General features: G+C 73.2%; 56 protein-coding genes (2 of these 56 cut by a window edge). 34 read left to right on the forward strand and 22 right to left on the reverse strand.

Translation table 11 applies throughout. From position 1 onward, the window contains the following. On the forward strand, nt 1-885 hold the 3' portion of the coding sequence (dnaE, locus tag HCK04_RS01545; RefSeq protein WP_142645045.1) for a DNA polymerase III subunit alpha. Its footprint begins 2,637 nt before the window's first position; 885 of the gene's 3,522 nt are visible here — the last part of the coding sequence; its start codon lies off the left edge, out of view; its stop codon occupies nt 883-885. 31 nt (nt 886-916) lie between these two features. On the opposite strand, the gene HCK04_RS01550 is transcribed toward dnaE, so the two are convergent. Beyond that, entirely contained in the window at nt 917-1,690 is a 774-nt protein-coding gene (locus tag HCK04_RS01550; RefSeq protein WP_142645046.1) for an MBL fold metallo-hydrolase, read from the reverse strand. Then, complete coding sequence (locus HCK04_RS01555) at nt 1,687-2,685, reverse strand: cyclic nucleotide-binding domain-containing protein (protein ID WP_142645047.1); 999 nt, start codon at nt 2,683-2,685, stop codon at nt 1,687-1,689. The genes HCK04_RS01550 and HCK04_RS01555 overlap by 4 nt, the downstream gene beginning before the upstream one ends. A 131-nt stretch (nt 2,686-2,816) precedes the next feature. Here HCK04_RS01555 and HCK04_RS01560 point away from each other — a divergent pair, with 131 nt between their 5' ends. From HCK04_RS01560 to HCK04_RS01585, 6 genes are read left to right on the forward strand one after another with little or no spacing between them, the layout of a single operon-like run. Further along, the gene (locus HCK04_RS01560) at nt 2,817-4,118 is read left to right on the forward strand and encodes an adenylate/guanylate cyclase domain-containing protein (protein ID WP_205829674.1); all 1,302 of its coding nucleotides are present in this window, start codon (nt 2,817-2,819) and stop codon (nt 4,116-4,118) included. A 1-nt stretch (nt 4,119) separates the two neighbouring features. Beyond that, nucleotides 4,120-4,839 carry an ABC transporter ATP-binding protein gene (locus HCK04_RS01565; RefSeq protein ID WP_142645048.1) on the forward strand — a complete coding sequence of 240 codons (720 nt, stop codon included), beginning with the start codon at nt 4,120-4,122 and terminating at the stop codon, nt 4,837-4,839. After that, a complete protein-coding gene (locus HCK04_RS44030) occupies nt 4,836-7,235 on the forward strand; it encodes an ABC transporter permease (RefSeq protein WP_142645049.1) in 2,400 nt (799 codons plus the stop codon). The genes HCK04_RS01565 and HCK04_RS44030 overlap by 4 nt, the downstream gene beginning before the upstream one ends. Before the next feature lie 6 nt (nt 7,236-7,241). After that, a complete protein-coding gene (locus HCK04_RS01575; protein ID WP_142645050.1) occupies nt 7,242-9,659 on the forward strand; it encodes an FtsX-like permease family protein in 2,418 nt (805 codons plus the stop codon). Between the two features lie 3 nt (nt 9,660-9,662). Beyond that, nucleotides 9,663-11,561 (forward strand): histidine kinase, encoded by a 1,899-nt coding sequence (locus HCK04_RS01580; RefSeq protein WP_142645051.1) that lies wholly within the window; start codon nt 9,663-9,665, stop codon nt 11,559-11,561. After that, the gene (locus HCK04_RS01585; RefSeq protein WP_142645052.1) at nt 11,551-12,996 is read left to right on the forward strand and encodes an NAD(P)/FAD-dependent oxidoreductase; all 1,446 of its coding nucleotides are present in this window, start codon (nt 11,551-11,553) and stop codon (nt 12,994-12,996) included. The genes HCK04_RS01580 and HCK04_RS01585 overlap by 11 nt, the downstream gene beginning before the upstream one ends. Here the strand turns inward: HCK04_RS01585 and HCK04_RS01590 are convergent. From HCK04_RS01590 to murA, 5 genes are read right to left on the reverse strand one after another with little or no spacing between them, the layout of a single operon-like run. Continuing rightward, complete coding sequence (locus tag HCK04_RS01590) at nt 12,962-13,321, reverse strand: response regulator transcription factor (RefSeq protein ID WP_205829675.1); 360 nt, start codon at nt 13,319-13,321, stop codon at nt 12,962-12,964. The two genes, HCK04_RS01585 and HCK04_RS01590, sit on opposite strands and share 35 nt — an antisense overlap. Before the next feature lie 53 nt (nt 13,322-13,374). Further along, nucleotides 13,375-14,055, reverse strand: coding sequence for a response regulator transcription factor (locus HCK04_RS01595; RefSeq protein WP_142645053.1), 681 nt, complete (start codon nt 14,053-14,055; stop codon nt 13,375-13,377). Beyond that, complete coding sequence (locus HCK04_RS01600; protein ID WP_142645054.1) at nt 14,030-14,707, reverse strand: response regulator transcription factor; 678 nt, start codon at nt 14,705-14,707, stop codon at nt 14,030-14,032. The genes HCK04_RS01595 and HCK04_RS01600 overlap by 26 nt, the downstream gene beginning before the upstream one ends. Before the next feature lie 5 nt (nt 14,708-14,712). Continuing rightward, entirely contained in the window at nt 14,713-18,138 is a 3,426-nt protein-coding gene (locus HCK04_RS41870) for a transglycosylase domain-containing protein (RefSeq protein WP_260617019.1), read from the reverse strand. A 52-nt stretch (nt 18,139-18,190) separates the two neighbouring features. Then, nucleotides 18,191-19,495 (reverse strand): UDP-N-acetylglucosamine 1-carboxyvinyltransferase, encoded by a 1,305-nt coding sequence (murA, locus tag HCK04_RS01610; protein WP_142556869.1) that lies wholly within the window; start codon nt 19,493-19,495, stop codon nt 18,191-18,193. A 101-nt stretch (nt 19,496-19,596) separates the two neighbouring features. Here murA and HCK04_RS01615 point away from each other — a divergent pair, with 101 nt between their 5' ends. After that, on the forward strand, nt 19,597-20,115 hold the full coding sequence (locus HCK04_RS01615; RefSeq protein WP_142645055.1) for a hypothetical protein: 519 nt from the start codon (nt 19,597-19,599) through the stop codon (nt 20,113-20,115). On the opposite strand, the gene HCK04_RS01620 is transcribed toward HCK04_RS01615, so the two are convergent. The 3 genes from HCK04_RS01620 to HCK04_RS01630 all read right to left on the reverse strand — a co-directional run bounded on the left by HCK04_RS01620 (nt 20,105) and on the right by HCK04_RS01630 (nt 22,565). After that, nucleotides 20,105-21,505 (reverse strand): amidase, encoded by a 1,401-nt coding sequence (locus HCK04_RS01620; protein ID WP_142645056.1) that lies wholly within the window; start codon nt 21,503-21,505, stop codon nt 20,105-20,107. The two genes, HCK04_RS01615 and HCK04_RS01620, sit on opposite strands and share 11 nt — an antisense overlap. 78 nt (nt 21,506-21,583) lie before the next feature. Then, the gene (gene ybaK / locus HCK04_RS01625; protein ID WP_142645057.1) at nt 21,584-22,081 is read right to left on the reverse strand and encodes a Cys-tRNA(Pro) deacylase; all 498 of its coding nucleotides are present in this window, start codon (nt 22,079-22,081) and stop codon (nt 21,584-21,586) included. A 127-nt stretch (nt 22,082-22,208) separates the two neighbouring features. Further along, nucleotides 22,209-22,565: an arsenate reductase family protein gene (locus HCK04_RS01630; protein ID WP_142645058.1), complete on the reverse strand. Its 357-nt coding sequence runs from the start codon at nt 22,563-22,565 to the stop codon at nt 22,209-22,211. Nucleotides 22,566-22,698: 133 nt separating this feature from the next. Between HCK04_RS01630 and HCK04_RS40880 the strand changes: the two genes are divergently transcribed. Then, a complete protein-coding gene (locus HCK04_RS40880) occupies nt 22,699-23,352 on the forward strand; it encodes a hypothetical protein (protein WP_185948900.1) in 654 nt (217 codons plus the stop codon). Here HCK04_RS40880 and HCK04_RS01640 read toward each other — a convergent pair. The 4 genes from HCK04_RS01640 to HCK04_RS01655 are packed head-to-tail and all read right to left on the reverse strand — an operon-like array spanning nt 23,341 to nt 28,272. Further along, nucleotides 23,341-24,576, reverse strand: a complete 1,236-nt coding sequence (locus HCK04_RS01640) for an FAD-dependent oxidoreductase (protein WP_142645225.1) — start codon at nt 24,574-24,576, stop codon at nt 23,341-23,343. The two genes, HCK04_RS40880 and HCK04_RS01640, sit on opposite strands and share 12 nt — an antisense overlap. Next, nucleotides 24,576-26,018, reverse strand: a complete 1,443-nt coding sequence (locus tag HCK04_RS01645; RefSeq protein ID WP_221889845.1) for an NAD(P)/FAD-dependent oxidoreductase — start codon at nt 26,016-26,018, stop codon at nt 24,576-24,578. The genes HCK04_RS01640 and HCK04_RS01645 overlap by 1 nt, the downstream gene beginning before the upstream one ends. Further along, a complete protein-coding gene (locus HCK04_RS01650) occupies nt 26,015-27,457 on the reverse strand; it encodes an FGGY family carbohydrate kinase (protein WP_142645059.1) in 1,443 nt (480 codons plus the stop codon). Before HCK04_RS01650 ends, HCK04_RS01645 begins: the two co-directional genes overlap by 4 nt. Nucleotides 27,458-27,498: 41 nt before the next feature. Next, a complete protein-coding gene (locus HCK04_RS01655) occupies nt 27,499-28,272 on the reverse strand; it encodes a DeoR/GlpR family DNA-binding transcription regulator (protein ID WP_260617020.1) in 774 nt (257 codons plus the stop codon). Between the two features lie 189 nt (nt 28,273-28,461). Here HCK04_RS01655 and hisD point away from each other — a divergent pair, with 189 nt between their 5' ends. The 9 genes from hisD (at nt 28,462) to hisF (ending at nt 34,687) form a co-directional block, all read left to right on the forward strand. Next, nucleotides 28,462-29,769, forward strand: coding sequence for a histidinol dehydrogenase (gene hisD / locus HCK04_RS01660; RefSeq protein WP_142645060.1), 1,308 nt, complete (start codon nt 28,462-28,464; stop codon nt 29,767-29,769). Next, the gene (locus tag HCK04_RS01665; RefSeq protein ID WP_142645061.1) at nt 29,766-30,842 is read left to right on the forward strand and encodes a histidinol-phosphate transaminase; all 1,077 of its coding nucleotides are present in this window, start codon (nt 29,766-29,768) and stop codon (nt 30,840-30,842) included. Before hisD ends, HCK04_RS01665 begins: the two co-directional genes overlap by 4 nt. Beyond that, nucleotides 30,839-31,444 carry an imidazoleglycerol-phosphate dehydratase HisB gene (gene hisB / locus HCK04_RS01670; protein ID WP_030509942.1) on the forward strand — a complete coding sequence of 202 codons (606 nt, stop codon included), beginning with the start codon at nt 30,839-30,841 and terminating at the stop codon, nt 31,442-31,444. The genes HCK04_RS01665 and hisB overlap by 4 nt, the downstream gene beginning before the upstream one ends. Then, nucleotides 31,444-31,596: a hypothetical protein gene (locus HCK04_RS01675; protein ID WP_167530285.1), complete on the forward strand. Its 153-nt coding sequence runs from the start codon at nt 31,444-31,446 to the stop codon at nt 31,594-31,596. The genes hisB and HCK04_RS01675 overlap by 1 nt, the downstream gene beginning before the upstream one ends. Beyond that, nucleotides 31,593-32,225 carry an imidazole glycerol phosphate synthase subunit HisH gene (gene hisH / locus HCK04_RS01680; RefSeq protein WP_168065573.1) on the forward strand — a complete coding sequence of 211 codons (633 nt, stop codon included), beginning with the start codon at nt 31,593-31,595 and terminating at the stop codon, nt 32,223-32,225. Before HCK04_RS01675 ends, hisH begins: the two co-directional genes overlap by 4 nt. A 114-nt stretch (nt 32,226-32,339) precedes the next feature. Continuing rightward, nucleotides 32,340-32,711: a hypothetical protein gene (locus HCK04_RS01685; protein WP_142645063.1), complete on the forward strand. Its 372-nt coding sequence runs from the start codon at nt 32,340-32,342 to the stop codon at nt 32,709-32,711. A gap of 4 nt (nt 32,712-32,715) precedes the next feature. After that, nucleotides 32,716-33,441, forward strand: coding sequence for a bifunctional 1-(5-phosphoribosyl)-5-((5-phosphoribosylamino)methylideneamino)imidazole-4-carboxamide isomerase/phosphoribosylanthranilate isomerase PriA (gene priA / locus HCK04_RS01690; protein WP_142645064.1), 726 nt, complete (start codon nt 32,716-32,718; stop codon nt 33,439-33,441). 52 nt (nt 33,442-33,493) lie between these two features. Continuing rightward, nucleotides 33,494-33,913: a RidA family protein gene (locus tag HCK04_RS01695; protein ID WP_205829677.1), complete on the forward strand. Its 420-nt coding sequence runs from the start codon at nt 33,494-33,496 to the stop codon at nt 33,911-33,913. A gap of 3 nt (nt 33,914-33,916) precedes the next feature. Next, complete coding sequence (gene hisF / locus HCK04_RS01700) at nt 33,917-34,687, forward strand: imidazole glycerol phosphate synthase subunit HisF (protein WP_142617152.1); 771 nt, start codon at nt 33,917-33,919, stop codon at nt 34,685-34,687. 43 nt (nt 34,688-34,730) lie between these two features. On the opposite strand, the gene HCK04_RS01705 is transcribed toward hisF, so the two are convergent. From HCK04_RS01705 to HCK04_RS01720, 4 genes are all read right to left on the reverse strand, one after another. After that, nucleotides 34,731-34,970, reverse strand: coding sequence for a hypothetical protein (locus tag HCK04_RS01705; protein ID WP_142617153.1), 240 nt, complete (start codon nt 34,968-34,970; stop codon nt 34,731-34,733). Nucleotides 34,971-35,491: 521 nt separating this feature from the next. After that, a complete protein-coding gene (locus HCK04_RS01710; RefSeq protein ID WP_167530286.1) occupies nt 35,492-35,653 on the reverse strand; it encodes a hypothetical protein in 162 nt (53 codons plus the stop codon). 556 nt (nt 35,654-36,209) lie between these two features. Further along, nucleotides 36,210-36,374: a hypothetical protein gene (locus tag HCK04_RS01715; RefSeq protein ID WP_168065545.1), complete on the reverse strand. Its 165-nt coding sequence runs from the start codon at nt 36,372-36,374 to the stop codon at nt 36,210-36,212. A 103-nt stretch (nt 36,375-36,477) separates the two neighbouring features. Next, nucleotides 36,478-37,113, reverse strand: a complete 636-nt coding sequence (locus tag HCK04_RS01720; protein WP_142645065.1) for a TIGR03085 family metal-binding protein — start codon at nt 37,111-37,113, stop codon at nt 36,478-36,480. 264 nt (nt 37,114-37,377) lie between these two features. Between HCK04_RS01720 and HCK04_RS01725 the strand changes: the two genes are divergently transcribed. From HCK04_RS01725 to HCK04_RS01740, 4 genes are all read left to right on the forward strand, one after another. Next, on the forward strand, nt 37,378-39,159 hold the full coding sequence (locus HCK04_RS01725) for an ABC transporter ATP-binding protein (protein ID WP_142645229.1): 1,782 nt from the start codon (nt 37,378-37,380) through the stop codon (nt 39,157-39,159). Then, entirely contained in the window at nt 39,140-41,014 is a 1,875-nt protein-coding gene (locus tag HCK04_RS01730; protein ID WP_142645066.1) for an ABC transporter ATP-binding protein, read from the forward strand. Before HCK04_RS01725 ends, HCK04_RS01730 begins: the two co-directional genes overlap by 20 nt. Before the next feature lie 102 nt (nt 41,015-41,116). Next, nucleotides 41,117-41,563, forward strand: coding sequence for a DUF234 domain-containing protein (locus HCK04_RS01735; protein WP_260617041.1), 447 nt, complete (start codon nt 41,117-41,119; stop codon nt 41,561-41,563). A 132-nt stretch (nt 41,564-41,695) separates the two neighbouring features. Further along, a complete protein-coding gene (locus HCK04_RS01740; protein ID WP_142645068.1) occupies nt 41,696-42,130 on the forward strand; it encodes a Rid family hydrolase in 435 nt (144 codons plus the stop codon). A 28-nt stretch (nt 42,131-42,158) separates the two neighbouring features. On the opposite strand, the gene HCK04_RS01745 is transcribed toward HCK04_RS01740, so the two are convergent. From HCK04_RS01745 to HCK04_RS01760, 4 genes are all read right to left on the reverse strand, one after another. After that, entirely contained in the window at nt 42,159-42,959 is an 801-nt protein-coding gene (locus tag HCK04_RS01745; RefSeq protein ID WP_142645069.1) for an ABC transporter permease, read from the reverse strand. A 55-nt stretch (nt 42,960-43,014) separates the two neighbouring features. Then, on the reverse strand, nt 43,015-43,884 hold the full coding sequence (locus tag HCK04_RS01750; RefSeq protein WP_142645070.1) for an ABC transporter permease: 870 nt from the start codon (nt 43,882-43,884) through the stop codon (nt 43,015-43,017). Nucleotides 43,885-43,955: 71 nt separating this feature from the next. Further along, nucleotides 43,956-45,185, reverse strand: a complete 1,230-nt coding sequence (locus HCK04_RS01755; RefSeq protein WP_142645071.1) for an ABC transporter substrate-binding protein — start codon at nt 45,183-45,185, stop codon at nt 43,956-43,958. A 149-nt stretch (nt 45,186-45,334) separates the two neighbouring features. Beyond that, complete coding sequence (locus HCK04_RS01760) at nt 45,335-46,387, reverse strand: ABC transporter ATP-binding protein (protein ID WP_142645072.1); 1,053 nt, start codon at nt 46,385-46,387, stop codon at nt 45,335-45,337. A gap of 122 nt (nt 46,388-46,509) precedes the next feature. On the opposite strand from HCK04_RS01760, the gene HCK04_RS01765 reads away from it, so the two are divergent. From HCK04_RS01765 to HCK04_RS01820, 12 genes are all read left to right on the forward strand, one after another. After that, nucleotides 46,510-47,253: an FCD domain-containing protein gene (locus tag HCK04_RS01765; RefSeq protein WP_142645230.1), complete on the forward strand. Its 744-nt coding sequence runs from the start codon at nt 46,510-46,512 to the stop codon at nt 47,251-47,253. 5 nt (nt 47,254-47,258) lie between these two features. Further along, nucleotides 47,259-48,026: a hypothetical protein gene (locus tag HCK04_RS01770; protein WP_142645073.1), complete on the forward strand. Its 768-nt coding sequence runs from the start codon at nt 47,259-47,261 to the stop codon at nt 48,024-48,026. 41 nt (nt 48,027-48,067) lie between these two features. Beyond that, nucleotides 48,068-48,418: a phosphoribosyl-AMP cyclohydrolase gene (gene hisI / locus HCK04_RS01775; protein WP_030509961.1), complete on the forward strand. Its 351-nt coding sequence runs from the start codon at nt 48,068-48,070 to the stop codon at nt 48,416-48,418. Continuing rightward, entirely contained in the window at nt 48,415-49,056 is a 642-nt protein-coding gene (locus tag HCK04_RS01780; RefSeq protein ID WP_168065547.1) for a Trp biosynthesis-associated membrane protein, read from the forward strand. The genes hisI and HCK04_RS01780 overlap by 4 nt, the downstream gene beginning before the upstream one ends. Nucleotides 49,057-49,494: 438 nt before the next feature. Further along, nucleotides 49,495-50,184 (forward strand): RDD family protein, encoded by a 690-nt coding sequence (locus HCK04_RS01785; RefSeq protein ID WP_142645075.1) that lies wholly within the window; start codon nt 49,495-49,497, stop codon nt 50,182-50,184. A gap of 10 nt (nt 50,185-50,194) precedes the next feature. Continuing rightward, nucleotides 50,195-50,620 carry a DUF2752 domain-containing protein gene (locus HCK04_RS01790; RefSeq protein WP_142645076.1) on the forward strand — a complete coding sequence of 142 codons (426 nt, stop codon included), beginning with the start codon at nt 50,195-50,197 and terminating at the stop codon, nt 50,618-50,620. A gap of 144 nt (nt 50,621-50,764) precedes the next feature. Next, entirely contained in the window at nt 50,765-51,589 is an 825-nt protein-coding gene (gene trpC / locus HCK04_RS01795; protein ID WP_142645077.1) for an indole-3-glycerol phosphate synthase TrpC, read from the forward strand. Between the two features lie 44 nt (nt 51,590-51,633). Further along, the gene (gene trpB / locus HCK04_RS01800) at nt 51,634-52,860 is read left to right on the forward strand and encodes a tryptophan synthase subunit beta (protein ID WP_142645231.1); all 1,227 of its coding nucleotides are present in this window, start codon (nt 51,634-51,636) and stop codon (nt 52,858-52,860) included. A 22-nt stretch (nt 52,861-52,882) separates the two neighbouring features. Then, a complete protein-coding gene (gene trpA, locus HCK04_RS01805; protein ID WP_142645078.1) occupies nt 52,883-53,677 on the forward strand; it encodes a tryptophan synthase subunit alpha in 795 nt (264 codons plus the stop codon). Between the two features lie 137 nt (nt 53,678-53,814). Then, nucleotides 53,815-54,381: a DoxX family protein gene (locus HCK04_RS01810; RefSeq protein WP_142645079.1), complete on the forward strand. Its 567-nt coding sequence runs from the start codon at nt 53,815-53,817 to the stop codon at nt 54,379-54,381. Nucleotides 54,382-54,432: 51 nt separating this feature from the next. Continuing rightward, nucleotides 54,433-55,179 carry a thioredoxin domain-containing protein gene (locus HCK04_RS01815; protein WP_142645080.1) on the forward strand — a complete coding sequence of 249 codons (747 nt, stop codon included), beginning with the start codon at nt 54,433-54,435 and terminating at the stop codon, nt 55,177-55,179. A gap of 391 nt (nt 55,180-55,570) precedes the next feature. Then, nucleotides 55,571-56,167, forward strand: the 5' portion of a protein-coding gene (locus HCK04_RS01820) for a GPR1/FUN34/YaaH family transporter (protein WP_142645081.1). Its footprint extends 156 nt past the window's final position; the window shows 597 of its 753 coding nt (coding positions 1-597); the start codon lies at nt 55,571-55,573; its stop codon lies beyond the right edge, outside the window.

The following is a 56,167-nucleotide window of genomic DNA, read 5'->3' on the forward strand; positions in this document are numbered from 1 at the left end:
GACTTCAAGGACTTCCTGCGCAAGGTCCCCGCGATCGTCTGCAACAAGCGCGTCATCGAGTCGCTGATCAAGTCGGGCGCGTTCGACTCGTTCGGGCACGTGCGCAAGGGCCTGCTGATGGTGCACGAACAGGCCGTCGACGCGATCATCGACATCAAGAAGAACGAGGCGATCGGCCAGGACTCGCTGTTCGGCGCGATCGACGGCGCCGAAGACCAGACCTTCGACGTGCAGATCCCGCCGGGGGAGTGGGACAAGACGACGCTGCTGCAGTTCGAGCGCGAGATGCTCGGCCTGTACGTCTCCGACCACCCGCTGTTCGGCGTCGAGCACATCCTGTCGGCGGGCGCCGACTGCTCGATCGCGGCCCTCCAGGACGACAGCCGTCCCGACGGGCAGGTCGTCACGGTCGGCGGCATCCTGTCGGGCCTGCAGCGCAAGGTGACCAAGAAGGGCGACACCTGGGTCCTCACCATGCTGGAGGACCTGGAGGGCTCGATCGAGGTCATGATCTTCCCGTCGGCCTACCAGCTCTGCGCGACCGTGCTCGCCGAGGACGCGATCGTCTTCGTCAAGGGCAGGATCGACAAGCGGGAGGACGTCGCGAAGATCATCGCGATGGAGGTGACCGCGCCGGACCTCAGTGCCGAGAACGGCGGGCCACTGGTGGTCAGCATGCCGATCAACCGCTGCACGCCGCCCGTCGTCGGCCGGCTCAAGGAGGTGCTGACCACCCACCCCGGCACCACGGAGGTCCACCTCCAGGTGCACAACGGGCCGCGCACGACGGTCATGCGGCTGGACGACCGGCTCCGGGTGACCCCCTCGCCCGCCCTGATGGGCGACCTCAAGCAGCTGCTCGGCCCGGCCTGCCTGGCCGGTTGACCGGGCGCCCGGCCGGGGCCGGGAACGAGTCTCAGGGGGTGAGCACGTCCCCCTGGCGGGCCACCTCCACCTCCTTGGCCAGCACGTCCAGCGCGTCGTCCGTACGGGCCGGGGCGTGGTGGGTGAGCACGAGGCGGCGGGCGCCGCAGCGGGCGGCGAAGGCGACGGCGTCGGCGACCGTGGAGTGGCCGTAGGCGTCGGCCGTCGCCTGCTCCCCGGGCAGGAACTGGCCGTCGTGCAGCAGCAGGTCGACGTCCGCCGCCAGCTCGGCGGCGGCCGCGTATCCCGCCTGCGGCGCGTGGTCGGGCAGGTACGCGATGGCGACTCCGTCGCCCTCCACCCGGATGCCGTGGGTGATACCGCCCTTGTGGGTGATCTCGGCCACGGTGACGGCGTACCCCGCGATCACGCCGCAGGCGGAGGGGAGGAACCGCCAGGCGCCCGCGAGGCCGCCCGGAGTGATGGGGAAGTGCGGCGGGGACATGACCCGGGTCAGCGTCTCGAGCGGCCGCGGCGAGGGCAGGTAGAGGTCGACCCGCGCGCCGGGGTGGTCGAGCGGCGGGCAGAACGGCAGCCCCTGCACGTGGTCCCAGTGAAGGTGGGTGACCAGGACGGAGCCGCGGAACGGCGCCCCGTCCAGCAGGGCCCCCAGCCCGCGCAGGCCGGTTCCCGCGTCCAGCACCAGGGCCGGGACGGCGGAGTCGTCGGGCAGCACGGCCACGCAGCTCGTGTGACCGCCATACCGCACGAACTCGGGGCCCGGCGCCGGGGTCGAGCCGCGGACGCCGAGCATCGCGAGCCTCACGTGAGCTGTTCCTCTCGCCGGTGCCCCTCGGCCAGCGCGGCCAGTGCCTTCCTGTCCACCGCGTCCGCGGCCGCCTCGGCCACCCTGACCGGGGTCAGCGCCGTCAGCGTCGCCGTGCGCAGGCCGCCTTCGAGCACCGCGCGCTCACCGAGGATCGCGCCGGGGCCGAGCTCGGGCAGCGGCGTGCCGTCCACGTCCACTCCGAGCACGCCGTCGAGAAGCAGGAACAGGGAGGAACCCGGCTCGCCCTGCCGCACGAGCCGCGCGCCGGCGGGCAGCGAGCGGATGACCGGCTTGCGGGCGCCCCGCATGATCAGCAGGGAAAGCCGGCGCTCCAGCGCCGTCTCGGCCGCGGTGACCAGCACGGGGGAGTCCTCGTCGCCCCACGGCGTGCGGTCCGGCCCCGCCTGGGCCGCCCACGCCGTGATGTCGGTGAGACCGGCCTTGAGCGTCAGCCGGTCGTCGGGCCCGTAGACCCAGTGGCGGGGGAACGGGCTGGCGCCCTCCAGCGTCCCCTCGGTCCGTCCGTCGGCGTGCAGGGTCACCGCGAGCGTGGTCCACACGAGCGGCGACTGCATCCGCAGGTACGGCGGTCGCGAGACGCGCCGGGGGAACGGCAGCGCGGTGCGTCCGCCCGCGGTCTGCCTGAAGGTGATCCACCCGTCGCCGGTCCGCGGCTCGGGCCGCAGGTCGGGCAGGCCGTACGCGGCGAACCGCACGCCCAGCGGGCCCAGGCGGACGGTCGTGGCGCCCATGACGAGGCCGCCGTCCGCGCCGTGCGCGACCACCCGGTCGCCGTCGAACTCGGCCCAGACGCGCAGCCGGTTGGCGAACCGGAACGCGTCGCGGTCACGCAGGCCGGCGACGTCGGTGATCACGTCGGGCGGTGGATCGTCGTAATGTGTGAACCCCATCGTGAACGCGGGCTTGGTGTAGCCCTTGACCGCCTCGGACGGGATCCAGGAGATAGAAGTGATCTTCGATTCGACTCGCATGCTCCGACCGTAGGAACCATGCGGGCCGGCTTCGAGGGCGTCAGCCTGCGAACGCGTGGGGGTGCCAGCACCCCCGGACTCTCGTCCTGGCACCCTTCCCGCCCGGCCCCGCCGGATATGTAATTTCGCTCGTGGAACGCATCACCGTGGTGCTCGCGGACGACAACCTGATCGTCCGCGAGGGTGTGCGCGCGCTGCTGGGCCGCGACGCCGCACTGGAGATCGTGGGGCTGGCCGCCGACTACGCCGAAGTCGTGGCCGCCGCGGTCCGGCTGCGCCCGCAGGTCGTCGTCACCGACATCCGGATGCCGCCGACCTACCAGGACGAGGGGATCGAGGCGGCGCGCGAGGTGCGCAAGCTCTTACCCGGCACCGGCGTCGTCGTGCTGAGCCAGTACGACGACCCGGACTACGCGATCCGGCTGCTCGACGAGGGCGCGGCCGGGTACGCCTACCTTCTCAAGGACCGGGTCGCCGACGCCGGCCTGCTCGGCAGGGCCATCCGGGAGGTCGCCGCCGGCGGCTCGCTCATCGACCCGGCGATCGTGCGCGAGCTGGTGACGCCTGCCCACGACGATGGACGGCTCTCGCCCGCGGAGGAGGACCTGCTCCACCAGGTCGCCCAGGGCCGTACGGTGAAGGCGATCGCCGCGTCGCGGGGCGAGCCGCCCGAGGTGGTCAACGCCGAGATCGAGCGTCTCTTCCTCGTCCTCGCCAGGGGCGCGAGCGCGGGACTGCAGGGGGCGCTGCGCCGGCTGCGGATGCTGCACACCGCGATCCTGCGCCGAGACGAGCAGGGCGAGACGCTGTCGCGGCTGCTCCCCGGCGGCCTCGCCGACAAGCTGCTGCGCGACCGCGACGCCGCAGGCCGCACGGAACGGCTCGTCGTGACCGTGCTCATGTCAGACGTGCGCGGCTATTCGGCCATCGCGGAGGCCACCGACCCCGCGGTGCTCGCGAGCCAGCTCAACGCCCACCGGCGGGCCATGAACGCGGCGATCCTCAGCGCGGGCGGCACGGTCATGCAGTATGTGGGCGACGCCGTGATGGCCGTCTTCGGCGCCCCCGACCCCACGCCCGACCACGCCGCGAGAGCCGTACACGCGGCCTGTGAGATGCACGTCCGGCAGCGCGGGCTCGACGCCGAGTGGGCCGGGCAGGGGCTCGTCCCCTTCGGACTCGGCATCGGCATTTCCACGGGGGAGGTAGCGGCGGCCCTCCTCGGAAGCGATGAACGGGTCGAGTACACCCTCGTGGGAGACACGGTGAACCTCGCCCAGCGCATGCAGGACCTGGCCCGCCCCGCCGGCACGGTCGCGGCGGAGACGACCGTGCGCGCGGCCGGCGAGCACTGGCCCTGGAAACCCCTCGGCCCCCGGCTCGTCAAGGGCCGCTCCACCCCCGTCAACGCCTATCACCTAGAGGTGAACTGATATGTCCGCCCCCCAGCCCGCCGCCGCGATCGACGGCGTCACCACGGAACCCGCGGCGGTGCGGGTCCGCGGCGCCCGGCGCACGTTCACCGCCGACCTCGCCCCGGTGCGCGCGCTGCGCGGGGTCGACCTCGACGTACGCCAGGGAGAGTTCGTCGCGGTCACCGGCCCCTCCGGCTGCGGCAAGTCGACACTGCTCAACGTCATCGCGGGCCTCGACGCGGTCGACGAGGGGACGATCGAGGTCGCGGGCGAGCGGGTGGACGGCAGGGACGAGGACTGGCTGGCCCGCTTCCGGCGCGGCCACATCGGATTCGTGTTCCAGTTCTTCAACCTGCTCGACGGCGTGTCCGCGCTGGACAACCTGATCATGCCGGGCGTCCTCGCCGGCATGAAGCGGCGGGCCGCCGAGTCGCGGGCCCGCGACGTGCTCGACCTGCTCGGGCTGAGCGACCGCGCGGAGCAGGTGCCCGCGGTGCTGTCCGGCGGACAGCGCCAGCGCCTGGCGATCGCCCGCGCGCTCGTGAACGAGCCGACGCTGCTGCTCGCCGACGAGCCGACCGGCGCGCTCGACAGCGAGGGCGGGCTGGAGATCCTCGAACTGTTCCGCAGGCTCCACGGCACCGGCCAGACGATCATCATGGTGACGCACTCGCCGGAAGTGGCCGCGGGTGCGGGCCGCACCGTGCGGATGCGCGACGGCCGGGTGGAGACGCCGTGAGCCTTGTCAGCGTCTGGCTCCGGCTGGAGGCGCGCCGGCGGGCGCGGTCGCTGGCCGTGCTCGCGCTGCTCGTGGCGGTGGCGACCACCACGGTGCTGGCGGCCCTCGCCGGCGCGCGGCGCGGAGACAGCGCGATGGCCCGACTGAACGCCGTCACCCTGCCGGCCGACGCCGTCGTCCTGCCCAACCAGCCGGGATTCGACTGGGACGCGGTGCGCGCACTGCCCGGCGTGGCGGCGGTGTCGGGCTTCGCCGTGGCGCCCTTCTTCGTCGAGGAGCTGCCCGGCTACTTCGGCTACCTGCCCCCGGTGGACCGTGAGGCGTTCCGGACCGTCGAGCGGCCCGTGGTGCTGGAGGGACGGCTCGCCGACCCCGCCCGCCCGGACGAGGTCATGGTCACCGGCTACTTCCCCGGCGCGTACGGACTGGGCGTCGGCGACACCCTCACCCTGCGCCTGCTGTCCGAGCGGCAGGCCGGCGACTTCATTTTCAGCGGCGAGCCGGGCGGTCCCCGCGTGCGGGCGCGCATCGTCGGCGTCATCCGCTCCCCGTGGTATTCCGACAAGCTCGCCGACAAGGGCGCCTGGTTCTCCGTCTTCCCCTCGCCCGCCCTCTTCGCCGCGCATCCGAAGAACTTCCTCGGCCCCTCCTCGTCGGGATTCGTCAACGCCCTGGTCCGGCTCGACCAAGGGGAGCGCGGGCTGCCCGCCTTCCGCGCCGGGCTGGCGAAGATCACCGGGCGTACGGACATCGAGATCTGGAACGCCGCCGACGTCGCCCGGCACCGTCAGCAGGTCAACGCCTACGAGAGCCTGTGTCTCGTCTTCTTCGCCCTGGCGGCCCTGGCCGCAGCGATCGTCCTCGTCGGCCAGTCCGTGGCCCGCTACGTCGCGGCCGGCGTCGGAGAGCTGCAGGTCCTGCGGGCGTCGGGGCTGACGACACGGCAGTGCCTGGCCGCCGTCTGCGCCGGGCCGTTCCTCGCCTCGGTCGCCGGCTCGACGCTGGGGACCGCGGGCGCGGCGGCGGCCTCCATGTGGACGCCGATCGGCGCGGCCTCCCTGGTCGAGCCCGCCCCCGGTTTCAGCGCCGACCCGCTCGTGCTCGGCTGCGGCTGGGCCGCCGCCCCGCTGCTGGTCCTGGCCGGGGCGCTCGCCGCGGCCTGGCTCGCCGTCGTGTCGGCCCGGTCCGAGGCGGCACCGGTCCGCTCCGTGGTGGCGCGGGCGGCGGACCGCCTCGGGCTGCCCGTGCCCCTGGTGGCCGGCGCCCGGTTCGCCCTGGAACGCGGTCAGGGCGCCAGTTCGGTTCCGGTGCGTCCCGCGCTGGTGGCGGCGGTCGCGGGTGTGCTCGGCGTGCTCGCCTCCTTCACGTTCGCCGCGGGGGTCGCCGACGCGGCGGGCAATCCCACCAGGTTCGGGCAGACCTTCCAGCTCACCGCCTACCTCGGCGAGAGCGGGGAGGACTGGGCCGCGGCGGAGCAGGTCATGACGGCCGCCGCCCGGGACCCCGACGTCGCGGGGGTGAACGACGCCCGGGTGGCGGTCGCGGAGGCGGGCGGCGTGTCCGTCACGGTCTACCGGCACCAGTCGTTCGCCGGATCCGCGGACGTCGTGCTCCTGTCGGGGCGGATGCCCGAAGGCCCCGGCGAGGTCGTCCTGGCCCCCACGACCGCGCGGTCCCTGCGCGCCGAGGTCGGCTCGTCCGTACGGCTCGCGGGCACGACCGGGCCGCGGGAGATGACGGTGCGGGGGATCGGCTTCGTCCCGCAGGGGTCGCACAACGACTACGACGCGGGCGCGTGGGCCACCGCGGACGGATTCGAGGCGATGTTCGGCGCGGCCTTCAAGTATCACCTGGCGCTCGTCGCCCTGCGCCCGGGCGCGGATCCGCAGGCCGTCCTCGACCGGCTCACGAAGGGCATGGCCGGGATCGGGGGCGGCGACCGGATCTCGGTCGAGGCGATGCAACCGCCCGAGCAGCTCGCCGAGGTGCAGGACGTGCAGATCCTTCCGCTTTTCCTCGGCGGCTTCCTGGCGCTGCTCGCGGTGGGAGCGGTGGGCCACGCGCTCGCCACCGCCGTACGGCGGCGCAGGCACGAGGTCGCCGTCATGCGGGCCCTCGGCATGACCCGGGCGCAGTCACGGCTCGTCGTGTTCACCCAGGCGTCGCTGCTGGCGGTGGCCGGGCTGGCGTTCGGCGTGCCGCTCGGCGTCGCGCTGGGCCGCACGCTCTGGCGTGTCGTCGCGGAGCGCACCCCGCTGTTCTACGAGCCGCCGGTCGCCCTCTGGGCGCTGCTGGCGATCGGGCCGGCGGCGGTCCTGATCGCCAACCTCCTCGCGTTGTGGCCGGGGCGGCACGCCGCCCGGCTCCGCATCGGCCACATCCTCCGGACGGAGTGAGCGACGATGACCATGACGGCCACCTGGTTGCGGCTGGAGCTACGCCGCCGCTGGCGGCCACTGGCGGTGTTGACCCTGCTCGTGGCCTTCGCCTCGGCCACCGTCCTGGCCTCGGTGGCGGGCGCACGGCGCGGCGGCACGGCGCTGGACCGGCTGCAGCGGGAGACGCTGCCCGCCACGATCGCGGTGCTGCCCAACCAGCCGGGCTTCGACTGGGCACCGGTGCGGGCGCTCCCCGAGGTCGAGGCGCTGACGACGTTCGCGGTGACGGTCGGCTTCGGAGTGGACGGCATCCCCGCGTCCGACGACATCTCCAGCTTCCCGCCCGCCGACACCGGCTTCCTGCACACCGTCGAGCGGCCCGTCGTCCTCGACGGACGGCTGCCCGATCCGGGGCGGGCCGACGAGGCCGTGATCACTCCGGGGTTCGCCGAGTCCTACCACCGCCGCACGGGCGATCGGCTGGTCATGCGGCTGATGTCCCCTGATCAGGCATCGGACCCGGACTACGACCCGGCGAACGGCGAGCCGCCACGGGGACCGTCGCTCCCGGTCACGATCGTCGGCATGGTCCGCGCGCCGTGGTTCGCCGACCGCGTCGGGGAGAACGGCGCCCTCCTCCCGTCGTACGGACTGTTCGCGAAATATCGGGAGAACCTGATCGGGGAGGACGGCTTCGTCAACGCCATCGTCCGGCTGAAGCACGGCGTGCGGGACATCCCCGCGTTCCGGGAGGGCCTCGCGAGGGTCTCCCACCGCAACGACATCGACGTGTGGAACAACGAGACGAAGTTCGCCGAGCCTATCCGCCGGATGGCCGGCTTCGAGGCCGCCTGCCTGCTCGCCTTCGGGCTCGCCGCGCTGGCCGCGGCGATCGTGCTGATCGGGCAGTCGGTGGTGCGCTACACGGCGGCGACGGTCGCCGACCTGCAGGTGCTGCGGGCCGTCGGCCTGACGCCGCGCCAGACGGTGCGGGCGGCCGCGGCCGGTCCGTTCCTCGCGGCGCTCGCCGGCACGGCCGCGGGGGTCGTCGCCGCGGTGGTGGCGTCCACCTGGATGCCGATCGGATCGGCGGCGCTGGTCGAGCCCGCTCCCGGCTTCGACCTGGACTGGCCGGTCCTGGCCGGCGGGTCGATCCTCATCCCCGCGCTCGTCCTCGCCGGAGCCGGGGGCGCGGCGGCCGTCACCCTGGCCGTCGCCCGGCACGACCCGGCGGGACGCCGGTCCCTGGTGGCCCTCGCGGCGGCCCGCGCCGGTCTTCCCGTGCCGCTCGTCGTCGGTGCGCGGTTCGCCCTGGAGCCGGGCAGGGGCGCCGCAGCGGTCCCGGTCAGGCCGGCGTTGGCCGGCGCGGTCTCTGGAGTGCTCGGCGTGCTGGCCGCCTTCACCTTCTCCGCCGGGGTGCAGGACGCCTCCGCTCATCCGGAGCGGTTCGGGCTGACCTACCAGCTGTCGGCGTTCTTCGGCATGAACGGGACGGACTTCGGGCCGGCCGGCGAGGTGCTGCGCACCCTGGCGCGGGAGCCGGACATCCAGGGGATCAACGACAGCCGGATCGCCGTCGCGGAGTCCGGAGACGTCTCCGTCACGATGGGCACGTACGCCCCGGTGGGCCGGCCGCTGCCGGTGGCGCTCCTCGCCGGCCGGATGCCGCGGACGGCGGGCGAGGTCACGCTCGCGCCCAAGAGCGCCGACCTGCTCGGAGCCGGCGTGGGCGACCGGATCGCGCTGCGGGGCGGCGCCACACCGGTGACCATGACCGTCACGGGGATCGCGTTCGTGCCCGCCAGCCCGCACAACGACTTCGGTGACGGAGGCTGGGTCACCTCCGGCGGATACGACCGGATCTTCGCCGGGGCGCAGGCCTTCAAGTTCCACGCGGCCGAGGTCGCCCTGCGTCCCGGCATCGACGTCGCCGCCGCGCGGGAGAGGCTGCGGGCCGTCGTCGCCGCGGTCGAGGGCGCCGAGAACATGGAGTTCGGAGACGCCTGGCCGCTGCCCGAGGCGATGGTCCAGATCCGCGGTGTGGAGCGGCTGCCCGCCCTCCTGGCGGTCTTCATGGCGCTCCTGGCGGTCGGCGCCGTCGGGCACGTCCTCGCGACGGCGGTCCGGCGACGGCGGCACGACGTGGCGGTGCTGCGGGCGCTCGGCATGACGCGCGGGCAGGCCCGATGGACTGTGGTCGTGCAGGCCACGCTGCTGGCATTGTTCGGGCTGTGCTTCGGGGTGCCGCTCGGGGTCGCGCTCGGGCGCACGCTGTGGAGGGTGGTGGCGGACACGATGCCGCTGATGTACGTGCCGCCCCTGGCGGTGACGGCGCTGCTCCTGGCCGGGCCGCTGACCGTCGCCGTCGCCAACCTGCTGGCCGTCCGGCCGGGGCGGCTCGCCGGCCGGCTGCGGATCGGCCACATCCTGCGGGCGGAGTAGCCCATGATCATCGCCTGTGCGCTCGTCGCCGCCGCCTGGCTCGCCGCCACGGTGGCCGCCTTCTTCGCCGGCCGCCCGGCGCTGGCCCGCGTGGCCGGTCTCGTCGCCGTGACGCACGCGGTGGCCGTCGTGGTGCCCCGGGCCGCGCCGCTGGTCGTTGCCGCCTGGCTGATCTGCGGGCTCGGCCTGCCGGACGGCCTGCTCGGATCCCCGGCCCGCCGGCTGCTCGCGGCCGGAGCGGCGACGGGCGCGCTCGTGTGGACGCCGGCGCTGCCGGTCACCACGGGGTCCGTCGTCGCCGCCTCGGCCGCCGCCTCGGCCGTGGCACTCGGGGGCGTGGCCGTCCGCTGTCCCAGGGCTCCCGCCGCGCGCCGCCGCACCCTGCAGTGGATCGCCGCGGCCACGGTGGTGACGGCCGCGATCGACGCCGTGCTGGTGGCGGTCAACGCCCTGCTCGGCACCCCGCACGATCTCCTGCCCTGGATGCTCGGCGCCATGGCGGTCATGCCCGTGGGCCTGCTGCTCGGCCAGGTGAAGGCGACCGCGCGCCTCGCGGAGCGGGCCCTGGTCGAGGCGGTGGTGATCGCGGGCCTGACCATGCTCGTGGTCGCGGTCTACCTGGTCGTGGTCATCGGGCTGGCCCGCCGTCCTGTCGCCGCCGAGCGCGACGTGCTGGTCGCCAGCGTCGCCGCCTCGCTCGCGGCGGTGCTGCTCGCCCTGCCCGTACGGTTCCGCCTGGTCTCGGTGGGGATGTCGCTGCTGGGACGGCGCGGGCAGACGCCGGAGGAGGCGCTCGCGTCGTTCGGCGCCCGGATGAGCCGCGCGGTGCCGTTCGACGAACTGCTGCTCCAGCTCGTGGAGTCGCTGCGGGCCGCGCTCGGCCAGGCCGGCGCCGAGGTGTGGGTGGGCGCGGACGGCACGCTCCACCGCCAGGTCAGCGTGCCGGAACGCCCGGCCGACGTGATCACCCTCACCGACAAGGAACGGCTCGTCATCGGGGGCACCCGCATCGGCGGCACCGCCTGGACGTCGGTCTGGCTGCCCGCGCTGCTCGACGACCGCGAGGCGCCGATCAGGGTCGCGCCCGCCGCCCACCTGGGCGACCTGCTGGGCCTGCTCGTCGTGCGGCGGCCACGCGAAGGCGTGGAGTTCTCCGAGGAGGACGACCGCGTGCTCATCCAGCTCGCCCGCCAGGTGGGGCTGGCCCTGCACAACATGCGCCTGGACACCGCGCTGCAGGCGTCGCTGGAGGAGCTGCGGCAGCGCAACGAGGAGCTGCAGGCGTCCCGGCTGCGCATCGTCACGGCCGCGGACGCCTCCCGGCGGGCGATCGAACGCGACCTGCACGACGGCGCGCAGCAGCATCTCGTCGCGCTCGCGGTCAAGCTCGGCCTCGTCCGCGAGATCATCAAGGATGATGTCGCCATGGCCGCCGAGCTGCTCGACGAACTGCGTGGCGACGTGCAGCAGGCCAACGCCGCCTTCCGCGAGCTGGCCCACGGCATCTATCCGCCGCTGCTGCGCGACCACGGGCTCGGCGAGGCCCTGCGCTCGGCCGGCCGCCGGGTGGCGCTGCCGTACCGGGTGGAGGTGAACCTGACCGAACGCTATCCGGAGCAGGTCGAGGCCGCGGTGTACTTCTGCTGCCTTGAGGCGATCCAGAACGCGGGCAAGCACGCCGGCCCGGGCGCGTCCGTGGAGGTGCGCATCCACGCCGAGGACGGCGTGCTGCACTTCAGCGTGCGCGACGACGGCGCGGGCTTCACACCGGGCGGCGTCCAGGGGCACGGGTTCGTCAACATGACCGACCGGCTCGGCGCGATCGGCGGGCGGCTGCACGTCGAGTCCGCGCCCGGGGCCGGGACGACGATCAGGGGAGAGGTGCCGGTGCATGGCTGCTGACGGCTTCGACGCCGTGGTGGTCGGGTCGGGCCCGAACGGGCTGGTGGCGGCCGTCACCATGGCCGAGGCGGGCAGGCGGGTCCTGCTGCTGGAGGCGGCGGACGCGTTCGGCGGCGGGCTGCGCACCGCGGAGGTGACACTGCCCGGGTTCCGGCACGACCTGTGCGCGACCGTGCTGCCGCTCGCGCTGGCCTCGCCCGCCTTCCGCCGGGACCGGTTCTGGCAGGACCTGGGAGTCGAGTGGGCGCATCCCGCGATACCGGCCGCGCATCCGCTGGACAAACGCCCGGCGGTGCTCGTCCACCGCTCGCTCGGCGAGACCGCGCTGGGGCTCGGCCGGGACGGCGCGGCCTGGCGGGCCACGGTCGGGATGATCACGCGCGGGGGCGACCGGCTCGTCGACACACTGCTCGCCCCTCTGTCGGTGCCGCGCGCGCCGCTGCGGGCCGCCGGGTTCGGCGCGGTGGCCGCGCTCCCCGCGACCACGCTCGCCCGCGCCCTGTTCCGTACGGCCGGGGCGCGGGCGGCGCTCGCCGGGATGGCCGCGCACTCGATGCTCGACCTGCGCGCGCCGATCACCGGCGGATATGGGCTGATGCTGGCCGGGCTCGCGCACCACGTGGGGTGGCCCCTGGTGCGCGGCGGCTCCCAGCGGCTCGCCGACGCGCTCGTCCGCCGGCTCAAGGACCTCGGCGGCGAGGCGCACACCGGACACCGGGTGCGCAGCCTCGACGAGGTGCCCGCGGCCCGGTCGATCCTCCTGGACCTCACGCCGCGCCAGGTGCTGGCCGTGGCGGGCCACCGGCTGCCCGCGGCCTACCGGGCGCGGCTGAGCCGCTACCGTTACGGCCCCGGCGTGTTCAAGCTCGACTGGGCGCTGTCGGGACCGGTGCCGTGGGCCGACCCCGCCGTGGGCGCGGCCGCGACCGTCCACCTCGGCGGCACGATGGAGGAGATCGCGCACGCGGAGGCGGAGGTGAGCCGGGGCCGCCATCCTGACCGGCCCTACGTGCTGCTCGTCCAGCCGGGCGTGGCCGACCCCACCCGGGCACCCGAGGGCGGGCACGTCCTGTGGGCCTACTGCCACGTGCCGAACGGCTCGCGGGTGGACATGACCGAGGCGGTCGAGGCGCAGATCGAGCGGTTCGCCCCCGGCTTCCGGGACCTCGTGCTGGCCCGCGCCACCATGGACACGCGGGCGCTGGAGGCGCACAACCCCAACAACGTGGGCGGGGACATCGGGGGAGGGGCGGGCGACCTGGGCCAGTTCATCGGACGGCCCGTCTACTCCCCGCACCCCTGGGCGACGCCCGTGCCCGGCCTCTACATCTGCTCCGCCGCCACCCCGCCCGGGCCCGGGGTGCACGGCATGGGCGGCCTGCAGGCGGCCCGCCTGGCGCTCAGACGGGAAGCGCGCGCAGCAGCGCGGGGGTGAGGTCGTCCTTGCGGATGTAGGCGAGCGCTCCGCACGCGCCGGCGTCGGGCGGCAGGTCGTCGGCGGCGTACGTCGACACCAGCACGACCTTCACGTCGGGCGACTCGGCCAGGATGCGGCGGGTCGCCTCGATGCCGTTGATCCCCGGCAGGTTGATGTCCATCAGGATCATGGTGGGCCGGCCGCCGGTCACCAGGTCGAGGGCGTCCTCGCCCGTCGCCGCCTCGCCCACCACCCGCCATCCCGGCAGCAGCCGGATCAACGCGCGGGCGACCGAACGGAACGGAGCCTGGTCGTCCACGATGATCACGTCGACCACTCGCATGCCTCCAGGATCCCGGAACCCGGTGCCCGCGTCCAAGGGCGTGACCACCCCGATCAGCGGGTGCTAGCACCCCCGTGCTCGGACAGGTACATCAGCACGGCCATCACCCGGCGGTTCATGTCGGGCTCGGCGCCCAGCCCGAGCTTGGCGAACAGCGCGTTGATGTGCTTTTCCACCGCCCGCTCGGTGAGGAACAACGCGGCCCCGACCGCGGCGTTGCTCTTGCCCTGCGCGATCTGGGCCAGCACGTCCCGCTCGCGCGAGGTGAGCTGGGCCAGCGGCGACGACCGCGCGTGCACGGTGTCGGCCACGAGCGCGTCCACCACCGCCGGGTCGATCACCGAGCCGCCCCGGGCCACCGTGCGGACCGCCTCGATCAGGTCGTGCGCGTCGCTCACCCGCTCCTTGAGCAGATAGGCCCGGCCGCTGCTGCCCCCCGCCAGCAGCGGCGTCGCGTACGCGGGCTCGGCGTACTGGGAGAGCACCACGACCCCCACCCGCGGGTGGGACTCGCGCAGCCTGACGGCGGCCTGGACCCCCTCGTCGGACGCCGTCGGAGGCATCCTGATGTCGGTCACCACGACGTCGGGATCGTGCTCGCCCACCGCCGCCATCAGCCCGGGCAGGTCGCCGCAGGTGGCGACCACCTCCAGGTCGGGCTGGAGATCCAGGACCCGCCGCACGCCCTCGCGGACGAGCAGCGAGTCCTCAGCGATCACGATTCTGATGGGCACCTGTCCCCTCCATACGCAGCCACGTGAGCACCGCGAGGACACGGCGGTTGTCATCCGGGGTCTGGCTCAGGTCGAGCTTGGTGAGCACGGCCGCGATGTGCGCCTCGACCGTCTTCGTGCCGAGGAACAGCGCCCGGGCGATCGCCGCGTTCGACCGGCCCTCGGCCATCAGGCGCAGCACATCCCGCTCGCGCGAGGTGAGCCGGTCGGCGAGCGACTCCTCCTGCCGCAGCCGGAACAGCATGCTGACGACCTCGGGGTCCACGGCGACGCCGCCGGCGGCGACCCGCTCCAGCGCGTCCCGGAGCGCGGACGCGTCGTCGACCCGGTCCTTCAGCAGATAGCCGACGCCGCGCGGGCTCGATTCGAGCAGCCGCGCGGCCAGCGCCCCCTCCGCGTACGTGGACAGGACCAGCACGCCGAGGGCGGGAAAGCGTTTCTTCAGCTCCGTCGCCGCCACCAGCCCCTCGTCGGTGAAGGTGGGAGGCATCCGTACGTCGAGGATGACGGCGTCGGCCGGTTGCTTCTCCAGCAGGGCGGTGAGCTCGGAGGGGTCGGCGGCCTGCGCCACGATGGTGACGCCGACGCGGTCGAGCAGGAGAGCCAGTCCCTTACGGAACAGGGCCGAGTCGTCACAGATCACCACCCGCATGCAAGTCAGTGTGACACGGCTCGCACACTCCCCGAGACCTGCAGCGGGCGGTCCCGGCTGCCGGCGCCGGACGCCCACTCCGGGAAACGGCGAGCGCGGCCCGCGCGCGTCAGGGCGAACCGCGCGGCGTCAGTGCCCGGGGCGGGTGTTCGCCTGAGGCCGCACGTGGCCGCTGTCGATGTCGCGGTGTCAGCGCCGGGGTGGCTGTTCACCCTGTGGCGCGGCTGTCGGTGTCGAGGCGTCGCGGTGCCGGCGCCGGGTGGCCGTTGGTCTGGTGGCGGGGATGGCGGCTCGGGACGTGCTGTGAGCGCCTGGGGTGGCCGTTGGCCGGGTGGTGCGGGCGGCGGCTCGGGACGTGCTGTGAGCGCCTGGGGTGGCCGTTGGCCCGGTGGTGCGGGCGGCGGCTCGGGACGTGCTGTCAGTGCCGGGGGTGGCCGTTGCGTCTGGTGGCGGGGATGGCGGCCACCGTCGGGGTGCTTCTTGCGGTGTCCGCCCGCTCCGTGACCGGTCTGGCGGGCCGCCCGGCCGCGCTGCCCGTCTCGTGCGGCGCCGGTGTGTGTGGCGGCGTGTGTGGCGGTACGGGCGGTTTTGCGGCCACCGGTCGCTGAGGTTCCGCCCTGGCGCGTCCTGCTCCGCCGCGCCTCGTCCTGCCGCGCCTCGTCCTGCCGTGCCTGGCTCTTCCGCGCCTGGCTCTTCCGGGCCTGACTCCTCTGCGCCGCGCTCTTGCGCGCCCCGACCTGCCGGGCCGTGGTTTTGCGGGCCGTGGCGTGCTGGGCGGTGGCCTTCCGGGCCTTGGCCTGTTGGGGTGGGCCGCTTCGGGCGGAGGCGCGCTGGGCGGCGGGAGCCGACGCCGGAGAAGCGGCGTCGCGGGGACGGATGAGACTCGCCCAGCCCACCCGCCGGGCCGCCGGAGGCGCGCCGGCCGACCCCGTACGGACCGGTGCACGGGAAGAGGAGCCGTGAGCCACCGGGCGAGCTCCGGAGAAGAGCGGACGGCCGGGTGTCCGCGCGCCCGAGGCGGCGGACGAGTGCCGGGTGGAGACGCCGCCGGGCATGGGCGGGCGGATCACGGGGACGGCGGGGGCGGCTCCGACGCCGGTAGGAGCGGTCATGCCGCCCGCTGCCAGGGGGCTGGTCGCGGTGCCGCCGGAAGCCCCCGCGACGCCGCTCGCCGCACCGGCTGTCGCATCCTGCTCCGAAGCGTCGTCGTCGTGCTTTTCGCGCTCGGCCTTCCGCTTCTTCTTCTCCTTCTCGCGCTGCTTCTCCAGCGCCTCCTTCAGGCCCGGGGTGAACCCGCCGCCGAACCGGGCCATGTCGGGCGGCACGAAGCCGTACGCCGGGGTGTCCCGCAGGGCCGCGCGCATCGAGTCCACCCAGATCGGGCCGGGCAGCGAGGCGCCCTGCACCGCGCCGTAATAACGGCCGCCGATGGTGACGCCGGTGAGCGGATAGCGGTAGGAACCCCGGATGTCGCCCACGCTGACGGCGGCGGCGAGGGCGGGGGTGTACCCGGCGAACCAGGCCGAGGTGTAGCCGTTGTTCGTGCCGGTCTTGCCCGCGGCGGGCCTGCCGATGGACTGTCCGCGCATCGTGCCCTTGCTGAAGACCCCCGTGAGCACGTGGCTCACCGCGTCGGCGACCGCGGGTTCGAGCGCGGTCACGCAGGCGGGCGGGATGTCGGTGCGGGTGCCGTCGCGCTCCACGACGGCGGTGATGGCCATCGGCCGGCAGTAGCGGCCGCGGGCGGCGAGCGCCGCGTACGCCGCCGCCACGGTCGTCGGGTCCATCTCGTTGGCGCCCAGCGTGAACGTCGGCACCTCGTGGAGCGGCGTGCCGTCCGCCCGCCTGATGCCCAGCGACTTGGCCGTCTGCACGACGTCGCACAGGCCGACCTCGCGCTCCAGCCGCATGTAGAAGATGTTCACCGACTGCCAGGTGCCCATCTCCAGGCTGTACGGCCCGCCGCCGCCCTCGCCGCCCGCGTTGTGGATGACCGTGTGCGGGTCGTTGACCGCCCTGCCCGAGCAGTCGCGATAGCCGTACGACGGGACGTACGCGCCGGGGATCGCGAAGCCGTCGCCGAACCGCATGCCCTGCTTGAGCGCGGTGGCCAGCGTGAACACCTTGAACGTGGACCCCGCCTGCAGGCCCAGCCCGCCGCCGTGGGCGGTGTCGGCCGCCAGGTTGTAGGTGGTGCTGGGCCCGAGGTCGCGGTTGTGCGGGTTGCGCCCGTAGCGCTTGCTCACGGCCATCGCGCGGATGTGCCCGGTGCCCGGCTCGATCATCGTCTCCGACGCCACCTGGTGGTCGCGCGGCTTGACCCGTGCGGAGATGGCGCGCTCGGCGGCCCGCTGCGCGACCGGGTCGATGGTCGTCCAGATGGTCAGCCCGCCGCGCTGGAGGCGCCGCTCCCGGTCGGCCCTGCTGTAGCCGAAGGCGGGGTTGGTGAGCACCTCGCGCTCCACGTACACGCAGAAGAAGGGGTGGGCGCTGCCCGCGCAGCCGCCGGGCTCGGGACTCAGGTGCAGCCCCAGCGGCGCGGCCGCGGCGGTGCGCGCCGCGTCCTTGCCGATGATGCCGAGCTCCGCCATCCGGCCGAGGACCAGGTCGCGCCGGGTGCGCAGTCGGTCACGGTGCTCGTCGCCCAGCGAGGGATCGGTGTCGTACGGCGTGCGCACGGCGCCGGCGAGCGTCGCGGCCTGGGTGAGCGTGAGGTCGGCGGCGTCGACGCCGAAGAACCGCTTGGCCGCCGCCTGGACGCCGAACGCGCCCGCGCCGAAGTAGGCGATGTTGAGGTAGCGCTCGAGGATCTGGTCCTTGGTGTATTTGCGCTCGAGCGCCAGCGCGTACCGCAGCTCGTCGAGCTTGCGGCGGAACGAACGGACGAGGGCCTGCTCCCGCTCCTGCTCCGACTCGGCCTGGCTCACCATGATGTTCTTGACGAGCTGCTGGGTGATGGACGAGCCGCCCTGCCGGATCCCGCCGGCCCGTGTGTTGGTGACGAAGGCGCGCAGCGTGCCCTTGATGTCCAGGCCGCCGTGCTCGTAGAACCGGGCGTCCTCGATGGCCACGATGGCCTGGCGCATGACCGGGGCGACCGCGCTCAGCGGCACCGACTGCCGGTTCTGGTAGTAGAACTGGGCGATCTGGCGCCCGTTGCGGTCGAGCAGCCGTGTCACCTCGGGCAGCGGCTCCTCGCGCAGGGGCGCGGGCAGGTAGGTGAGGGTGGACGCGGCGCTCCTGGCCGCCAGGCCGGCCCCGCCCACGAAGGGCATCACCAGCCCGGCGACCAGGGTGCCCCCGGCCGCGCCGCACATGCCCAGGGCGAGGACGGCGCGCCCGAGACTGACGCGCCCGAGACTGACGCGCCCGAGACTGACGCGCCCGAGACTGACGCGCCCGAGACTGACGCCGAGAAGACGAGAGGTCACGGGATATCAGTGCGACCTCTGGCGTTTCTCCAAACCCAGGGGCCACAAAGCTTTACGTAAGCCGGTTGATCTTCAACCCGAGGGAGGTGAACTGTTCGAACGGCCTGTGGTAACCGCGTTCGATGTGGTTGACGCCGCGCAGGGTCGAGGTGCCCTCGGCCACGGCGGCGGCCAGCACCGCGGAGAACCCGGCGCGGATGTCGGGGAGCGTGACGTCGGCCCCGCGCAGGTTGGAGACTCCGCGCACGACCGCCGAGTGCTTGGCGTTGGTGTCGTGGTAGCGGCACGCCGGTCCGCCCAGGCACTGGGCGAACACCTCGATCTCGCACCCCATCTTCTGCAGCGCGGGAACGTACACGAGCCGGTTCTCGAACACCGTCTCGTGCAGCACCGACATGCCCTCGGCGCGGGTGAACAGCACCATCAGCGGCGTCTGCCAGTCCGTCATGAAACCGGGGTGGGTGTCTGTCTGCACCGCCGCGGCGCGCAGGCCGTCCGGGGCGGAGGCGCACAGCCACTCGTCGGTGATCTCGAACCGCGCGCCCATCCTCGCCAGCGTGGTGATGGCGGTGACGAGCCGGTCCTGGTGGCAGCCGTGCACGCGCACCTCGCCACCCGTCACCAGGCCCGCCACGAGGTAGGAGAACGCCTCGATACGGTCGCCGGCCAGCCAGGTGGAGGCGCCGTGCAGCCGTTCGACGCCCTCGATGACGATGCGCCGGTCGGGGCTCAGCTCGATCATCGCGCCCATGCGCTGGAGGAACAGCGCCAGCTCCACCACCTCGGGCTCCATCGCCGCGCCCTTGATGACGGTCTTGCCCTCCGCCAGCACCGCCGTCATGAGGATCGTCTCGGTGGCGCCCACGCTGGGGTAGGGGAGCGTGATACGGCTGCCGCGCAGCCGGGCCGCCTTGGCGGTGATGCCGTTGTCGCCGACCTCGATCTCCGCGCCCATCGACCGCAGCGCCTCGACGTGGAAGTTGACCGGCCTCCTGCCGATCGGGTCGCCGCCGACGAGGGGGACGAACGCCTCGCCCGCCAGGTGCAGCAGCGGGCCGAGCATCAGGATCGGGATGCGGTTGAGCCCGGTGTACTCCTCCGGCACACGCGGCCGTATCTCGGAGCCCCGCTCGATGGTGATCTCACCGGGGGTGATCTCCACGTGGATGCCGAGGGCTTCGAGCATGGCGGCGGTGAGCCCCACCTCGCCGACCTCGGGGGCGTTGTGCAGCGTGCTCGGACCCGTGCCGAGCATCGCAGCCACCATGTGTTTCGAGACCGCGTTCTTCGATCCGCGGACCTCCACGTCCCCCCGCAGGGGGCCGGACGGGTCGATCTGCCATACCTCTTCGCTCACTCGGCCTCCTTGGCCCACACCGATGCCGTGTGTCCCCTGCACGCGGCTCAGGCAAGAGTAACGGGACCGGGCCCGATCACCACGTGGGTACTATCGGGACGGTGCGGCATCTGAGGGGCAATCTGGCGGCGATCGGGGTAACCGTCCTCGTACTCGCCGTCCTCGGGGTGGTCGCGGGATACGTCTGGTCGGCGCTCGCCCCCGCCGCGCGATACGTGCTGATCGACGGGACGCCGCATCTGGCCGACCCCGAGTCGCAGTCGCTCATCGAGGCCGACGGCTGGTTCGCCGTGGTCACCGGCGCGTTCGGCCTGGCCTGCGGGATCGTGGGCTACGTGCTGTCGCGCAAGCAGCCGGTCCAGGTCCTCATCGGGCTCGCCGCCGGCGGGCTGCTCGCCGGATATGTCGCCATGCTGGTCGGCAGTACGGCCAAGGGCGGGGTCCAGGCGGCGGGACCGGACGGCTACACCACCACCACCTCGCTGGACCTGACCGCGCACGGCGTGCTGTTCGCCTGGCCGCTCCTGGCCACCGCGGTCTTCTGGGTCATCGAGTTCGCCGTGACCTACAACCAGCGGGGCGGCACGCCCCAGGCCCTGCCGCCGGGGCCTAAGCTCTGACGAAGCCCGGCTGGGTCCGCCAGAAGCCGGTCGCCTGTTCGAAGGCGTGCCCGAGGCGCAAGACGTCCATGTCGGCCCATGGCCTGCCGACGATCTGCAGGCCGACCGGCAGGCCGTCGGGCGTGAACCCGCACGGCACTGACATCGCGGGCGCGTGCAGCACGCTGATCCAGTAGCACGACCGCATCCAGGCCAGGTAGTCGGGCATCTCCACCCCGGCCACCTCGGTGACGTACGGCTGCTCGACCGGGAACGGCGGCACCTGGCTGACGGGCGCGACCAGGAAGTCGTAGCGGCCGAAGAACTCGCGCATGCGGTGGAACAGGCCGGTGCGCAGCCGCTCGGCCCTGGCGAGGTCGGCCCCGGTGACCTTCCGTCCCTGCTCGACGTTCCAGGCCACGTTGGGGCCCACCTCGGGGAGGTCGCCGAAGTTGAGCGCGTAGAACCACGACCGGTAGACGCGGAACGCCTCCTCGGCAGCGGACAGGTCCAAATCCACCCGCTCGACCTCGACCCCCAGCGCGGCCAGCGTCTCGGCCGCCCGCGCCGTCGCCGCCGCGGTGCGGGGATCGACCGGCAGGCCGCCGAGGCCGGGGCTGAAGGCGACGCGGACCCCGGCGAGGTCCATGTCGAGCGACCCCGCGAACGCCGAGCCGTCCTCGCGGATCGAGAACGGCGAGACCGGGTCGAACCCGGCGATGGCCGACATGAACAGCGCCAGGTCGCCCGAGGTGCGGGCCATCGGCCCCGGCACGCTGAGCGTGTACCAGGCCGCCGTCGCCGACTTCGCCGGCACCCGTCCCGGGGTGGGCCGCAGACCGGCCACGTTGCAGAACGACGCGGGGTTGCGCAGCGAGCCGCCCATGTCGGAACCGTCGGCCAGCGGCACCATCCGGCAGGCCAGCGCCGCCGCCGCGCCGCCGCTGCTGCCGCCCGCGCTCTTCGACAGGTCGTACGGGTTGCGCGTCGCCCCGAACACTTCGTTGACCGTGTGCGAGCCGGTGCCGAACTCCGGGGTGTTCGTCTTGCCCAGCGCGATCCCGCCCGCCTCGCGGATGCGCCGCACGAGCGGGTCGTCCTCGGTGGGCACGTGGTCGGCGAACGCCCGCGAGCCGTACGTGGTCCGCACGCCGGCGGTGTCGGCGAGGTCCTTGTGCGCGACCGGGATGCCGTGCAGCGGGCCGCGCACCAGGCCGCGCCGCAGGTCCTCGTCGGCGCGTGCGGCCTGGTCGAGCGCGCGCTCGGCGGTCAGCGTCACGATGGCGTTGACCCGCGGGTTCGTCTCCTCGACGCGGCGCAGGCAGGCCTCGGTCAGCTCGACGGCGCTCACCTCGCGCGCCCGCAGCAGCGCGGCCATCTCCGTCGCGGTGAGGTCGGCCAGCTCGTTCACGGCTCCCCCGTTCGGTGTGGTTCCCCGGCCAGTCTTACGGCCGCGGAGCCGTACGGGCGATGGCAACAGTAGACAGGCTCAGAGCTTCGCGATGGGGGCGGTCACCGCCTGGGCGAGCCGGATGAGGTTGCCCGGCGCGGTCTCGATCTGCAGCCCGCGCCGCCCGGCGGAGAAGAAGATCGTCTCGAAGCCGAGCGCGGACTCGTCCACGACAGTCGGCAGCCGCTTGCGCTGGCCGAGCGGGCTGATGCCGCCGACCACATAGCCGGTGACCCGTTCCACCTTGGCCGCCTCGGCCATCGCCGCCCGCTTGCCCTTCAGCGCCGCCGCGAACGCCTTGAGGTCGAGCTTGCCCGCCACCGGCACGACCGCGACCGCGAGGCCCGTCTCGGTCTCCGCCACCAGCGTCTTGAAGATCCGCTCGTACGGCAGGCCGAGCGCGTCGGCCGCCTCCTCGCCGTACGCCTGGGCGTTCGGATCGTGGTCATAGGGGTGAAGGGTGAACTCCGCCTTCGCCTGCGTGAGGGCGACCGTCGCCGGAGTGCCCTGGCCGCCCTTGCTCTTGGTCTTGCTCACGACGGCAAGCTTAAGGTCGCTCCGCCCCGGCCGCTTAAGGTCGCTCCGCTCCGGCCGCTTAAGGTCGCTCCGCTCCGGCCGCTTAAGGTCGCTCCGCTCCCGGCGGGCGACCGCGTCAGGGGAGCGTTCAGGGGAGGACGGAGCGTACGGCCTCGGGGGAGCGGGCCACCACGGCGGTGCCGTCGTCGGCGGTGATGATCGGCCGCTGGATCAGGATCGGGTGAGCGGCCATGGCCTCGATCCACCGCCCGCGGGCCGCCTCGTCGCGCGGCCACGACTCCAGGTCGAGCTCGGCCGCGACGGGCTCGCCGAGGCGGGCTACGTCCCAGGGCTCCAGGCCGAGCCGGCGCAGCACCTCGGTGAGCTCCTCCGCGCTCGGCGGGTCCTCCAGGTAGTGCCGCACGGTGTATCCGGCGCCCTCGGCGTCGAGCAGCGACAGGGCCGACCGGCACTTCGAGCAGGCCGGGTTGATCCAGATCTCCATGCGGTCATTGTCCCGCCCGGCGGAGCGTAAACAGGGCTTCATGCCCACCCGGCGAATGGCAAAACGATCTAAAGGGGACAATTTCTTCACGTGGCCTTTTGTCGATGGGAGTGGCCGAGCGGGAGGGCAGCAGATGGGAACGGTCAGTGGTGTCGTGGGTGACGTCGCGAAGGGACAGGCATGCCTGTTCGGCGGGCTCGGGGTGTGCGTCACCCTCCGGCCGGAGGGTCTGGCGGTCAACCACGGCATGAGCTACTTCGGTGTCCACTGGCAGACCCTGCTGCCGTACGCCGCGGGTCTCGCGGGCGCCGCGCTGTTCACCCACCGGGCGCTGCGCGACGCGGCGGCCCGCACGCCGCACCCCGCCCACCTACGGCGGATGGCCGGCTCGTTCGTCGTGCTGCTGGCCGGGATCGTGCTGACGCCCTACACGCTGGGCGGGGTGGTCGACTGGGCGCACCGGGGGCTGGGCGCGGCCCTGTTCGTGCTCCAGCTCCTGCTGGCCGTACGGCTCGTCGCGTGGGCCCACGGCGACGCGGTCGGCGTCGCGTTCTTCCTGGTCCAGCTCGGCGGGGGCGTCCTCGCTGCGGTGTACGTGCTCCAGACCGAGGGGCTGCTCATCCACGGCGAGGCGACGTTCCAGCTCGGGTTCGCCCTGGTGCTGGCCAGGACGCTCCCGCTGCTCGCGCCCCCGATCGCCGCGGCGGCCGTGGCCGCGGGCGGCGCGCCCGCCGCCGCACCCGCAGCCGCACCCGCCGCCTCCCCGGCGACGGTCTCATGCCAGTGAGACGGTGATCGGCCCGCCGCGCGGGTCCGCGCCGGACAGCAGCGACGACGGCACCCGGAACACCCGGCCGGGGGAGACCGGCCACGGCAGCGTGCGGCGGGCGATCTCCCGGCCGCCCTGCGTCACCACGACCCTCGCGACGGCGCGGTGCTCGTCCGGCCACAGCAGGATCCGGCGCCGGGGCGGCGCGCCCGCACCCGGCCTGACCAGGCCGGGGGAGACCCATCGGAACGGCGTCCCGGCCCGCAGCGGGATCGCACCCGCGTCCGTCGACGTGCCGCCGAGGTGGTCCAGGACGTGCCGCACCACGTGACGGCCGTCGAGTGCCGCCACGTCGGCGGTGTCCACGGGGTGGATCAGGTTGCCGACCGCGAACACGCCGGGGCGGCTGGTGGCCAGGGTGTTGTCCACGACCGGGCTCCTGCTGCCCGGGTCCATCGCCAGCCCGGCGGCCCGGGCCAGCTCGTGGTCCGGGATCCAGCCGCCGGTGAACACCACCGTGTCGCAGGGCACCGTGCGGCGCTCGCCCGTGCGCAGGTCCTCGACCTCGACCGACTCCACGGCGTCGCGCCCGTTGATCCGCACGACCCGGGTGGCGGTGGCGACGGGCACGCGCAACAGGGCCCGCCCCGGCACGCCGAACGCCGCGTACGACTCGGCGCGGGCGTGCTCGCTGGTCATCAGCACGGTGCGGCAGCCCGCCGCGCGCAGGGTGAGCGCGGCCGACCAGCTCACCGGCTCGGCCCCGACGACGACGGCCCGCGTGCCGGCCCTGCCGCGATGCAGGTGGACCAGGTTCTGGAGCTGCCCGGTCGTCAGCACGCCCGGCGGGCGGTCGCCCGGCACCATCCGGGCCGTACGGGGACGTTCCCGCGCACCGGTCGCCAGGACGACGGCGCGGGCGTCCACCCGGAGGCGGCCCTCCGGGGTGGTGACGTCGAGGGCACGCTCCCCTGCCCACCCGGTGACCATGGCCGAGGTGCGCACCCGCGCCCCGGCCTCCAGGGCGCGGTTGGCCAGCAGGCGGGCGTACGCGGGGCCGGTCATCACCGTGCGCAGGTCGCGCAGGCCGAAGCCGGTGTGGTGGCTGTGCCGGGGGATGCCGCCCGCCTCCCGCTCCCGGTCGAGCACCAGCACCCGCAGGCCGGCCGCCGCGAGACCGGCGGCGGCGGTCAGCCCGGAAGGGCCGCCGCCCACGACGGCGACGTCGGTGGTGACGCGCATCACGATCCCTCCACGCGGGCGAGGCGCCCGGCGATCTCGGCTCCGCAGTAGAAGCCCTGGCAGCGGCCCATCATGGCCCGGGTGCGGCGGCGCAGGCCGTCGAGGTCCGCCGGGGGGAGGGGAGAGGCCAGGGCGTCCCTGATCTCCCCGGCGGTGACCCGTTCGCAGAAGCAGACCACGGTCCCGTACGCCGGGTCGCGGGCGATGAGGTCCTCGCGCAGGTACGGCCGGGGGAACGCCTCGCCGATGTTGGGCATCCGGGGCGGCTCCGGCAGGCCGTCGCGTACGGAGGTGACGAGGCCCGCCTCGGCCAGCAGCCCGGCGGCGTGCTCGGCGAGCGCCATCGACGCGGTCAGCCCGGTCGACCGGATGCCGCCGAGCACGAGATAGCGCCGCCCGGCGTCGAGGTGGACCTGGTAGTCGCCGTGCTCGGTGGCCGCCCGCAGCCCGGCGTAGGAGGCGGTGACCTCCTCGCTCATCAGTGCGGGCATGAGCGCGAGGCCCTTGTCCACGAGGAACGCGAACCCCTCCTCGGAGGTGGAGGTGTCGGCGCGGTCGCGCAGGTCCTCGGCGGTGGGGCCGAGCATCACGTTGCCGTAGATCGTCGGGCTGATCAGCACGCCCTTGCCGCGCGAGCTCGGCACGGGCAGCACGATGCGGGTCGCCAGCGGCCTGGCCATCTTGTCGAAGACCAGCAGCTCGCCCCGGCGCGGCGTGACCGTGAACCGCTCGTGCCCGAACAGGCGGTCGACGGCGTCGGAGCCCAGCCCGGCGGCGTTGACGACCCAGCGGGCCCGCAGCGGGCCCCGGTTCGTCCGCAGCACGGTCGCCTGCCCGTCGTCGTGCTCGACGCCTTCGATCCGGGTGTTCAGCAGCACGCGGGCCCCCCGCGAGAGCGCCTCGGTGGCGTACGCGAGCGTGGTGGTCCACGGGCAGACGATCGACTCTCCGGGCACGGTCAGCCCGCCGAGCGCACCCGGGCCGAGGGCCGGGACCAGCCGGTAGACCTCGTCAGGCCCGACGATCTCGCACTCCCGATATCCGTTCTTCGCCGCCTTGTCCGCCAGCCCGGGGAGCGCGGCCAGCTCCTCGCCGGTCCAGGCGACCAGCAGCGCGCCGGTCCGCTCGACCGGGATGCCGGTGCGCTCGGCGTACCCGCCGAGCAGCTCGTATCCCCGCCGCACCAGGCGCGACTCCAGCGTGCCCGGTGTCGCGTCGAAGCCGGTGTGCAGGATCGCGGTGTTGGCCTTGCTGGTGCCGTCGCCGACGTCCGGGCTCGCCTCGGCCAGCACGACCGACAGCGCGCGGCCGTCGTGTGCGCGTCCCGCCAGCTCGCGGGCCACGGCCGCGCCCACCACGCCGCCGCCGACCACCGCCACGTCGACCGTCTCGCCCGGCAGCGGCCCCGACCTGCTGACGCATCCGCTCGCGCATCCGCTCACGCGTCCCTCCCCGTCTCGATCGCCGCGCGGACACCCCGCCGCCAGCGCGTCATGAACTCCTCCGCCCGGTCCGCCGGCCAGCGCGGCTCGTACGTCGTCGCCGGGGCCCACGCGGGCACGGCGCCGGCCACCGTGAGCGAGGGGGTCACGGCGAGGCGGGCCAGCGCGGCGGCGCCGAGCGCGGTCGCGTGCGGCGACGGATAGACGTCCACCGGCGCCTGCAGCAGGTCGGCCTGGGCCTGCATGAGCGCGGCCGACCGGGTGAGGCCGCCGTCCACCCGCAGGCGGGCCAGCGGGCGGCCGAGATCGGCCGCGACGACCGCCGCGAGGTCGGCCACCTGGGCGGCGATGCCCTCCAGCACGGCGCGGACCAGGTGGCCGGGCCGGGTGGACAGCGTCATGCCGAGGAACGCCCCCGTCGCGTCCGGCCGCCACCAGGGCGCGGCCAGCCCGGCCAGCCCGGGGACGAACAGCGCGCCCTCGGCGTCCGGCTCTGCCAGCGCGTCCAGGTCGGCGGCGTCGCCGACGAGGCCGAGGCCGTTCAGCCACCGCACCGCGGAGGCGGCCGTGTAGACCTGGCCGTCCACGCAGTAGGGCGTGGCCCCCCTGGCCCGCCACGCCACCGACGTGGTCAGGCCGGAGGCCGAGCGCACGGCCCGCTCACCGGTGTTGGCGAGCAGGAACGCCCCCGTGCCGTACGTGCACTTGGCCTCGCCGGCCGACAGGCAGCCCTCGGCGAGCAGCGCGGCCTGCTGGTCGACGACCAGGCCGCCGACCGGGATCTCCCCGCCGAAGGCCCGGGTCGTCCCGATCACCTCGTCGCAGGCGGCGATCGCGGGCAGGTGCTCGCCGTCCAGGCCGAACAGGCCGAGCAGCTCCCCGCTCCACTCGACCGTGTCGAGATCGAGCAGCGCCGACCTGCTGGCGGTCGCCGCGTCGGTGACGAACTCCCCGGTCAGGTGGTGGACGAGCCAGGTGTCGCTGGTCGTCACCACACCCTCGCGGGTGAGATTGCGGCGGATCCACGCCATCTTCGGCGCCGAGAAATACGGGTCGAGCACGAGCCCGGTCAGCTCGGCGATCCTCCCGGCGTGCCCGGCCAGATCGGCGCAGACCTCCTCGGCCCGCCGGTCCTGCCACACCAGGGCGGTCGTCAGCGGCTCGCCGGTCGCCGGGTCCCAGGCCAGCACGGTCTCGCCCTGGTTGGCCAGCGTGACCGCGCCGACGGGCACGCCCGCCGCCGCGACCGCCTCCCGCCCGGCGGCCAGCACCGAGTCGAGCAGTTCCCGCGGGTCCTGCTCCACCCGCCCGCCCGGCAGGTACGCGGGACGGACCGGCGCCTCGGCCGGCGCGAGGACCGCGCCGTCGCCGTCCACCACGAGCGCCTTGGTGCCCGAGGTGCCCTGGTCGATCGCGAGCACGGCAGGGGGATGGGACATCGATCGTCTCCTGGCGGGAGCTGGGGGTCGTGACGGCCAGCCTATGGGTTGATCACTTCGGCACCCGCGCTGACCAGGGCGGACGTGATCGGCTCCGGGGGTTCCGCGTCGGTGATGAGACCCGACAGGCCGTCCAGTGCGCACACCCGGTAGGCGGCGACCCTGCCGTGCTTGGAGCCGTCGGCGAGCACGTACGTCAGGGCGGAGCCGGCGAGGATCACGCGCTTGGTCGCGACCTCGTCCAGGAAGTAGTCGGTGAGCCCGGCCTCCGCGTCCACCCCGCCCGAGCCGAGGAACGCCACATCCGCCCGCAGGTCCCGGAAGAACCCCAGCGTGTGCGCGTTGGAGACGGCGAGGTCGCCCTGCCGTACGCGCCCGCCCGCCACCAGCACCTCCACGCCGGGACGGCCCGCGAGCTCGGCCGCCACCAGCAGCGAGCAGGTGGCGACCACGCCACGGAAGGACGGGGGGACGGCCCTGGCGACGTGGACGGCGGTGGTGCCGACGTCGATGATCACGGTCTGGCCCGGGCGCAGCAGCCGCGCCGCGAGCTCGCCGATCACGGCCTTCGCCTCCGACCGGCTGGTCGAGCGCTCCAGATAGGACAGCTCCTCGCCGGTGCCGGACGGCGCCGAGGTCGCCCCGCCGTGCACGCGGACGAGCAGCGCCCGGCGCTCCAGGATCGCCAGGTCGCGCCGGACGGTCTCGTGGGAGACGCCGAGCAGCGCGGCCAGGTCCTCGGTGCGGACGGTTCCCTTCCGCCCGAGGGTCTCGATGATCCGCTGGTGACGCTGCGCCGGAAGCACGAGATCCACCCCTGACCGAGTGTGACTGTTCTTGCCCGAGAGTGTGGATGGATGCCCGGAAAGCTGTCAACCGCGGGCCGCGTAAAACAGGCGGACGCGAAGATTCCCAGCTCCCGAGGGGTGTGCCGACCGGTGAAACGCCCGTTTCGAATGCTGGACACACGCGGATCGCTCCCTGGTCGTCCGTAGACTGGGACGGTGATTTCCCGTATCGACCTGCGCGGGTCCCTTCCTGCCGACCTGCGCGACGTGCTGCCCCGCGCCGAACTCGACGTCGAGGCCGCCCTGGAGAAGGTGCGGCCCATATGTGAGGACGTACGCCATCGCGGCGCGGCAGCCGTACGGGAGCTGACCGCGCGGTTCGACGGCGTCGGGCTGGAGTCGGCCCGGGTGCCCGCCGAGGCGCTCGCCCGCGCCCTGGAGGAGCTCGACCCGGCCGTGCGCGCGGCGCTGGAGGAGTCGATCCGCCGCGCCCGCCTGGTCCACCGCGACCAGCGGCGCACCGACACCACGACGCAGGTCGTGCCGGGCGGCACGGTAACCGAGCGCTGGGTGCCGGTCGACCGCGTGGGGCTCTACGTCCCCGGCGGCCGGGCCGTCTATCCCTCCAGCGTGGTCATGAACGTCGTCCCCGCCCAGGAGGCGGGCGTGCCCTCGCTGGCCGTCACCTCGCCCGCCCAGAAGGAGTTCGGCGGGCTCCCGCACCCCACGATCCTCGCCGCGTGCGCGCTGCTCGGCGTCGACGAGGTGTACGCCGTGGGCGGCGCCCAGGCCGTCGCGATGTTCGCCTACGGCACCGAGGAGTGCCGCCCGGCCACGATGGTGACCGGCCCCGGCAACATCTGGGTGGCCGCGGCCAAGCGCCTGCTCAAGGGCCGCATCGGCATCGACTCCGAGGCCGGCCCCACCGAGATCGCGATCCTCGCCGACGAGACCGCCGACCCCGTGCACGTCGCGGCCGACCTGATCAGCCAGGCCGAGCACGACGTGATCGCCGCCTCCGTGCTGGTCACCACCAGCGTGGAGCTGGCCGACGCCGTGGAGAAGGAGCTGCCCGGCCAGGTCGCGGCGACCCGGCACAGCGAGCGCATCACCGAGGCGCTCGCCGGCCGCCAGTCGGGCATCGTGCTCGTCTCGGGCATCGACGACGGCCTCAAGGTCGTCGACGCCTACGCCGCCGAGCACCTGGAGATCCAGACGGCCGACGCCCGCGCTGTCGCCGCCCGGGTGCGCAACGCCGGTGCGATCTTCGTCGGCCCGTACGCGCCGGTGTCGCTCGGCGACTACATGGCGGGCTCCAACCACGTGCTGCCGACCGGCGGCTGCGCCTGCCACTCCTCGGGGCTGTCGGTGCAGACGTTCCTGCGCGGCATCCACGTCGTGGACTACACCCGCGAGGCGCTGGCCGGGGCCGCGCCGTACGTGTGCGCCCTCGCCGACGCGGAGGACCTGCCCGCCCACGGCGCCGCCGTCCGCGCCCGCTTCGACTGGGAAGTGCCCGCATGACGACCCTCGACGACCTGCCGATCCGCGACGACCTGCGGGGCAAGCAGCCCTACGGCGCGCCGCAGCTCGACGTGCCCGTCCAGCTCAACACCAACGAGAACCCCTACCCGCCGTCGGCCGCGCTGATCGACGACCTCGCCCGTGCCGTACGGCAGGGCGCGGCGACGCTCAACCGCTACCCCGACAGGGACGCCGTCGAGCTGCGCAAGGACCTCGCCGACTATCTCGGCCACGGGCTGACGGCCCGCCGGCTGTGGGCGGCCAACGGCTCCAACGAGATCATCCAGCAGATCCTCCAGGCGTTCGGCGGCCCCGGCCGCTCCGCCATCGGGTTCGAGCCGTCCTACTCGATGCACCCGATCATCGCGGGCGGCACGAACACCCGCTGGATCGAGGGCCTGCGCGACGAGGACTTCGCGATCGACCCGGACGCCGCCGTGGCCGCGATCGAGGAGCACCGCCCCGACGTGGTGTTCCTGACCTCGCCGAACAACCCGACCGGCACGGCCCTGCCGCTGGAGGTCATCCAGCGGATCCTCGCCGCCGCGCCCGGCATGGTCGTGGTCGACGAGGCGTACGCCGAGTTCGCCCGCACGGGCACGCCGTCGGCGCTGACCCTGCTGCCCGGCAACCCCCGGCTGATCGTGACCCGCACCATGTCGAAGGCGTTCGCGATGGCCGGCACCCGGCTCGGCTACCTCGCCGCCGACCCGGCGGTGGTCGACGCCCTGCTGCTGGTCCGCCTGCCCTACCACCTGTCCACGCTGACCCAGGCGGCGGCCCGGGTGGCGCTGGCGCACCGCGAGGAGCTGCTCGGCACGGTCGACGCGCTGCGCGCCGAGCGGGACGCCACCGTCGGCTGGCTGCGCGGGCGCGGCCTGAAGGTCGCCGACTCCGACGCCAATTTCGTGTTGTTCGGTACCTTTGCGGATCGGCGGTCCGTATGGGAGGGACTGCTCGATCGCGGGGTGCTGATCCGGGAGACCGGTCCCGCTGGCTGGCTGCGCGTGTCGATCGGCACGCCGGAAGAGATGGCGGCGTTCCGCGCCGCGCTGGAGGGGGTCCTCGCATGACCGAGCTCAACGAGCGCCGCGGCCGCGTCGAGCGCACCACGAAGGAGACGTCGGTGCTGGTCGAGGTCGGCCTCGACGGCACCGGGATCGTCGACGTGTCCACCGGTGTCGGCTTCTACGACCACATGCTCGCCCAGCTCGGCAAGCACGGCCTGTTCGACCTGACCGTGAAGACCGAGGGCGACCTGCACATCGACGCCCACCACACGATCGAGGACACCTCGATCGCGCTCGGCGCGGCGTTCCGCGAGGCACTGGGCGACAAGTCGGGCATCCGGCGGTTCGGCAGCGCGTCCTGCCCGCTGGACGAGGCGCTCGCGCAGGTCACGGTGGACCTGTCCGGCCGGCCCTACCTCGTGCACACCGAGCCCGAGGGCATGGCCCCGATGATCGGGCCCGACTACGACACCACCATGACCCGGCACATCCTGGAGTCGTTCGTCGCGCAGGCGGCGGTCTGCCTCCACGTGCACGTGCCGTACGGGCGCAACGCCCACCACATCGTGGAGGCGCAGTTCAAGGCGCTCGCGCGGGCGCTGCGCGAGGCGTCGGAGCGCGACCCCCGGGCGACCGGCGTGCCCAGCACGAAGGGCGTGCTCTGATGACCTTCGCGTCCGGGGGGATGATCTTCATCGGTCTCTTCCTGATCGGCGGGGTCATCTCGGGCATCCGGCAGGGCCTCAAGCTGCTGGCGGCGCTCGCCGGCGTCGGGGCCGTCATGGCGATCACGGCGGGGGTGATGTGGTGGCAGTGAACAGGCGGGTCGTCGTCCTCGACTACGGGTCGGGCAACCTCCGCTCGGCCGAGCGGGCGCTGGCCCGCGTCGGGGCGGACGTCACCGTCACCGCCGACTTCGACGCGGCCCTCGAGGCGGAGGGGCTCGTCGTGCCCGGCGTCGGCGCGTTCGCGGCCTGCATGGAGGGGCTCAAGCGCGTGCGCGGCGACCAGATCGTGGGCCGCCGCCTGTCCGGCGGGCGCCCGGTGCTCGGGATCTGCGTCGGCATGCAGATCCTGTTCGAGAAGGGCGTCGAGCACGGCGTCCACACCGAGGGCTGCGGCGAGTGGCCCGGCACGGTCGAGCGGCTCGACGCGCCCGTGCTGCCCCACATGGGGTGGAACACCGTGACCGCGCCCGAGGGCAGCGTGCTGTTCCGCGGCATGGAGGAGGGGACGCGCTTCTACTTCGTCCACTCCTACGGGGTGCGCGAATGGCGGCTGCAGGCCGGCGACGGCTTTGAGCAGCCGCTGGTCGCCTGGGCCGAGCACGGCGTGCCGTTCGTGGCCGCGGCCGAGAACGGCCCGCTCATGGCCACCCAGTTCCACCCGGAGAAGTCGGGGGACGCGGGGGCCGTGCTGCTGTCCAACTGGCTGAGCACGTTGTGAGCGTGTCCGGCAGGCGAAATATCGAGGCAGCGGTGCGACACTGGGAACCGGCGGGGCCGCGGCGCGTACGGCCGGCCAGGCAGAGGCCGTGACCGGACCTGAGCGGGAGGCCCGATGAGCAAGGAACGGGCCCGTCGGAGGGCAGAGCGCGAAGCCGAGCGCGAACGCCTCGCGGCGGCCCGGGCCGAGCGTGAGGCGAGGGCGGCCAGGCGGCGCGAGATGCGCGAGCGGCTCGTGGGGCCGCTCGCCGGAGCCGTGGCGGCGGTGCTGCCACGACCGGCCAGACCCGTGCGGGTGGCCCGGCAGCGCGGGTATCTCGCCCGCCGCCGCCGCACGGAGAACGGCGTCGTCGTCGTGCTGTGGTTCCTCGTCCAGGTGCTCGCCTGGATCCTGCTCGACTCGTGGATGGCCCGCCTGGGCGTGTTCCTCGGCTCGATCCTGCTGCTCCCGGTGCTCGTCACCATCGTTTTCGACCGGAGGTCATGAATAAATGTCGCTCGTATTGCTCCCGGCCGTCGACGTCGCCGACGGCCAAGCCGTCCGCCTCGTGCAGGGCGAGGCGGGGACGGAGACCTCGTACGGGGATCCGCTCGCCGCCGCCCTCGCCTGGCAGAAGGCCGGCGCGGAGTGGATCCACCTGGTCGACCTCGACGCGGCGTTCGGCCGGGGGAACAACCGCGAGCTGCTCGCCTCCGTCGTCGGCGCGCTGGACGTGAACGTCGAGTTGTCCGGCGGGATCCGTGACGACGCCTCTCTTGAGGCCGCGCTGAGCACCGGCTGCCGCCGGGTCAACATCGGCACGGCCGCGCTGGAGAACCCCGAGTGGTGCGCCAGGGCGATCGCCGAGCACGGCGACCGCATCGCGGTTGGACTCGACGTGCGCGGCACCACGCTGGCCGCCCGCGGCTGGACCCAGGAGGGCGGCGACCTGTGGGACGTGCTCGACCGGCTGGAGTCGGAGGGCTGCCCGCGTTATGTCGTCACCGACGTGACCAAGGACGGCACGCTGCGCGGTCCCAACCTCGACCTGCTCCGTGAGGTGTGCGCGCGGACCGACCGCCCGGTCATCGCCAGCGGCGGGGTGTCGTCGCTCGACGACCTGCGCGCGATCGCGACGCTCGTGCCGGACGGCGTCGAGGGCGCCATCGTGGGCAAGGCGCTGTACGCCCAGGCGTTCACCCTGGAAGAGGCGCTCGCGGCGGTGAAGTCCGCATGAGCGAGCGCGACCCCTGGCGCATGCCGTTCCGGGCCGAAGGAGAGGAGGCGGCATGAGCATGGAGATGCCCGAAGGGCGGATCTCCTCCGGCGGCCCGTGGGAGGACCGCTACGGCTACGCCCGCGCGGTCGTGGCCGGGCCGCACGTGCTCGTGTCCGGCTGCACCGCCACCGTGGGCGGCGAGGTCCAGCACGTGGGCGACGCCTACCAGCAGACGCTCACCGCCTTCTCCATCGCGCTGGACGCCGTGGAGAAGGCCGGCATCACCCGGGCCGACGTGGTGCGGACCCGCCTCTACGTGGTGAACGCCGACGACTTCGATGCCGTCGGCAAGGCCCACGGCGAGGTCTTCGGCGACGTACGGCCCGCCTGCACAAGCGTGCAGGTCGCCGGGCTGGTCGACGAGCGCATGCTGGTCGAGGTCGAGGTCGAGGCCTACCGGCCGGTGGAACGTGGCGACTGCGGAGGCTGAGCGATGACCGTGGCGGTGCGGGTGATCCCCTGCCTTGACGTGGACGCGGGCCGGGTGGTCAAGGGGGTCAACTTCGAGAACCTCAGGGACGCCGGCGATCCGGTCGAGCTGGCCGCGCGCTATGACGCCGAGGGGGCCGACGAGCTGACCTTCCTCGACATCACCGCCTCCTCGGGCGAGCGCGAGACCATGCTCGACGTGGTGCGCCGTACGGCCGAGCAGGTGTTCATCCCGTTGACGGTCGGAGGCGGCGTGCGGTCGGCCGACGACGTCGACCGGCTGCTGCGCGCGGGCGCCGACAAGGTCGGCATCAACACCGCGGCCATCGCGCGGCCGGAGCTGCTGACCGAGACCTCGCGCCGGTTCGGGTCGCAGTGCATCGTGCTGTCGGTGGACGCGCGCCGGGTGGTCGACGGGCCGCCCACGCCCTCCGGGTTCGAGGTGACGACCCACGGCGGGCGCCGGGGGACCGGCATCGACGCGGTGGAGTGGGCGCGTCGCGGGGAGGAGCTCGGCGTCGGCGAGATCCTGCTCAACTCCATGGACGGCGACGGCACCAAGTCGGGATACGACCTGGAGATGCTGCGTGCCGTACGGGCGGCGGTGAGCGTCCCGCTGATCGCCTCCGGCGGCGCCGGGCGGCTGGAGGACTTCCCGCCCGCCGTGGAGGCCGGTGCGGACGCCGTGCTGGCCGCCTCGGTCTTCCACTTCGGCCAGCTCAAGATCCACGAGGTCAAGGACACGCTGCGCGCGGCCGGTCACCCGGTGCGCTGACCGCCCGCCGGGGGCCGGAATCCGGCCCCCGGCCGGTGGGTGCTCAGTCGATGTCGATGATCGCCGTGGGGTAGGCGTCCGGGCCCGTCCCGAGCGACGACGACGCCATCGACTGGTACTGCCACTGCCCCTGGAAGGCGCCGCCGTGGCCGCCGTGGCCGCACCAGTCGTCGCCCCAGCACGTCGTGGCGGCGGACGCCTCGTGAGCGGGCTGGGCCGCCGCGAGACCGAATGCGGCGAGGAACGCCAGGCCCAGCAGGCTCGGGAAACGCTTGGCACGCATAGCTGTCTCCTGTCCGTCAAAGGATCACGCGGCGCTCCGGAGTCCGCCCTCCTCAAATGGTCAGCCGGACATCGCACAACCGTCCATCCCAATCACCGCAAATAGGACGATAGTGGGCGAAAACCGGCATACGCGATTGTGTGTTCTTTATCGTGATTTCGGGCAGGGTCGGGTGTGCGCGGAGCGCGAGGGGCCGTCCCCAGAGGTCGCCGAGGCCGTCCGGCGGGCGATGACGGGGCGTTCGCGGAGTATGCGCCTATGGAGCGCGGAGTACGCGCTTACGAGGCGCCGGCGGCGCGGGAGGTGCGGGCGGCATGGGCGGCGCGGGCGGCATGAGACTGCGGCCGGTCACGCGGGGACGCGAAAGGAGAGGCCGGCGGAGCAAGGGCGGATGCCCTGCCGGCCTGTGGGCGGAGAGCCTCGGGGCTCTGACTGTCAGTGCGGTTCGTTAGTGGTTCGTCGCTGCCTGTGGTGGTGATCGGGGTTACCTGAGGGAGAACGGAGGCGGGTGGTCCACGGTCTCAACTCAGCACCGAGGTGAAGAAGGTCGCCAATCTGCTGGCTCCGGTGTTGACCGTGTCGAACACGCCTCGCACGGCTCCTGCCGCCGCTTGCGGCTGGCTGTAGAGGTAGAAGACCACGAACGCGATGGCCGCGTACGTAAGAACCTTCTTCGCCTTCATCGGGGGGCCTCCTGCAGTCGATATCCCGGTCGTTTGTACCCGGCGGCAGTAATGATCATAACTAGCCGAGAGGACATGAGGCCGTTCCGCCCTCATAGTGAGACGACGGGACGGAGCGGCTCATCGCGGCGCGATACCGGCGACCTGCGGGCCTGTCCGGACCCTGCCGGCGCGGCGTGGAAAGAGCGGGGTCCGGCCGCTGAAACATGCGGGATCGGTCCTCGAACGAGTGCGGTTCTGGCCCGCGCCGAGCCGGGTTCTAGCAGGGTTCTGGCCCCGCCGACCGGGTTCTGGCCGGCGGCGAGCGGGGCTCGGCCGGGAGAAGAGCGGGGCCATGCCGGAACCGAGCGTCTATGTCGGAAACGTGCGTAGCCGCCCAGGTGAGCAGGGGGCTGCCGAGGATGGTGGGCATACGGTGTCCGGGAAGGTCCGGGTATCGCCGGCGTCGGCCGCGGCCCACTGCGCGGTCGCGCGTTCGAGCTTGTCCGGGTTCGCCCCCGACAGGCAGGGGGCTTCGCCCCGGATGAACGGGGGCGGCGCCCCGGACGAACGCGCCTCAGCCCGAGAAGAGCGACGTGAAGAACGCCGACAGGCGTTCGGCTCCCGTGCCGATCCCCCCGAACAGGTTCTTGACCGCGTCCGCCGCGTTCGCCGGCTGCGTGAACAAATAGAAGACCACGAACGCGATGGCCAGATAGGTCAGGACCTTTTTGAGGTTCATCCGGGGCTCCCAAACGCTCCCACACGTCGTGCGCTGGTTTCACATGCTGCCCCATTGCACGAGGTTTACGTGGAGAATTCCGGACAACTCCCGCGATTCATCCTCACGGCCCCAAACGGGCATCCTGGAGCCGGGCGACCGCCGCCGCGTCCCCGTCGTACGTGACCCGGGCGTGCGCCTGCCTGCCGAACGCGAACAGCAGCAGCTCCGACGGCTCGCCGGTGACCACCACGGCGGGCTCGGCCATCCGCCCGGCGGTCTTCGTCCCGTCGGGACGGCGGAGCACGACCCCCACGGGGGCCTTGCGCAGGAAGAGCCGGGCGCCGCCGCGCAGCCGCTTCCAGAACGTCTCCTGGAGGTCCCGGGGGACGACGCGGGGCTCCCAGCCGGCCTGCGCCCGCCGTACGTCCTCGTGATGGACGAAGAACTCCGCCGTGTTGACGATCTCGTCCAGGCCGGGGACCAGCCCGTACGGCGTCCAGCGCGGCGGGCCCTGACGGACGAGCTCGACCAGCTCGGGATAGGGGTGGCGGCGCTTGACGCGCTCCTGCACCGCGGCGGTGTAGCCCGCCATGAACGGCAGCGCGATGCCGGGCGCGGCGTCGAGCCGGCGCTCGCGCAGGACGAGGTGGGCCGTGAGGTCCGCCGTCGCCCATCCCTCGCACAGCGTGGGCGCCTCGGGGCCGAGGCGGTCGAGCAGGTCGCAGAGCGCCGCGCGCTCTGTCTGGGCGTGTGTCACGCGATCAGCCTATGCGTCCCTCGTCCCGCCCGGACCGGCGGCCGCGGGTGTCCGAGGAATAAACCGGTTGATCAGGATGATAGGGAGTAACTAGGACCAAGGACTCGGGCGGCGTCGGTCCGGTGACCGATCCGGCGGCGTCCCCGAGTGAGTAACGTCCCCCTTCGGGGTGCTCACAGGGAGCGGCCCCGGCAGGTCCCCCGATCGGAAGGAACGCACCGCGTGCCGACCAAGGAGTCACCCGCGCGGCCCGGCAGCTCAGTCATGCTCCAGGGTCTCAAGGTCATCGGCGTGGCGATCAGAACCGAGCCGAAGATCTTCACCGGCGCGGTCGTCGCCAGCGCCGTCTACGGCGCGATGACCGTCGCCGCGTCCTGGGCGCTCGGCTGGGCGACCGACAACGCGGTGCTGCCCGCGTTCCGGGACGGCGCGGCGAGCTCGGGCACGCTGGTCGTGGCGGCCCTGCTGATCGTGGGCGTGGCGGTGCTCAAGGCCGCCGGGATCATGGGCCGGCGCATCATGGCCGGGATCCACCAATACCGCATGCAGGCCCACTCCCGCCGCGCCGTCACGCGGCAGTACCTGCGGCTGCCCCTCGCCTGGCACCACCGCCACCCGACCGGGCAGCTGCTGTCCAACGCCAACTCCGATGTCGAGGCGGCCTGGGCGCCGCTCGCCCCGCTGCCGATGGCGGTGGGCGTGGTCGTGATGCTGGTGACGGCCGCCGTGGCGATCGTGCTGGTCGACCCGGTGCTCGCCGTCGTCGGCTTCCTGATCTTCCCGGCCGTGGCCGTGCTCAACCTGGTCTACCAGCGCAGGCTCTCCCCGCTCGCGATGCGGGCCCAGCAGCTGCGGGCCGAGGTGAGCGAGGTCGCCCACGAGAGCTTCGACGGCGCGCTCGTCGTCAAGACCCTCGGCCGCGAGGACGCGGAGGCCGCGCGCTTCCAGGCCAAGGCCGACGCGCTGCGCGACGCCAACGTCGCCGTCGGCCGGGTCCGCGGGCTGTTCGACCCCATGCTGGAGGCGCTGCCCACGCTGGGCGTGCTCGCCGTGCTGCTCGTCGGGGCGCTGCGGCTGGAGTCGGGCGGCGTCGCGGCGGGCGACCTGATCCAGGTGGCGTATCTGTTCACCCTCCTCGCCTTCCCGATCCGGGCGCTGGGCTGGGTGCTGGCCGAGCTGCCGCGCAGCGTCGTCGGCTGGACGCGGGTCAGGGACGTCCTCGACGCCACCGGCTCCATGGAGTACGGCACCGCCCGCCTGGACGACTCCGGCCCGGCCCGGGTGGAGGCCGAGGGCGTCTCCTACGCGTACGTGCCGGGCAACCCCGTGCTGAAGGACGTGAGCTTCGCCGTGGCGCCGGGCCGTACGATCGCGCTCGTCGGGCCGACCGGGGCGGGCAAGTCGACGCTCACCCAGCTGCTCGCGCGCCTGATCGACCCCGGCGAGGGCGTCGTCCGCGTCGACGGCGTCGATCTGCGCGAGGTGGCCAGGGGCGAGGTGAGCGCCTCGGTGGCACTCGTGCCGCAGCAGACGTTCCTGTTCGACGACACCGTGCGCGGCAACATCGCGCTCGGCGGCCAGGTGCCGGACGAGCGCATCTGGGCCGCGCTGCGGCTCGCGCAGGCCGACGGCTTCGTCAGCGCCCTGCCGTCCGGCCTCGACACCCGGATCGGCGAGCGCGGCGCGACGTTGTCGGGCGGCCAGCGCCAGCGTCTCGCCCTCGCCCGCGCGGTCGTGCGCGAGCCCCGGCTGCTCATCCTCGACGACGCCACCTCCAGCGTCGACCCGCAGGTCGAAAAGCGCATCCTGTACGGCCTGCGCGACGGGGCCGCCGAGGCCACGGTGATCGTGGTCGCCTACCGGATGGCGACGATCGCGCTGGCCGACGAGGTCGTCTACCTGGAGCAGGGCGTGGTCGCCGACCACGGCACCCACGAGCAGCTCCTGGCCCGCTGCGCGGGCTACCGCGACCTCGTCACCGCCTACGAGCGCGAGGAGGCCGAACGCGCCGCGTTCGAAGACACCGATGAGGAGGTCGTGGCATGACGCCCGGCCCGAGGACCCTGACGAGCACCCTGACGAGGAGCGTGACGCGGTGACCGCCGTGAACGACACGGCCACGGGAGAGACCTCGTCTCTGCGGTCGGCCGACCGGAGCGCCCTGGAGACGCTCAGGCAGGGCCTGCGGCTGTCGCCGGAGTTCCGCCGCGGGCTCACCGGCACGCTCGTGCTGGCCGTGCTGGCGACACTGGGCAAGGTCGTCGTCCCCATCGCCGTACAGCAGGTGATCGACCGCGGCCTGGGGTCGGGCGAGCCCGACCTGCCGTTCATCCGGAACGCGGTCGTCCTGTGCGCCCTCGCCGTCGTGCTGACCGCGCTGTGCGGCTACCTGATGAACGTCCGGCTCTACCGCTCCACCGAGTCGGGCCTGGCGGCCCTGCGCGGCAAGGGTTTCCGCCACGTGCACGACCTGTCGGTGCTGACGCAGAACACCGAGCGGCGCGGCGGCCTGGTGTCCCGCGTGACCGGCGACGTCGACCAGATCAGCACGTTCATGCAGTGGGGCGGGCTGATGGTCATCGTGTCCGCCGGCCAGCTCGTGGTGGCGACCGTGCTCATGGCCGTCTATTCCTGGCAGCTCACGCTGCTGGTGTGGGCCTGCTTCCTGCCGCTGGTGCTGGCCCTGCCCCGCTTCCAGCGCCTGGTGGCCAAGGCGTACACCAAGGTGCGCGAGCGCGCCGGCGACGTCCTCGCCGCCGTCAGCGAGTCGGTCGTCGGCAGCGCGGTGATCCGGGCGTACGGCTCGGAGGACCGCACCGCCGACCGGATCGACACGGCGGTGGACGGGATGCGCGCGGCGCAGACCCGGGCCCAGAAGATCGTCGGGTTCACGTTCCCGGTCACCGAGCTGGTCGCCTCGATCACGGTCGCGCTGGTGGTCGTGGCCGGGGTCTGGCTGGGCGTCGGCGGCTCGATCACGGCCGGGCGGCTCATCGCGTTCCTGTTCCTGATCACGCTGTTCATCAGCCCGCTGCAGACCGCGACCGAGGTGCTGAACGAGGCGCAGAACGCGATCGCCGGCTGGCGGCGCATCCTGGGCGTGCTCGACACCCCGGCCGACGTGGCCGACCCCGAGAACGGTGCGACGCTGCCGCGCGGCCCGATCTCGGTCCGTTTCGACGGCGTGGGCTTCGCCTACCCCGGCGGGCCGCCGGTGCTCCACGACGTGTCGGTCGAGATCCCGCCGCGCACGCGGATCGCCGTGGTGGGGGAGACCGGCTCGGGCAAGACGACCTTCGCCAAGCTGCTCACCCGGCTCATGGACCCCACCTCCGGCCGGATCCTCGTGGACGGCACCGACCTGCGCACGGTGAGCTTCTCCTCGCTCCGAGAGCGGATCGTCATGGTGCCGCAGGACGGGTTCCTGTTCGACTCGACGCTTGAGGACAACATCCGCTTCGGACGGCCCTCGGCGACCCGGGAGGAGATCACCCGGGCGCTGACCGAGCTCGGCCTGGCCGACTGGCTCGACGGCCTGCCCGCCGGCCTCGACAGCCCGGTCGGCCAGCGGGGCGAGTCCCTTTCCGCCGGCGAGCGCCAGCTCGTCGCGCTCGCCCGCGCCTACCTCGCCGACCCCGACCTGCTGCTGCTCGACGAGGCCACCTCCGCCGTGGACCCCGCCACCGAGGTGCGCCTCGCCCGCGCCCTCGACGGCATCACCCGTGGCCGTACGGCCGTCTCGATCGCCCACCGCCTGTCCACCGCCCAGGCGGCCGACGAGGTCATCGTGTTCGAGCACGGCCGGATCGTCCAGCGCGGCCCGCACGCCGTCCTGGTCGAGCAGCCCGGCGTGTACGCCGACCTCTACGCCTCCTGGACCACCGCCACCACCGTCCGCTGAATGCCGCGTCACTGACGTCGAACGTCACCGACGTTGGACGTCAGCGACGTCCCCTGCCAGTAATGAAGGCTGGGATTCGTCAACCCCTTCCTCGCCTTCTACCTGGGCCCGCTCTCGCGTTATCGGGCCGACATCGAGCTGGGCGCCGGGCCGGACGTCGTCCAGGCCCTGTACGAGGCGATGAGCGAGCATCTCGGGCAGGTCTACGAGGAGGCGTTCCGAGACCACCTGCGGCGGCGCGCGGCGGCGAGGGAGCTCGGGCCCCGGGTCGTCGCCGTCGGACCCTGGTGGAAGGACGACGGCCAGGACGAGATCGACGCCGTCGTGCTCGCGGAACCCGCCCGCACGCGCGTTCCGGTCCTCGTCGGCGAGGCCGAGTGGAGCCGCACCGTGGACGCGGAACGGCTGCGGGCGCGCCTGTCGCGCAAGGCGGCGAAACTCACCGGCGACGTGGACGCGCTCACCTACGCCGTGTGCGCCCGTGAGGAGGTCACCCACGTGCGCGAGGGCGTCCTGCCGATCACCGCGGCCGACGTCTTCCGTCCCTGATCAGGTCCGTACGGCGTCGGAGAGGCCGCTGTCCGCCCGGCCCGAGGAGGCCGGCGAGGCGTTGGGTATCTTGACGGCCGTCATGAAGGAGATCACCGCCAGGGCGGCGGCAGGAGCGGGAGCGAGCGGAACATGGGGGACATCGTGGGGAAGCCGGTGCTGGTCGAGCGGCGCAGCACGGACAGGATCGCCCCGCCCCTCGGCGCGTACAGCCATGCGGCGCGGGTCTCGCCGGACGCCGCCGTCCTGCACATCGCGGGGCAGATCGGCAACGCCCCCGACGGAACGGTCGCCCCGGACGCGTACGGGCAGACCGTCCAGGCGTTGCGCAACATCGCGGCGGTCGTCGAGGACGCCGGAGGCACCCCGGCGGAGGGGCTGGTCTCGCTGTTCACGATGGTCGCGAGCCGGGAGGCGCTTCCCGGAGTGCGCCGCGGCATCGGCGAGGTGCTCGCCGAGTGGTTCCCCGAGGGGGACTACCCGATCAACTCGTTGATCGTGGTGGCCGGGCTGGCCCGCGAGGACCTGCTGGTCGAGATCGCCTCGACGGCGGTGGTGCCGGGATGACGCCGGGTAGTCCGGCGGGCGGGTCGCCTCAGTGGGTCTGCGGGTCGCCGCCGGACAGGCGCTGGGCCAGATAGATCGGGATCACCGACAGCAGGATCAGCGCGGCGGCGACCACGTTGACCACCGGCGCCTGGTTGGGCCGGAACAGGTTCTCGAAGATCCAGATCGGCAGCGTGCGGACGCCGGCCCCGGCGGTGAACGTCGTGACGATGATCTCGTCGAACGACAGCGCGAAGGCGAGCAGCCCGCCCGCGAGCAGCGCCGAGCGCATCATCGGGAACGTCACCAGGCGGAACGTGGTGAACGTGTCCGCCCCGAGGTCGGCCGACGCCTCCTCCAGGTTCAGGCCCATGCGGCGCAGCCGGGCCAGCACGTTGTTGTAGACGGTGACCACGCAGAACGTCGCGTGGCCCACGATCACGGTCAGCAGCCCGAGAGGCAGGCCGAGCACCGTGTGGAACGTGTTGCTCAGCGCGATGCCGGTCACGATGCCGGGCAGGGCGATGGGCAGCACGATCACCAGCGAGACCGTCTCCCGGCCGAAGAACCGGTAGCGCTGCACCGCGAAGGCGGCCATCGTGCCGAGCACGAGCGCGATCGCGGTCGCGCCGAGGCCCGCCTGGACCGAGGTCCACAGCGCGTCGCGCAGGCCGGCCGAGCCCCAGGCGGCGCCCCACCAGCGCAGCGTGAACCCGGCGGGCGGCCAGGAGAAGGTCCGGTCGGAGTTGAACGAGTTGAGCAGCACCACGGCCAGCGGCACGTAGATCACGGCCAGGCCGGCCACCAGCGCCGCCCGCAGCAGCGTCCGGGCCGTACGAGACAGGTTCACCGGGCCTCCTCCGCCCGCCGGTGGATCCGGTCGCCGGTTCGTTCGCTTCGCTCTCTCACAGGTTCTCCAGCGCGCCGGTGCGGCGTACGGCCGCGAGGTAGACCAGCATGATCACGACGGGGACGGTGGCGACGGCGGCGGCGAAGGGCAGGTTGTTGGCCGCGCCGATGTTGTCGTAGACCACGTTGCCGATGAGCTGGGTCTTGCCACCGACGATCTTCACGGTGATGTAGTCGCCCAGGGAGAGGGAGAACGTGAAGATCGACCCCGCCACGGCGGCGGGGAAGGTCAGCGGCCAGACCACCGTGCGGAACGTCCGCCACGGGCGCGCGCCGAGGTCCCCGGCCGCGTCGAGCAGCGAGTTCGGCAGCCGTTCGAGCCCCGCGTAGATCGGCAGGATCATGTACGGCAGCCACAGGTACGACAGGGTCACCACGGTGGCGGTCAGGCCGTAACCCCAGCCGAGCACGCCGTCCGAGGACAGCATCACCCGCCACGCGTACGCCTTGACCAGGTAGGACGCCCACAATGGGGTGAGCACGGCGATCACGAGCCAGCGCTGGGCACGCGGCGAGGCCAGCTTGGCCATCGCGAACGCCATGGGGAAGGCCACCACCAGGTCGATCAGCGTGACCGCCGCGGCCACGCCGATCGAGCGCAGGGCGACCGTGCGATAGACCTCGCCGGTGACCAGATCGGTGAAGTTGGCCCAGGTGAACACCTTGACCACGTCACCGGTGAACACGTCCGTCGACCAGAACGCGGTGACCAGAAGGGCGGCGAGCGCGCCCAGGTAGGCCAGTCCCAGCCAGGCCAGGGGCGCCGACAGCAGCAGCGACAGCCGCACGCCGGCGTGCCGGTGCAGGAATGAGGCGGCCCGCCTCCGCATCCCGGGGGAGGCGGCCGTCGTCGTGAGGGTCGTCATCGTCTTCTCTCCGTGGGGCTGCTCATGCGGCCGAGGGGGGGACGGCCGGGCGGCCGTCCCCCGGGGAGCGCTCAGCCCTTGATCTCGGTCCAGGCCCGGGTCCACTCGGAGTAGTCGGTGCACTTGACGTCGGTGCGCCCGTCGAGGCACTGCGCGATCGGCGTGGTCCAGTAGTGGACCTTGGAGAAGTACTCCTCGTCGGTCGCGTGGTAGGTGTCGCAGAAGGACTTGTCGGACGTCTGCTCGCACGCCTTGGCGTTGGCCGGCGCCTCGCCGAACCACTCGGCCACCTGCGCGTTGGCCGTGGGGGAGATGATCCAGTCGAGCCACTTGTAGGCGCAGTTGGGGTGCTTGGCCTGCGCGGCGACCATCCACGTGTCCGACCAGCCGGTGGAGCCCTCCTTGGGCAGCGTCGTCTGCACCGGCGCCTTGTCGGCCTCCACCAGGTTGGCGATCACCTGCCAGGTCGTGCCCACGGCCGTGTCGCCGGACTTGAACGACTGCACCGCCTTGGTGTAGTCGGACCAGTATTCGCCGATGTTCTGCTTCTGCTGCTTGAGCAGGTCGACCGCGGCCTTGAGCTGCGTCTCGTCCAGCGCGTACGGGTCCTTGATCCCCAGCTCGGGCCTGGCCGACATGAGGTAGAGCGCGGCGTCGGCGATGTAGATGGGGGAGTCGTACGCCGTCACCTTGCCCTTGTAGGGCGAGGCGGGGTCGAACACGACGCCCCAGGAGTCGGGGGCCGGGTTCACCGTGTCCGTGCGCCACATGAGGAGGTTCGCGCCGCGGCCGTGCGGGATGCCGTACGCGACCCCGTTGACCGAGTTCCACGGCTTGAGCTTCAGCCCCTCGAACACGTCCTTGTAGTTGGGCACGAGGTCGGTGTTGACCGGCGCGACCGTGCCGGAGGCGATCAGGCGCAGCGAGGCGTCGCCGGACGCCGACACCGCGTCGTACTCGCCGGTCTTCATCAGGTTGACCATCTCGTCGGACGTGCCCGCGGTCTTGGTGTTGACCGTGCAGCCGGTGGCCTTCTCGAACGGGTGGACCCAGTCGACCTTGGGGTCGTTGGAGCCGTCCTCCGCGTAGCCGGCCCAGGCGACGAGGTTGACCTGTCCCTCGCCGGGGCCGAGGGACTTCAGGGTCTCGATCTTCGGCGGGGTGAAGGCGCCGCCGGGGGCCGCGGCCGAGCCGCCGCCGTCGGTGGACGAGCCGCCGCCGCAGCCCGCGACGGCCGCGAGGGCGAGCGCGGCGGTGACGACGAGAGACGGCCTGGCGAAACGCGGACGGGGGGACCGCATCGTGGTTCTCCTTGCTGTGAGTGGTGCCGGGGGGCGCGGTGCCTGGGCGCGGTGCCTGGGCGCGGTGCCTGGGCGCGGTGCCTGGGCGCGGTGCCTGGGCGCGGTGCCTGGGCGCGGTGCCGGGGGCGCGGTGGCGGAGTCAGCCGGCGTCAGCCGGCGGCGACCGGCTCGGCCGGGGTGTCGATGGGGAACTCGTGCCGGCGGTTCCACACGAGGCGGACGCGGGCGCCGCGCAGGCCCGTCACGTCCATGGAGGACGCCTCCAGGTTCTGCTGGAGGGCGATCAGGCGCCCGCCCGCGTCGAGGTCCACGACGAACCGGGTCGCCGGACCGGCGTACACGACCTCGCGGATCACACCGGCGGCCTCGTGCTCGTCCGGTGCCGGCGGCTCCTCGCCGAGCACGACGCGCAGCTTCTCGGGCCGGACGCTGAAGGTGCCCTCCCTGCCCAGCACGGCCCGCGCGGCCTCGCCGGAGACGAGGTTGGAGGTGCCCACGAACGAGGCGACGAAGGCGGTGGCCGGGCGCTCGTACACCTCGGCGGGGGTGCCGATCTGCTCGATCCTGCCCTGGTCGAACACCGCGATCCGGTCGCTCATCGTCAGCGCCTCCTCCTGGTCGTGGGTCACGAACAGGAACGTGATGCCGACCTCCCGCTGGATCGCCTTCAGCTCGACCTGCATCTCCTCGCGGAGCTTGAGGTCGAGCGCGCCGAGCGGCTCGTCGAGCAGCAGCACGCGCGGCCGGTTGACCAGCGCGCGGGCCAGCGCGACCCGCTGGCGCTGGCCGCCGGACAACTGGGCCGGGCGCCGCTTCTCGAAGCCCTCGAGCCGCACCGAGCGCAGCGCGGCGAGCGCCCGCTCGCGCCGCTCCGCTCGCGGCACCTTCTTCACCCGCAGGCCGTACTCGACGTTGTCCAGCACGCTCATGTGGGGGAACAGCGCGTAGTCCTGGAAGACCGTGTTCACGTCGCGCTCGAACGGCGCGAGCCGCGTGACGTCACGCCCGCCCAGCTCGACCGTGCCCGCCGTGGGCGACTCGAACCCGGCGATCATGCGCAGCACGGTGGTCTTCCCCGACCCGGACGGCCCGAGCATCGCGAAGAACTCCCCGTCGGCGACGTCGAGATCGATCCCGGCCACGGCCTCGACCGGCCCGAAGTTCTTGCGCAGGCCGCGAAGACTGACTGCTTGGTCTGGCATGACCTGAAACATATGGAGTTAAATGTTTCGCGTAAAGACCCGATCCGGTATCACTGTTGTGAACTTCCGCGGATGCCCGATTTTTCGCGACGGCGCGGGCGAACAGGAGTGCGACCGTGAACATGGCCCGCCTGGCCGTCTTCTCACCCGTGGACAGCACCGCCCGGGTGGACGCCGTGGTCCGGCGGCTCGCCGACGCGATCGCGGTCGGCCTGCTCGCCGACGGGGAGCAGCTGCCCAGCGAGGCCGAGCTCGCGGGCCGGCTCGGTGTCTCCACCGTGACCCTGCGGGAGGCGCTCATGGCGCTGCGCCAGCAGGGGATGGTCGAGACGCGGCGCGGGCGGGGCGGCGGCAGCTTCGTGCGGCGTCCCGCCGGGATCGACCTCCTGGCGCGGCTGCGCGCGTTCGCCCCCGACGAGCTGCGCGACTTCGGCGACCACTACGCGGCCATCGCGGGGGCGGCGGCCCGGCTCGCCGCCGAGCGCTCGCTGCCCTCGGACGTCGCGCCCCTGCGGCGCACGCTGGACGAGATGGACGCCGTCGCCGCCGCGCCGGAGGCGGCCGGGTCCGCGGAGGCGTGCGCCCGGCTGCGCAGGCTCGACGGCCGGTTCCACATCGAGGTCGCGGCGGCCTCGCAGTCGGCTCGCCTCACTCAGGAGGAGATCCGGTTACAGGCTGACATCGGAGCGTTGCTCTGGCTTCCGCACGAGGGCCTGGGCGGGCACCATGAGACGGCGGCACAGCATCGCGCCATCGCCGAGGCCGTCGAGCGCGGCGACGGCGAGCAGGCCAGGGCCGTCGCCGAGCGGCACGTGCTCGACGCGACACGACACCTCATCGAGCTTCGGCTGCGTCTGCGGGAGTGACAGGCATGAGCACAGTGGCGTCTCTTGCGCAGGCCGGCCACGACCGCGCCGCCGCGGCGGTGGCGCGGGTGCGCGAGGCGGCCGAGGGCGTCTTCGAGGCGCTGCGCGAGGTCCGCGACGCCGCCGTCGCCTGCGCCCTGCCCGCCGGCGGCACGCGCCGCCCGGTGGCGGCCGACCTCGCGGCGCTGCGCCCGCTGCTGTGGGCCCGGCTGCGCGGCGGCGCGCTGTCCGCGCACATGCCCGCCCATCTGCCCGCCCTGATCGCGGGGATCGGCTTCATCGCCGCGCCCGGCCTGCTGGCCGACGCGCCGTGGTACCTGGAGTGGTGGCAGGAGAACCCCTCCGGAGATCCCGTGCAGCTCCTGCGGGACATGGACCCGGCGAGCAGCGCCTTCTACGACTACACCCACTGGGACTGGTACGCCGGCCCGTCGTCCGGCGCGGAGCGCACGATCTGCGGGCCGTACGTCGACTATCTGTGCACCGACGAGTACAGCCTCACGCTGTCGGTGCCCGTGCTGGCGGGCGGGACCTTCGCCGGGGTGGCCGCGGCCGACGTGTTCGTCCGGCGGTTCGAGGCCGCGGTGCTCCCGGCGCTGCGCGCGATCCCGGGCCCGGCGTTCCTCGTCAACGACGAGGGCCGGGTCGTCGCGTCCAACACCGCGACCTGGGTCACGGGATCGGTCTACCGGGGCGGCCGGGGCGGCGAGGAGCACGCCGTACGCCGAGTGGGCGATCTTCCGCTGTCGCTGGTGACCGCCGCGTCCGCATAGCGGCGGCGGGGGCGGCCGGGGGCTGCGGCAGAATTGGCCTCATGGCCCTCGACCCCAAGATCGCCGACCGGCTGAAGCGCACGCCGGACGGCCTGGTGCCCGCGATCGTCCAGCAGCACGACACCGGAGAGGTGCTCATGCTCGCCTGGATGGACGACGAGGCGCTGCACCGCACGCTCACCACCGGCCGGGCGACCTACTGGTCCCGCAGCCGGGGGGAGTACTGGGTGAAGGGCGACACCTCCGGCCACGTGCAGTGGGTCAAGCACGTGGCGCTCGACTGCGACGGCGACACGATCCTGCTCAAGGTCGACCAGGTGGGGGCGGCCTGCCACACCGGCGACCGCACCTGCTTCGACGCCGACGTCCTCGACGTGAGCGGCGCGCCGTGACCGCCCCCGCTCCCGCCCGCGACCAGGCGCGTACGGCGCGGCGCTCGCTGCTGGTGTGGCTGGCCGCCTGCGCCGCAGGCGGCGGGCTCGCGCTGCTCGCCGCGGGCCGCGTGTGGGTCGCGCTCGGCACCGTGAAAGGCACGGCGGAAGGCCCCGCCGGAGCGGGCAGCGGCTCCCTCACCGGCAACGACCTGGTGGCCTGGCTCACCCCCGCCGCGCTGGCCGCGCTCGCCGCCGTGCTGGCCGTGCCGGCGACCCGGGGGGCCGCGCGGCGCGTGACGAGCGTGGTGGTCGCCCTCCTCGGCGTGGCGGTCGCGGCCGGGGCCTGGGACGGCACGCGCGAGGCGACGATCCTGTCCGTGGCCGCGCGGCACATGACGACCGCGGTGACGTCCTCCGGTCACATCTCCGTGGAGTCGCGCGCCTGGGTCTGGCCGCTGCTCACCGTCGTGGGCGGGCTCGTCCTGGCCGGGGCGGGCGTGGCGGCGGCGATCCTGAGCGCGCGCTGGCCCGGCATGTCGAGCAGGTACGAGCGGGGGGCCGGGCACACCGGCACGGGCGGCGGCACCGCGAGGGTCAAGGACGCCGACAGGGCGATGTGGGACGCCATCGACGAGGGTGAGGACCCCACCGCGTAGCCCGTCCACCGGCTGGAGAGCAGCTCTCCGGTGCGTGTTGGGCCGTTTACACCTCGATTACAAATTGTCCACAAAGCTAAGTCTTGCCCCGGCCGGCCGCCCTGCTGCCGATAGGCTTCCCGCCGACCTCTGATCGTCGCGTAGGAGACCGAATGAGCCACGGGAGTCGGCTGGGCGGCACAGGCGGCCACGGCCGCCGGCCCGGCCGGGGTGACCTGCCGCCGGTGTCCGGCGGTCGTCGCCATCTCCTCCGTCCGGTCCGCATCAGCGCCGGCCACCTTCCGGCGCGGGCGGCAACGGCGTGGTCGTCGCGTCACTTCTCTCCGGCATCCCCGGCCCGTCTCCATGCGGCGCTCCGCGGATTCTCGGGGCCGTCTCCGGTCTTGTCGCGCTGAGAAGATCCGAGACCCCTTTTCCCCACTCACGCAGGAGCATTCCATGACGTACGGCAACGACCCGGGCTACAACCCGGGTGGTTACCCGCAGAACCAGCCCGGCCCGCAGGGCGGCTACCCCCCGCCGCAGGGCGGCTACCCGCCTCCCCAGGGCGGCTACCCCCAGGGTGGCGGTTACCCGCCGCCGCAGGGCTACCCGTCCACGCCCGCCGGTGACCAGTACGGCGGTCAGTACGGCGCCCAGTACGGCGGCGCGTACGGCCAGCCCGGGGGCTACCCGGCTCCCGAGCTCGCGCACTGGGGCCTGCGCGTCGGCGCCACGCTGATCGACGGCCTCATCGTCGGCGTCCCCACCTGGATCCTGAGCATCATCGGCAGCGCCCTGAGCGCCGGCTCGGTGGACCAGGAGACCGGCCAGGTCGGCTCCGGCTTCGGCATCGGCCTGGTGCTCTCCCTCCTGGCCATCGTCGTCGCCCTCGGCCTGGGCCTGTGGCTGAAGCACAAGGAGGGCACCACCGGCCAGACGGTCGGCAAGAAGGTCGTCGGCATCCAGACGGTCAAGGAGCAGACCGGCGAGTACATCGGATTCGGCATGGCCGTCGTCCGGTACATCTGCCACATCGTGGACGGCCTGCCCTGCTACATCGGCTACCTGTGGCCGCTCTGGGACGCCAAGCGCCAGACCTTCGCCGACAAGATCGTCGGCACCGTGGTCGTGCGCGCCCCGCGTTAGGCTGACCTCCATGGAAGTCACCGGACGGCGCGTGCGCGACCGGGTGCGGTCGCTGTGCGCGCCGTTCGGCGCCGCGGTCGTTCTGGCCGCGGCGGTGACATGCCTGGCGGTGGTCGACCCGCACGAACCGGGTCACTACCCCGTCTGCCCGCTCTATTACCTGACCGGCCTCTACTGCCCCGGGTGCGGCGCGCTGCGCGCCGTGCACGACCTCGCCCACGCCGACATCGCCGGGGCGGCGCGGATGAACCTGCTCTTTGTCTTCTGCGTTCCTGTCGTAATCACGTTGTGGGCCCGATGGGCGTTACGATCATGGCAGGGACGGCCCATGCGCCCGGACAGCGCGCGCCTCGCGTACCTGTGGGGACTCCTCGCCGTCGCGGCCGTCTTCGGGGTGGTGCGTAATACGCCTTTCGGGCAATTCCTCGCACCGTGAATCGACCCGGTGGCGGCTCGACGCGAGACGGGCCGATACCATCGCAGGGCAGGACACGCAGAGCAGCCGACCGGAGGGACCCTTACGCGTGAGCGAGCGGACAGGCAGATCGCGTGAGCTCCGAGCCGAAGGCGAGGAGGACGCGTGAGTGTTCTTGAGGACATCATCTCGGGCGTCCGGGAGGACCTCGAGGAGCGGCAGCGCGACGTGCCGATCGAAGAGCTCAAGCGGCTCGCCGCCCGCGCACCCGAACCCCGGGACGCCTACGCCGCGCTCGGCGGCGACCGGGTGTCGGTCATCGCGGAGGTGAAGCGGTCGAGCCCCTCGAAGGGCGCGCTCGCCGCGATCGCCGACCCCGCCGCCCTCGCGGCGGACTACGAGGAGGGCGGCGCCCACGTCATCAGCGTGCTCACGGAGCGGCGCAGGTTCGGCGGCACGCTCGCCGACCTCGCGGCCGTGCGCGCGGCCGTGGACATCCCCGTCCTGCGCAAGGACTTCATCGTCACCTCCTACCAGCTGTGGGAGGCCAGGGCGCACGGCGCCGACCTCGCCCTGCTCATCGTGGCGGCCCTCGACCAGCAGGCGCTCGTCTCGCTGATCGAGCGGGCCGAGTCGATCGGGCTCGCCCCGCTCGTCGAGGTGCACACCGAGGAGGAGCTGGCCCGGGCGGTCGACGCCGGCGCCAAGATCATCGGGGTGAACGCCCGCAACCTCAAGACGCTTGAGGTGGACCGCGAGGTGTTCGCCAAGCTCGCGCCCAAGGTGCCGGACGGCGTCATCAAGGTCGCCGAGTCCGGGGTGCGCGGCCCGCACGACCTGCTCGCGTACGCGAGGGCGGGGGCGGACGCCGTCCTGGTCGGCGAGAGCCTGGTCACCGGCAGGGACCCCAAGGCGGCGGTCAACGACCTCGTGACCGCGGGCGCCCACCCGGCCTCCCGGCAGGACACCGGCTCCGAGAGGCACTCGTGAACGACAGCGCATCGGAAGGAGGCCACGTGACCGCGACGGAGGGGATGATCCTCACCCCCGCGGACCTGGCCGGCAACGGCGTCCACGGCAACGACCCGGACATCAACGGCAAGTTCGGCATCTTCGGCGGCAGGTATGTTCCGGAGGCGCTCATCCCGGCCCTCGACGAGGTCGCCGCGGAGTACGAGAAGGCCAAGACCGACCTGGGCTTCCTGCGCGAGTTCGACCACCTGCTGCGCACGTACGCCGGCCGTCCCACGACGCTGACCGAGGTGCCGCGGTTCGCCGAGCACGCGGGCGGCGCGCGGATCCTGCTCAAGCGCGAGGACCTCACCCACACGGGCGCACACAAGATCAACAACGTGCTCGGCCAGGCGCTGCTGACCAAGCGGCTGGGCAAGCGGCGCGTCATCGCGGAGACCGGGGCGGGCCAGCACGGCGTGGCCACCGCCACCGCCGCGGCGCTCATGGGCCTGGAGTGCGTCATCTACATGGGCGCCGTCGACTGCGAGCGCCAGGCGCTCAACGTCGCCAGGATGAAGCTCCTCGGCGCGACGGTCGTGCCCGTCACCAACGGCAGCCAGACTCTCAAGGACGCCATCAACGAGGCGTTCCGCGACTGGGTCACCAACGTCGACCACACCCACTACCTGTTCGGCACCGTCGCGGGTCCGCACCCGTTCCCTGAGATCGTGCGCGACTTCGCCAGGATCATCGGCGTGGAGGCCCGCCGTCAGGTCCTGGAGCTCACCGGCAGGCTGCCGGACGCCGTCTGCGCCGCCGTCGGCGGCGGCTCGAACGCCATCGGCGTCTTCCACGCCTTCGTCGAGGACCAGGACGTCCGGCTGTACGGCTACGAGGCCGGCGGCCGGGGCGCGGAGACCGGCGAGCACGCGCTGACCCTGACCGAGGGCAGCGTCGGCGTGCTGCACGGCGCCCGCACCTACGTCCTGCAGGACGAGGAGGGCCAGACGATCGAGTCCCACTCGATCTCGGCCGGCCTCGACTACCCCGGTGTGGGCCCGGAGCACGCGTGGCTCAAGGACACCGGCCGGGCCACCTACGAGGGCGTGACCGACGCGGAGGCCATGGAGGCCTTCGCCCTGCTCGCCCGCACCGAGGGCATCATCCCGGCCATCGAGTCCTCGCACGCGCTCGCGGGCGCGCTGCGGCTGGGCCGCGAGCTCGGCCCCGACGCTCTCATCCTGGTGAACCTGTCGGGCCGCGGTGACAAGGACATGGGCACCGCGATGAAGTACTTCAACCTCTGATCAGCATCGATAGGGCATCCCGATGACGACACTCCACGCGGTGTTCGACAAGGCCCGTGCCGAGGACAGGGCCGCGCTCGTCGGCTACCTGCCGGCGGGCTTCCCGACCAAGGACGGCGCGGTCGCCGCGGCGACCGCGATGGTCGAGGCCGGCTGCGACGTGATCGAGATCGGCCTGCCGTACTCCGATCCGCTCATGGACGGCCCGACCATCCAGGACGCGGTCCACCGATCGCTGACCAACGGCACCCGCATCGCCGACGTGCTGCGCACCGTCGAGGGCGTGGCGAAGTCGGGGGCCGCGACGCTGGTCATGACCTACTGGAACCCGATCGACCGCTACGGCGCCGAGCGCTTCGCGCGCGACCTCGCGTCGGCGGGCGGCGTCGGGACCATCACGCCGGACCTGACGCCCGAGGAGTCCGAGCCCTGGCTCGCCGCGAGCAAGGACGCCGGCATCGACACGGTCTTCCTCGTCGCGCCCAGCTCGCCGGACGAGCGCATCGCCCGGGTCGCCGCCTGCTGCACGGGCTTCGTGTACGCGGCCTCGCTGATGGGCGTGACCGGTGCCAGGGAGTCCGTGAGCTCGGCGGCGGAGGGCCTGGTCAAGCGGACCAGGGCGAACACGTCGCTGCCCGTCTGCGTCGGTCTCGGCGTCGGCAACGGCGCCCAGGCCGCCGAGGTCGCGGCGTACGCCGACGGCGTCATCGTCGGGTCCGCCTTCATCCGGCGCCTGCTCGACGCGCCGGACGAGAAGTCCGGTCTTGCGGCGGTACGCGAGCTCGCGTCCGAACTCGCCAGGGGTGTCCGGCGCTGAGCCGCCCTGGGGTTTCCTTCCCGTACATGCGCCGTGAGCAGCCAAGATAAGGCGGCTTACCATGCTCTTATCCAGCACATGGTGAGGTTGGGTCCCGGTACTGTTCAGTCGGTGTTGCCTACCGGGCGAGGAGACTCATGGTTCAGTTGGCATCCGGCGCCTCGGTGTCCGAACGGTTACAGCCCGCGAAACCCGTGCTCTCCTGGGTCACGACCGCCGCACGGGTCGTGCTCGCCGGCGTACTGATCGTCGCCGGGGCGCTCAAGATCGGAGCGCCCGCGTTGTCGGTCCAGGCGGTGCGGGCCTATCAACTTCTGCCCGACTCCGTCGCGCAGGTCGTGGGATACGGCCTGCCCGTGCTGGAGATCATCACGGGCCTGCTGCTGCTCGTCGGCCTGTTCACGCGCGCGGTGGCGGTCGTCGGCGGGGTGCTGATGGTGGCGTTCGTCATCGGCATCGCGTCGGCCTGGGCCCGGGGGCTGCGCATCGACTGCGGCTGCTTCGGCGGGGACGGCACGCTCGCCGCCGGACAGGATCCGAACTACTTCTGGGAGCTGATGCGCGACCTCGGGCTGCTGCTCTGCGCGGCGTGGATCGTGGTCAGGCCGTCCGGCCGTCTGTCGCTGGACTCCGCGCTGGGCTTCACGGGGGAGCGGGAAACAGCGGACGCGGACGGTTCGGACGGCGAGGACGACGCCGCGTGACCGCGTACGACGGCGGCACGCGGCCGTGAAAACAGCCAGGGGGGAAGCTTCGTGAGCAAGCGGACGAGTGAGGCGGCCAGGGCCCGGATCGCGGCCCAGCGCGAGGCCCTGCGCAAGCAGGAGCAGCGCAAGCGCATCACGATGATCGTCACCATCGCGGTGATCGTCGTGATCGCCGCAGCCTTCACGGTGTGGTCGGTGCGGCAGGGAACCTCGGAGGAGGCGACCGGCAATGTCGCACCCGTCACCGTGGAGAAGGACGGCACGGTCGTGATGGCCAAGGCCGGCGTGACCAAGCCCGTGGTCGACGTGTTCGAGGACTTCCAGTGCCCGGCCTGCAAGCAGTTCGAGGAGACCAGCGGCTCGACGCTGAAGAACCTCGCCGCCGAGGGCAAGGCCAAGGTCGTGTATCACCCGATCACGATCTTCACGGAGGACCCGACCAAGAGCAACTCGCTGCGCGCGGCCTCCGCGGCCCGTTGCATCACCGACGGGCGGCAGTGGCTGGCGTTCCACGACCTGCTCTACAAGAACCAGCCGAGCGAGACCGTGAGCGGCTTCTCCGCCGACGAGCTGATCAAGTGGGGCAAGCAGGCCGGCGTCACCGCCCCCGACTTCGACACCTGCGTGCGGCAGCAGCGCAACGTGGCCGCGCACCAGCAGTTCTCGTCGCAGACCATGACCGCGCAGAAGCTGCAGGGAACGCCGACCCTCAAGATCGACGGCAAGGAACTCGACAGCAACGTCGCCTTCGTGCCGAGCTCGCTGCGTGACGCGGTGGAGAACGCCGGCAAGTGACCTCCCGCCGGGACGGCCCCCACCCGGGCCGTCCCGGGCCGGTCCTCGCCGAGAACGCGGTCCGGCCGAGAGCAGGTCCTCGCTGAGAACGCGCCCCCCCACTGAGAACGCGCCCCCCCGCTGAGAGCGCGGCCCCCGCCGAGAACGCGGCCCTCCCCAAGAATCGGGCAAGGGCCGCGTGGTGCTCCCGCGACAGGGGTATCGAGCGCGGTGTCACACGCTCCGCCACAGGCGGGGGGAGGGGCCGGTCCGGCCGGTTTCCCGCCCGCGCCCGGCGAATCCGCGGCGGTGAGCCGAGCGAGGAGGCGCCGTGCCCGCCCACACCGGTGAAGAAGGCCCACAAGAGCGGTGTCTTCCACCGAGACCGCGGGGTGGCGCCCCGGCCGGGGCGATGAGCGGGCGCGACCTCCCGGGAGAGCGGTCCGGCGGACGGGACGACGGACAGGCCGGTCCCGTCCGTGTCGTCCTGCGGCCCATGGGCAGCCCGCTGCCGCTGGGGTTCCTCGGCCTCGCCATGGCCACGACCGCCTTCGCCGTCGTGGAGCTTCGACTGGTGTCCGCCGCGCAGGCGCATATCGCCGCCCTGGCCGTGCTGCTGTTCACCGCGCCGCTGCAGTTCCTCGTCTCGGTGCTCGCCTTCCTCGCCCGCGATCCGGTCGCCGGGGCCGCGATGGGCATCCTCTCCGGAACGTGGGCGGTGGTCGGCGCCGTCACGCTCACCTCCGCGCCCGGCACCTCCGCGCCCGGCACCTCCGCGCCCGGCACCTCCGCGCCCGGCACCGCCGACCCGGCGTTGGGCGTCGTTCTGCTCACGGCCGCGGCGGCCATGCTCGTCCCGGCCCTCGCGGGCCTGCCCAAGCTGCTGGCCGCCGTCGTGATGACGATATCGGCCACCAGGTTCGCGCTCACCGGTGTCTACGAGCTCACCGCGTCCCCGGAATGGCGGACCGCGGCGGGCGTCGCAGGTCTGGTGCTCGCGGCCGCCGCC

The sequence above is a fragment of the Microbispora sp. CL1-1 genome, assembly GCF_012034195.1.
In the GTDB taxonomy this organism is placed as follows: domain Bacteria; phylum Actinomycetota; class Actinomycetes; order Streptosporangiales; family Streptosporangiaceae; genus Microbispora.

Bases quoted from the DNA above. Each gene is read 5' to 3' on its own strand.
- HCK04_RS01695 (WP_205829677.1), top strand. From the start codon at position 33,494: ATGAGCATGGAGATGCCCGAAGGGCGGATCTCCTCCGGCGGCCCGTGG.
- HCK04_RS01750 (WP_142645070.1), bottom strand. From the start codon at position 43,884: ATGACGACCCTCACGACGACGGCCGCCTCCCCCGGGATGCGGAGGCGG.
- HCK04_RS40880 (WP_185948900.1), top strand. From the start codon at position 22,699: ATGGGAACGGTCAGTGGTGTCGTGGGTGACGTCGCGAAGGGACAGGCA.
- HCK04_RS01810 (WP_142645079.1), top strand. From the start codon at position 53,815: ATGGTTCAGTTGGCATCCGGCGCCTCGGTGTCCGAACGGTTACAGCCC.
- HCK04_RS01665 (WP_142645061.1), top strand. From the start codon at position 29,766: ATGACGACCCTCGACGACCTGCCGATCCGCGACGACCTGCGGGGCAAG.
- HCK04_RS01640 (WP_142645225.1), bottom strand. From the start codon at position 24,576: ATGCGCGTCACCACCGACGTCGCCGTCGTGGGCGGCGGCCCTTCCGGG.
- HCK04_RS01580 (WP_142645051.1), top strand. From the start codon at position 9,663: ATGATCATCGCCTGTGCGCTCGTCGCCGCCGCCTGGCTCGCCGCCACG.
- hisF (WP_142617152.1), top strand. From the start codon at position 33,917: ATGACCGTGGCGGTGCGGGTGATCCCCTGCCTTGACGTGGACGCGGGC.
- HCK04_RS01755 (WP_142645071.1), bottom strand. From the start codon at position 45,185: ATGCGGTCCCCCCGTCCGCGTTTCGCCAGGCCGTCTCTCGTCGTCACC.
- HCK04_RS01790 (WP_142645076.1), top strand. From the start codon at position 50,195: ATGGAAGTCACCGGACGGCGCGTGCGCGACCGGGTGCGGTCGCTGTGC.
- HCK04_RS01575 (WP_142645050.1), top strand. From the start codon at position 7,242: ATGACCATGACGGCCACCTGGTTGCGGCTGGAGCTACGCCGCCGCTGG.
- HCK04_RS01765 (WP_142645230.1), top strand. From the start codon at position 46,510: ATGGCCCGCCTGGCCGTCTTCTCACCCGTGGACAGCACCGCCCGGGTG.
- trpB (WP_142645231.1), top strand. From the start codon at position 51,634: ATGATCCTCACCCCCGCGGACCTGGCCGGCAACGGCGTCCACGGCAAC.
- HCK04_RS01785 (WP_142645075.1), top strand. From the start codon at position 49,495: ATGACGTACGGCAACGACCCGGGCTACAACCCGGGTGGTTACCCGCAG.
- HCK04_RS01675 (WP_167530285.1), top strand. From the start codon at position 31,444: ATGACCTTCGCGTCCGGGGGGATGATCTTCATCGGTCTCTTCCTGATC.
- trpA (WP_142645078.1), top strand. From the start codon at position 52,883: ATGACGACACTCCACGCGGTGTTCGACAAGGCCCGTGCCGAGGACAGG.
- HCK04_RS01740 (WP_142645068.1), top strand. From the start codon at position 41,696: ATGGGGGACATCGTGGGGAAGCCGGTGCTGGTCGAGCGGCGCAGCACG.
- HCK04_RS01715 (WP_168065545.1), bottom strand. From the start codon at position 36,374: ATGAACCTCAAAAAGGTCCTGACCTATCTGGCCATCGCGTTCGTGGTC.
- HCK04_RS01730 (WP_142645066.1), top strand. From the start codon at position 39,140: ATGAGGAGGTCGTGGCATGACGCCCGGCCCGAGGACCCTGACGAGCAC.
- HCK04_RS01710 (WP_167530286.1), bottom strand. From the start codon at position 35,653: ATGAAGGCGAAGAAGGTTCTTACGTACGCGGCCATCGCGTTCGTGGTC.
- HCK04_RS01770 (WP_142645073.1), top strand. From the start codon at position 47,259: ATGAGCACAGTGGCGTCTCTTGCGCAGGCCGGCCACGACCGCGCCGCC.
- HCK04_RS01705 (WP_142617153.1), bottom strand. From the start codon at position 34,970: ATGCGTGCCAAGCGTTTCCCGAGCCTGCTGGGCCTGGCGTTCCTCGCC.
- HCK04_RS01760 (WP_142645072.1), bottom strand. From the start codon at position 46,387: ATGCCAGACCAAGCAGTCAGTCTTCGCGGCCTGCGCAAGAACTTCGGG.
- HCK04_RS01585 (WP_142645052.1), top strand. From the start codon at position 11,551: ATGGCTGCTGACGGCTTCGACGCCGTGGTGGTCGGGTCGGGCCCGAAC.
- HCK04_RS01685 (WP_142645063.1), top strand. From the start codon at position 32,340: ATGAGCAAGGAACGGGCCCGTCGGAGGGCAGAGCGCGAAGCCGAGCGC.
- HCK04_RS01725 (WP_142645229.1), top strand. From the start codon at position 37,378: ATGCTCCAGGGTCTCAAGGTCATCGGCGTGGCGATCAGAACCGAGCCG.
- HCK04_RS01650 (WP_142645059.1), bottom strand. From the start codon at position 27,457: ATGTCCCATCCCCCTGCCGTGCTCGCGATCGACCAGGGCACCTCGGGC.
- HCK04_RS01630 (WP_142645058.1), bottom strand. From the start codon at position 22,565: ATGGAGATCTGGATCAACCCGGCCTGCTCGAAGTGCCGGTCGGCCCTG.
- priA (WP_142645064.1), top strand. From the start codon at position 32,716: ATGTCGCTCGTATTGCTCCCGGCCGTCGACGTCGCCGACGGCCAAGCC.
- HCK04_RS01590 (WP_205829675.1), bottom strand. From the start codon at position 13,321: ATGCGAGTGGTCGACGTGATCATCGTGGACGACCAGGCTCCGTTCCGT.
- HCK04_RS01600 (WP_142645054.1), bottom strand. From the start codon at position 14,707: ATGCGGGTGGTGATCTGTGACGACTCGGCCCTGTTCCGTAAGGGACTG.
- HCK04_RS01555 (WP_142645047.1), bottom strand. From the start codon at position 2,685: ATGCGAGTCGAATCGAAGATCACTTCTATCTCCTGGATCCCGTCCGAG.
- hisB (WP_030509942.1), top strand. From the start codon at position 30,839: ATGACCGAGCTCAACGAGCGCCGCGGCCGCGTCGAGCGCACCACGAAG.
- HCK04_RS01565 (WP_142645048.1), top strand. From the start codon at position 4,120: ATGTCCGCCCCCCAGCCCGCCGCCGCGATCGACGGCGTCACCACGGAA.
- hisI (WP_030509961.1), top strand. From the start codon at position 48,068: ATGGCCCTCGACCCCAAGATCGCCGACCGGCTGAAGCGCACGCCGGAC.